The 57,671-nt window shown below is 44.2% G+C and carries 45 protein-coding genes and 1 riboswitch (1 of these 46 running past the window's edge); of the genes, 23 read left to right on the forward strand and 22 right to left on the reverse strand.

Features of this window, described 5'->3' with window-relative positions; translation table 11 throughout:
• Nucleotides 1–37 precede the first annotated feature (37 nt).
• The 4 genes from rsmS to dinG all read right to left on the reverse strand — a co-directional run bounded on the left by rsmS (nucleotide 38) and on the right by dinG (nucleotide 3,752).
• Nucleotides 38–208 (reverse strand): pleiotropic regulatory protein RsmS, encoded by a 171-nt coding sequence (gene rsmS, locus AB6E30_RS07270; RefSeq protein WP_017055021.1) that lies wholly within the window; start codon nucleotides 206–208, stop codon nucleotides 38–40.
• Nucleotides 198–746 (reverse strand): primosomal replication protein, encoded by a 549-nt coding sequence (locus AB6E30_RS07275; protein WP_372103095.1) that lies wholly within the window; start codon nucleotides 744–746, stop codon nucleotides 198–200. The genes rsmS and AB6E30_RS07275 overlap by 11 nt, the downstream gene beginning before the upstream one ends.
• A gap of 22 nt (nucleotides 747–768) precedes the next feature.
• Nucleotides 769–1,548 (reverse strand): TSUP family transporter, encoded by a 780-nt coding sequence (locus tag AB6E30_RS07280; RefSeq protein WP_017062114.1) that lies wholly within the window; start codon nucleotides 1,546–1,548, stop codon nucleotides 769–771.
• Nucleotides 1,549–1,676: 128 nt separating this feature from the next.
• Nucleotides 1,677–3,752, reverse strand: a complete 2,076-nt coding sequence (gene dinG, locus AB6E30_RS07285; protein ID WP_372103098.1) for an ATP-dependent DNA helicase DinG — start codon at nucleotides 3,750–3,752, stop codon at nucleotides 1,677–1,679.
• A gap of 513 nt (nucleotides 3,753–4,265) precedes the next feature.
• On the opposite strand from dinG, the gene AB6E30_RS07290 reads away from it, so the two are divergent.
• Nucleotides 4,266–5,258, forward strand: coding sequence for a porin (locus AB6E30_RS07290; RefSeq protein ID WP_086775531.1), 993 nt, complete (start codon nucleotides 4,266–4,268; stop codon nucleotides 5,256–5,258).
• Between the two features lie 77 nt (nucleotides 5,259–5,335).
• The gene (locus tag AB6E30_RS07295; protein WP_017062111.1) at nucleotides 5,336–6,043 is read left to right on the forward strand and encodes a DUF2057 family protein; all 708 of its coding nucleotides are present in this window, start codon (nucleotides 5,336–5,338) and stop codon (nucleotides 6,041–6,043) included.
• Between the two features lie 58 nt (nucleotides 6,044–6,101).
• Here AB6E30_RS07295 and AB6E30_RS07300 read toward each other — a convergent pair whose 3' ends face one another.
• Complete coding sequence (locus tag AB6E30_RS07300; RefSeq protein WP_372103101.1) at nucleotides 6,102–6,830, reverse strand: pseudouridine synthase; 729 nt, start codon at nucleotides 6,828–6,830, stop codon at nucleotides 6,102–6,104.
• 339 nt (nucleotides 6,831–7,169) lie between these two features.
• Here AB6E30_RS07300 and AB6E30_RS07305 point away from each other — a divergent pair, with 339 nt between their 5' ends.
• Nucleotides 7,170–9,395: an NADP-dependent isocitrate dehydrogenase gene (locus tag AB6E30_RS07305; protein ID WP_017067848.1), complete on the forward strand. Its 2,226-nt coding sequence runs from the start codon at nucleotides 7,170–7,172 to the stop codon at nucleotides 9,393–9,395.
• Between the two features lie 330 nt (nucleotides 9,396–9,725).
• Here the strand turns inward: AB6E30_RS07305 and cspD are convergent, their stop codons facing one another.
• Nucleotides 9,726–9,947: a cold shock domain-containing protein CspD gene (gene cspD / locus AB6E30_RS07310; RefSeq protein ID WP_004736548.1), complete on the reverse strand. Its 222-nt coding sequence runs from the start codon at nucleotides 9,945–9,947 to the stop codon at nucleotides 9,726–9,728.
• 585 nt (nucleotides 9,948–10,532) lie between these two features.
• On the opposite strand from cspD, the gene clpS reads away from it, so the two are divergent.
• Nucleotides 10,533–10,853 (forward strand): ATP-dependent Clp protease adapter ClpS, encoded by a 321-nt coding sequence (gene clpS, locus AB6E30_RS07315; RefSeq protein WP_004737430.1) that lies wholly within the window; start codon nucleotides 10,533–10,535, stop codon nucleotides 10,851–10,853.
• A gap of 39 nt (nucleotides 10,854–10,892) precedes the next feature.
• Nucleotides 10,893–13,166 (forward strand): ATP-dependent Clp protease ATP-binding subunit ClpA, encoded by a 2,274-nt coding sequence (clpA, locus tag AB6E30_RS07320; protein ID WP_017062108.1) that lies wholly within the window; start codon nucleotides 10,893–10,895, stop codon nucleotides 13,164–13,166.
• Between the two features lie 166 nt (nucleotides 13,167–13,332).
• On the opposite strand, the gene infA is transcribed toward clpA, so the two are convergent.
• The 3 genes from infA to aat all read right to left on the reverse strand — a co-directional run bounded on the left by infA (nucleotide 13,333) and on the right by aat (nucleotide 15,041).
• On the reverse strand, nucleotides 13,333–13,551 hold the full coding sequence (gene infA / locus AB6E30_RS07325; RefSeq protein ID WP_001040192.1) for a translation initiation factor IF-1: 219 nt from the start codon (nucleotides 13,549–13,551) through the stop codon (nucleotides 13,333–13,335).
• Between the two features lie 81 nt (nucleotides 13,552–13,632).
• Nucleotides 13,633–14,331: an arginyltransferase gene (locus tag AB6E30_RS07330; protein WP_372103104.1), complete on the reverse strand. Its 699-nt coding sequence runs from the start codon at nucleotides 14,329–14,331 to the stop codon at nucleotides 13,633–13,635.
• Nucleotides 14,328–15,041, reverse strand: a complete 714-nt coding sequence (gene aat, locus AB6E30_RS07335) for a leucyl/phenylalanyl-tRNA--protein transferase (protein ID WP_372103107.1) — start codon at nucleotides 15,039–15,041, stop codon at nucleotides 14,328–14,330. Before aat ends, AB6E30_RS07330 begins: the two co-directional genes overlap by 4 nt.
• Nucleotides 15,042–15,094: 53 nt before the next feature.
• Here aat and AB6E30_RS07340 point away from each other — a divergent pair, with 53 nt between their 5' ends.
• Both AB6E30_RS07340 and aroA read left to right on the forward strand, forming a co-directional pair.
• Nucleotides 15,095–15,550 (forward strand): glycine zipper 2TM domain-containing protein, encoded by a 456-nt coding sequence (locus tag AB6E30_RS07340; protein WP_004736438.1) that lies wholly within the window; start codon nucleotides 15,095–15,097, stop codon nucleotides 15,548–15,550.
• 162 nt (nucleotides 15,551–15,712) lie between these two features.
• Nucleotides 15,713–16,993, forward strand: coding sequence for a 3-phosphoshikimate 1-carboxyvinyltransferase (gene aroA, locus AB6E30_RS07345; RefSeq protein WP_017062105.1), 1,281 nt, complete (start codon nucleotides 15,713–15,715; stop codon nucleotides 16,991–16,993).
• Between the two features lie 61 nt (nucleotides 16,994–17,054).
• Here aroA and AB6E30_RS07350 read toward each other — a convergent pair whose 3' ends face one another.
• Nucleotides 17,055–17,300, reverse strand: a complete 246-nt coding sequence (locus AB6E30_RS07350) for a YciN family protein (RefSeq protein WP_017062104.1) — start codon at nucleotides 17,298–17,300, stop codon at nucleotides 17,055–17,057.
• Between the two features lie 438 nt (nucleotides 17,301–17,738).
• Between AB6E30_RS07350 and topA the strand changes: the two genes are divergently transcribed.
• The 4 genes from topA to AB6E30_RS07370 all read left to right on the forward strand — a co-directional run bounded on the left by topA (nucleotide 17,739) and on the right by AB6E30_RS07370 (nucleotide 24,651).
• Complete coding sequence (gene topA / locus AB6E30_RS07355; protein WP_372103110.1) at nucleotides 17,739–20,369, forward strand: type I DNA topoisomerase; 2,631 nt, start codon at nucleotides 17,739–17,741, stop codon at nucleotides 20,367–20,369.
• 525 nt (nucleotides 20,370–20,894) lie between these two features.
• Nucleotides 20,895–22,124 (forward strand): glucose-1-phosphate adenylyltransferase, encoded by a 1,230-nt coding sequence (gene glgC, locus AB6E30_RS07360; RefSeq protein WP_076648142.1) that lies wholly within the window; start codon nucleotides 20,895–20,897, stop codon nucleotides 22,122–22,124.
• Nucleotides 22,114–23,568, forward strand: coding sequence for a glycogen synthase GlgA (gene glgA, locus AB6E30_RS07365; RefSeq protein WP_017070017.1), 1,455 nt, complete (start codon nucleotides 22,114–22,116; stop codon nucleotides 23,566–23,568). Before glgC ends, glgA begins: the two co-directional genes overlap by 11 nt.
• 285 nt (nucleotides 23,569–23,853) lie before the next feature.
• Complete coding sequence (locus AB6E30_RS07370) at nucleotides 23,854–24,651, forward strand: alpha/beta fold hydrolase (protein ID WP_061021819.1); 798 nt, start codon at nucleotides 23,854–23,856, stop codon at nucleotides 24,649–24,651.
• 139 nt (nucleotides 24,652–24,790) lie between these two features.
• Here the strand turns inward: AB6E30_RS07370 and AB6E30_RS07375 are convergent, their stop codons facing one another.
• From AB6E30_RS07375 to torD, 5 genes are all read right to left on the reverse strand, one after another.
• On the reverse strand, nucleotides 24,791–25,108 hold the full coding sequence (locus AB6E30_RS07375) for a DUF2007 domain-containing protein (RefSeq protein ID WP_102512476.1): 318 nt from the start codon (nucleotides 25,106–25,108) through the stop codon (nucleotides 24,791–24,793).
• Nucleotides 25,109–25,178: 70 nt separating this feature from the next.
• Nucleotides 25,179–25,859 carry a TVP38/TMEM64 family protein gene (locus AB6E30_RS07380; RefSeq protein ID WP_004736447.1) on the reverse strand — a complete coding sequence of 227 codons (681 nt, stop codon included), beginning with the start codon at nucleotides 25,857–25,859 and terminating at the stop codon, nucleotides 25,179–25,181.
• A 134-nt stretch (nucleotides 25,860–25,993) separates the two neighbouring features.
• Nucleotides 25,994–26,584, reverse strand: a complete 591-nt coding sequence (locus AB6E30_RS07385) for a TfoX/Sxy family DNA transformation protein (RefSeq protein WP_004736448.1) — start codon at nucleotides 26,582–26,584, stop codon at nucleotides 25,994–25,996.
• A gap of 127 nt (nucleotides 26,585–26,711) precedes the next feature.
• Nucleotides 26,712–26,797, reverse strand: a riboswitch (cyclic di-GMP riboswitch).
• Nucleotides 26,798–26,967: 170 nt separating this feature from the next.
• Nucleotides 26,968–27,972 (reverse strand): HTH-type transcriptional repressor PurR, encoded by a 1,005-nt coding sequence (gene purR / locus AB6E30_RS07390; protein WP_017078168.1) that lies wholly within the window; start codon nucleotides 27,970–27,972, stop codon nucleotides 26,968–26,970.
• A 316-nt stretch (nucleotides 27,973–28,288) separates the two neighbouring features.
• A complete protein-coding gene (gene torD, locus AB6E30_RS07395; RefSeq protein ID WP_372103112.1) occupies nucleotides 28,289–28,936 on the reverse strand; it encodes a molecular chaperone TorD in 648 nt (215 codons plus the stop codon).
• Between the two features lie 285 nt (nucleotides 28,937–29,221).
• Between torD and torR the strand changes: the two genes are divergently transcribed.
• Nucleotides 29,222–29,935 (forward strand): two-component system response regulator TorR, encoded by a 714-nt coding sequence (torR, locus tag AB6E30_RS07400; RefSeq protein ID WP_017062094.1) that lies wholly within the window; start codon nucleotides 29,222–29,224, stop codon nucleotides 29,933–29,935.
• Between the two features lie 168 nt (nucleotides 29,936–30,103).
• Here the strand turns inward: torR and elyC are convergent, their stop codons facing one another.
• Nucleotides 30,104–30,955, reverse strand: coding sequence for an envelope biogenesis factor ElyC (gene elyC / locus AB6E30_RS07405; RefSeq protein WP_372103115.1), 852 nt, complete (start codon nucleotides 30,953–30,955; stop codon nucleotides 30,104–30,106).
• A gap of 115 nt (nucleotides 30,956–31,070) precedes the next feature.
• Between elyC and cmoM the strand changes: the two genes are divergently transcribed.
• From cmoM to fdhF, 5 genes are all read left to right on the forward strand, one after another.
• Nucleotides 31,071–31,856 carry a tRNA uridine 5-oxyacetic acid(34) methyltransferase CmoM gene (cmoM, locus tag AB6E30_RS07410; protein ID WP_017063509.1) on the forward strand — a complete coding sequence of 262 codons (786 nt, stop codon included), beginning with the start codon at nucleotides 31,071–31,073 and terminating at the stop codon, nucleotides 31,854–31,856.
• A gap of 125 nt (nucleotides 31,857–31,981) precedes the next feature.
• Nucleotides 31,982–33,319, forward strand: a complete 1,338-nt coding sequence (gene mukF, locus AB6E30_RS07415; protein ID WP_017055049.1) for a chromosome partition protein MukF — start codon at nucleotides 31,982–31,984, stop codon at nucleotides 33,317–33,319.
• Nucleotides 33,300–34,106: a chromosome partition protein MukE gene (gene mukE, locus AB6E30_RS07420; RefSeq protein ID WP_017067527.1), complete on the forward strand. Its 807-nt coding sequence runs from the start codon at nucleotides 33,300–33,302 to the stop codon at nucleotides 34,104–34,106. Before mukF ends, mukE begins: the two co-directional genes overlap by 20 nt.
• On the forward strand, nucleotides 34,103–38,563 hold the full coding sequence (gene mukB / locus AB6E30_RS07425) for a chromosome partition protein MukB (protein WP_372103118.1): 4,461 nt from the start codon (nucleotides 34,103–34,105) through the stop codon (nucleotides 38,561–38,563). The genes mukE and mukB overlap by 4 nt, the downstream gene beginning before the upstream one ends.
• A gap of 366 nt (nucleotides 38,564–38,929) precedes the next feature.
• Nucleotides 38,930–43,159 (forward strand): formate dehydrogenase subunit alpha, encoded by a 4,230-nt coding sequence (gene fdhF, locus AB6E30_RS07430; RefSeq protein ID WP_372103121.1) that lies wholly within the window; start codon nucleotides 38,930–38,932, stop codon nucleotides 43,157–43,159.
• Between the two features lie 124 nt (nucleotides 43,160–43,283).
• Here the strand turns inward: fdhF and AB6E30_RS07435 are convergent, their stop codons facing one another.
• From AB6E30_RS07435 to AB6E30_RS07460, 6 genes are all read right to left on the reverse strand, one after another.
• On the reverse strand, nucleotides 43,284–44,264 hold the full coding sequence (locus tag AB6E30_RS07435; RefSeq protein WP_029235672.1) for an alpha-L-glutamate ligase-like protein: 981 nt from the start codon (nucleotides 44,262–44,264) through the stop codon (nucleotides 43,284–43,286).
• 3 nt (nucleotides 44,265–44,267) lie between these two features.
• Entirely contained in the window at nucleotides 44,268–45,773 is a 1,506-nt protein-coding gene (locus tag AB6E30_RS07440; RefSeq protein WP_372103122.1) for an inactive transglutaminase family protein, read from the reverse strand.
• A gap of 17 nt (nucleotides 45,774–45,790) precedes the next feature.
• Nucleotides 45,791–46,531, reverse strand: a complete 741-nt coding sequence (locus AB6E30_RS07445) for an ATP-dependent zinc protease (RefSeq protein ID WP_065585129.1) — start codon at nucleotides 46,529–46,531, stop codon at nucleotides 45,791–45,793.
• 288 nt (nucleotides 46,532–46,819) lie between these two features.
• Entirely contained in the window at nucleotides 46,820–47,791 is a 972-nt protein-coding gene (gene cmoB / locus AB6E30_RS07450) for a tRNA 5-methoxyuridine(34)/uridine 5-oxyacetic acid(34) synthase CmoB (RefSeq protein WP_009846365.1), read from the reverse strand.
• A 238-nt stretch (nucleotides 47,792–48,029) separates the two neighbouring features.
• Nucleotides 48,030–48,758: a carboxy-S-adenosyl-L-methionine synthase CmoA gene (cmoA, locus tag AB6E30_RS07455; RefSeq protein ID WP_017062083.1), complete on the reverse strand. Its 729-nt coding sequence runs from the start codon at nucleotides 48,756–48,758 to the stop codon at nucleotides 48,030–48,032.
• Nucleotides 48,759–48,897: 139 nt separating this feature from the next.
• Entirely contained in the window at nucleotides 48,898–49,803 is a 906-nt protein-coding gene (locus AB6E30_RS07460; RefSeq protein WP_372103125.1) for a DUF72 domain-containing protein, read from the reverse strand.
• A gap of 314 nt (nucleotides 49,804–50,117) precedes the next feature.
• On the opposite strand from AB6E30_RS07460, the gene aspS reads away from it, so the two are divergent.
• The 6 genes from aspS to cydB form a co-directional block, all read left to right on the forward strand.
• Nucleotides 50,118–51,896 carry an aspartate--tRNA ligase gene (gene aspS, locus AB6E30_RS07465; protein ID WP_372103128.1) on the forward strand — a complete coding sequence of 593 codons (1,779 nt, stop codon included), beginning with the start codon at nucleotides 50,118–50,120 and terminating at the stop codon, nucleotides 51,894–51,896.
• 171 nt (nucleotides 51,897–52,067) lie between these two features.
• Nucleotides 52,068–52,589: a crossover junction endodeoxyribonuclease RuvC gene (gene ruvC / locus AB6E30_RS07470; protein WP_372103130.1), complete on the forward strand. Its 522-nt coding sequence runs from the start codon at nucleotides 52,068–52,070 to the stop codon at nucleotides 52,587–52,589.
• A gap of 153 nt (nucleotides 52,590–52,742) precedes the next feature.
• Nucleotides 52,743–53,354: a Holliday junction branch migration protein RuvA gene (ruvA, locus tag AB6E30_RS07475; protein ID WP_017062079.1), complete on the forward strand. Its 612-nt coding sequence runs from the start codon at nucleotides 52,743–52,745 to the stop codon at nucleotides 53,352–53,354.
• A 103-nt stretch (nucleotides 53,355–53,457) separates the two neighbouring features.
• Complete coding sequence (gene ruvB / locus AB6E30_RS07480; RefSeq protein WP_017062078.1) at nucleotides 53,458–54,474, forward strand: Holliday junction branch migration DNA helicase RuvB; 1,017 nt, start codon at nucleotides 53,458–53,460, stop codon at nucleotides 54,472–54,474.
• Nucleotides 54,475–55,026: 552 nt separating this feature from the next.
• Nucleotides 55,027–56,613 carry a cytochrome ubiquinol oxidase subunit I gene (cydA, locus tag AB6E30_RS07485; RefSeq protein WP_372103133.1) on the forward strand — a complete coding sequence of 529 codons (1,587 nt, stop codon included), beginning with the start codon at nucleotides 55,027–55,029 and terminating at the stop codon, nucleotides 56,611–56,613.
• Nucleotides 56,614–56,626: 13 nt separating this feature from the next.
• On the forward strand, nucleotides 56,627–57,671 hold the 5' portion of the coding sequence (gene cydB / locus AB6E30_RS07490) for a cytochrome d ubiquinol oxidase subunit II (RefSeq protein WP_372103136.1). 92 nt of this gene lie beyond the right edge of the window; the window shows 1,045 of its 1,137 coding nt (coding positions 1–1,045); the start codon lies at nucleotides 56,627–56,629; its stop codon lies beyond the right edge, outside the window.

The raw sequence follows: 57,671 nt of genomic DNA on the forward strand, positions 1-57,671 counted from the left end.
TGCTAGATGCTAGATGCTAGATGCTAGATGCTAGATGCTAGATGCTAGATGCTAGTTTGGCTTGTAAATCTTGCTGGACAATTTTGATTGCTTCTAACGCGACTTTTGGATCGATTTCGTTGCTTTCGAGCAGATAGATCAGGTCGACAGCTAACTTAACTTCTTCTGGTGCGTTATCCAGTGGTGATGGTGTGTTATCAGTGTTCATTTCGCTTAGGGTTCTCTAAGTTAATCAGTCTCTCAATATTTTTCATTGAGTCTTCACAGCGTTCTAATCGCTCTTTTGCTAACTGCCAAGCCTCTTCCGCTTTTTTCTTACTGTGGCGAGGCGCAGAATCAAACGTTAACTTTCGTACTCGTACTAAATCGACCAATCGCTTTTGCCAGTCTTGGTGCTGGGCGAGTTCGTTGTATAGGTCGTTCAGGGTTTTCCCTGACTTGCTTTTTCGGTCCAAGCGTAAATCGTGGTTGGCTAACTCTCTTTGGATTGCTGCAATCTGATTGGTCAGCTTTTCTGTCAGGTAGTTGGCTCTGGATGCGGTCAGTTGATTTGTGGTTTGTTCACGTACAATGGTGCAGTACGTTGCCTGAGTTTCAAGTGCATAGGGAAGCAAAACAGAGGCGCCACATTTAAATAAGGCTCGGTCAAACAAGGCTTGATGATAAGCCCCTCGAGATTTATCAACCTGAGAGCAATGGCCGATCAAGGTATCAATGACACTTTTTAGCTTTGAAAATTGATTCATTTCACTTCCCGTTGGCTACTGCCTATAAGTTCACAAACCAAGCTTCGTATGCCAGTTTAATTGCAAGTACGCTTACCACGGTAACAAACACAGGTCGTATAAATGTAGCGCCGAAACGAATAGCAGAGTGAGCACCAACAAACGCACCGGCCATCAAACAAAGACCCATGGTTAAACCTAGAACCCAATCAATATGACCAAGAATCGCGAAGGTCACCAAAGAGGTAAAGTTACTGGTAAAGTTCATGGCTTTGGATAGACCAGAGGCAAGTAAGATATTTAAGCGATAAAGCGCCATAGAGCTTACCGTCCAAAACGCGCCAGTTCCTGGACCAGCAACCCCATCATAAAAGCCAAGAATGAATCCTTGGTACTTTTGTTTTCTCTTAAGCACAGGGCAAGGTTTAGGAGACACATTATGGCTCACATCTGGAGTCTTATGAAAAATGGTATAGACCGCTGCGGCAAGAATGACTAACGGCAATACCTTCTCTAACCACTCGGTGCTAATGGCATCAACAGTGAGTGTGCCGATTGTCGCACCTATTAAAGTAGATATGAATGCATTGACCCAACACTCAGGCTTGAACAGCTTTTTACGGTAGTAAGTGAATGCAGCTGTAGATGAAGCGAAAGTCGCTGCAAGCTTGTTAGTACCCAATGCGATGTGTGGCGGTAAACCAAGCGATAGCAAAGCTGGAACGGTTAACATCCCTCCGCCACCTGCGACAGCATCAATAAAGCCTGCTGCAAATGCAACCAGAGCAAGTATGACCAACATGGTTGGCTCAATCATTTCCATAAATAGCTAGTGTTCTCGTTATCGGCTGATAGGGCAGCCACATGAAAAACCGATGGATTAGTCATGTTGGGTTGTGAATGCAAGGGCCTAGCGATGAAGGCCCATAACTACCTCAAGGGCAGGGGATATTAGTATTTTATTGTTCTTTTAAAAGGCGGTAGTGAATCGAGTAGGGACTTTCCGTATCGCTTCGTTACTATGCGTCTATCAAGGATCGTGACTTTACCAGAATCTCTTTCCTTACGCAGTAGTCTACCCACAGATTGAATAAGCTTTTTACTCGCATCTGGAACAGTAATCTGCATAAAAGGGTTGCCACCGCGTGATTCAATATATTCTGAATGTGCTTGCTCTACAGGAGAGGTAGGAACACCAAAAGGAATCTTGGTAATCACGAGGTTTTCAAGAAGCTCACCCGGTAGATCAAGACCTTCAGAAAAGCTGCCAGTTCCAAAAAGAACGCTGGTTTTACCTTGGTCTATTAGCTTTTTATGTTTTTTTAGGATTTCAGTTCGTGAAGTATCACCTTGAACCTGCAATGCCCACGATTTTTTAACGAAATCTGTTGCTAAAGCCTCTGCAACTTTGTTCATTTGCCAGTAAGAAGAGAATAGAACGAGATTGGCTTTTTTGTCTTCTATTACCTTAGGCAAAATTTCAATAAGATATTCGGTAAACTGAGGTGCTTGTGGTTCGTACTTCATTGCCGGAACGATCAGCTCAGCTTGATTCTGGTAATCAAACGGTGATGCCAAAGCCAAAAACTGTACGCCATCTTCTGCTTTTTGGCTGATACCTGCTTGATGACAGAAAAAGCTAAAAGAGTTGAGCGCTCTCATGGTCGCAGATACTAATACCGCACCAACACAACGGCTCCAGATTTGTTGATCCAGTTGCCAACCCACCTCGAGTGGTGAAACATTCACAACGAAATCACCTTCGCTTTCTTTATTCAGTTCGAGCCAACGAGCTAAAGGAGCGCCTTTTTCTCTCTTCGGTTCAGCCATTAAGCGCCAAACTTGAGCAAGGTTCTCTGTTCTTTGTATATAGAAGCCAATTTCTGCCAGTGCCGGCTCTGCAAGTTTTGCTGAAAGCTCGCCGTCTTTAACTCGTTCCGCAATCAGGTCTGCAATCTTCGCAACTGCTTGGCTCGCCTTTTGTGTGAGTTGCTTGAGGTCTTTTGATTCATTCTCAAGCCACTCAGGTAAGTCGCCATGTTCGAAGCGATACAAGCCGTCTTCAAAGTGGTTAGCGTCAAACTGTTTACTCATTTGAGTCAGGGTAGGGATCAGCTGTTGCACTGAGTCTTGCAGTTCATTTCGAAACCGGTGGACACGTTTCTCGTCAGCGAGGCCTGAAAGCTTAGTGATGGATTGGTTTAAACGCTCTAACCATGAAGCGGCACCCTTTAGACTTGCCGCCGCAGAAGAGTGATCTCTGGCTACATGCGGTAAATGGTGAGCTTCATCGAATATATAGATGCTATTTTCTGGCTCAGGCAGTATCACACCGCCGCCTAAGTCAGCATCTGCCATCACTAAACTGTGATTGGCGATAATCACGTCTGCTTTATCTAGCTCTGAGCGCGCTTTTTGGAAAGGGCAGTCTCTATGAGTAGGCATACTGTTATTACAGCTGTGCTTATCACTAACAATCATCTGCCAAATCATGTTGTCGATGGGTTTTGGCCACGAATCGCGGTCACCATCCCATATACCTTGGGTTAGGCTTCGATACATGGTTTGAAGTTGCTCGATATCTTTCTTCTTTGGCTTAGATTCGAACATGGCTATTTGTCCGCCATCAACCCCGCAGGCAGCGGCTAGCTTTTCGGAGCAACAATAACGCTGTCTACCCTTCGCTAATATGAAAGAAAACTCTCGATCAGTCAGTCTTCTATATAGAGGGAGATCCTTATTGACGAGCTGTTCTTGTAGCGCAACCGTCGCCGTCGATATGACTATTTTTCGATTATTGAGCACAGCGACAGGAATAGTAGCCATTAAATAAGCCAGTGATTTCCCGATCCCGGTTCCCGCTTCTGCAACAATCATGCGATTACTTTTGTGGTATTGACCACAAAGTGTCTTCGCTATTTCTGCAACAAGGTAATTTTGAGCACGTCGAGGTACAAAGTTGTCCAACTGATCTTGGAGGTTTTGATAACTGGTGCGAATAGATTTTTGAATTTTAGTAGTTAGCATACTGTGACCTACGTAACGGAGCGAGGATAGTAGCACATATCACTAGTCGGTACATTTACGGTGAAATAGCTTGCTTTTGAATCAAAGGTAGATCTTGTTCACAAAAAAAAACTGAACCATCAGGAACTTAACTATTTTATTTATGTTGCGAAATATAAATATTAAAAAAGACTGGCTTGTAGGTGTTAAGTTCTGAAAATTGACGTTTGCATGAGTTAATTGTAGTGTTAAATGCTGTTTTGTTCTTTTTTTGGGTTATTATATTTCCTGATAAAACTAAGGATAAGCTGCTCGTAAAACAATGAAAAAAAATGTAAGTGATTGATTTTGAGGGTTTTGTGTTTTTTTTAGGTTTGTTTTTAGTTTATTTGACACGCAGGATAATCTTTTGCAATCTAGACCTCGAAATTTAGTGACGGTGATTAACCAACAAAGAGTGGTAATGACCAGTCATAAAAATAAAAGGGAACCGGGCAAGGATCTCCCATTCTTAGAAAAGGCAGTGGATTTATTATGAAAAAGACTCTATTAGCACTTGCAGTTGTTGCAGCAGCAGGCTCAGTAAACGCAGCGGAAATTTATAAATCAGAAGACGGCGCAGTAGACTTTTACGGTCAACTACGTACAGAGCTTAAGTTCCTAGACGGGCAAGATGCCAAATTAGGTTCAGGTTCTTCGCGTGCTGGTGTTGACGCTCAATATAATGTATCTGATGATCTTAAAGTTCTTGGTAAAGTAGAATTTGCATTGAAAGACAGTGGCGACATGTATGTACGTAACCACATTTTTGGCTTTAGCAGCGATCAAGCGGGAACAATCAAATTTGGTAAGCAATGGACTACATCAGATGATGTATACGGCGCTGATTACTCATACTTCTTTGGTGGTTCTGCACTGCTTTACTCTACTTTGAACGGTGCTCTTCATGACTCACAAGTAAAGTACTCTTACGATTCTGACAACTTCTGGGTAAAAGCAGGATACGGATTAGCAGAAGATGATTCTAATCAAGAGCTAGCTGAACTTTACGTTGGTTTTTCTGTTGGTGACGTAAATATCCACGTTGGTGGTGGTCAAACAACTGATGATGTAGCTGGTTCTGGTTTTACAGGCCTTGAGAACACATACTACGAAGGTACTGTTGAGTACTCTAAAGATGTTCTAACAGTTGGTGCAACTGTTGCGGCATCTTCTGTTGAATCTGCTATTGATAAAGCAGACCAAACAGGTTTCTCAGTAGCTGCTACGTATGGCGTTGCTGATAAAACAACAGTATATGGTGGTTATGAGTTCGTGTCTCAAGATCACGATTTATTAGAAGATAGCAACGTTGTTTACGTTGGTGCTGAATACAAGTACGCTAGCTGGGCACGTGTCTATGCTGAGTATGGTTATGCAGACGGTAGTACTCTAGGTTTCAACGCTCAAGGTAGTGATATGGTTGTAGCGCCTCAGACTGTTGATGGCGAAAACAATTTCGGTATCGGTGCTCGTGTTTACTGGTAATTTGATATATTGTTAGAAAAAGCCCAACATAGAGTTGGGCTTTTTTTTGCCTATTTTTTATAAGGATGGATACAATAATGCAAAGTTTCAAATATTCTTTTTTGGGGCTGTTAGTTGCTTCTACAGTAGTTGATGCCGAAGTAATATTGGATGTCCCTGAAAATGTAAATTTACTTTCAGTAAACATGAGTGTTCCTGACTTTGAACAAGGGTTGTTTTCTGCAGATAAGACAGTGCTTTTACCTGACGGTGAAAACCAAATCGTTTTTCAATATGAACCAGTATTTGATGAAAGAGATAATCAAAGGAAAGTCTACAGTTCTGTTATTATCGCTAAATTTGAGGCAAAAAACGAAGAACTTACCTTATCTATGCCTGAGTTTAAAAACTTGCGTTCTGCTCAAGAAAACATTGGAAACTTGAATTGGGAAATTAAAAACAAGCAAGGACAAGCCTTAATCAAAAATGAAGACATTTTAGCTAGTGACGGAGTTCAACTAAATAGAAGTTATTCTGAAGAAGCTACAGAATATAATAAAGTTGGTGGTGCTGCTGCTGTAACCATGAGTTATTTAGTTGTAGAAAACCAAGTTCGTCCTGCAGTTAAGGTTAATGCTACAAGTTTAGAAGAAAACACGCTAGTAAACGCTGAAGGTTTAACGGCTAACACATCAGCTCAGGTTGTAGATAAATCGGAGTCTTTGAAACAACTTAAAGCTTTGTATCTGAGCACTTCAAAAGAAGACCGTAAAGTATTCCGTAAATGGATGATTGACCAAGAGTAATCAATCTTCACGTACAAAAAAGCGAGACGTAAATCTCGCTTTAATATATCGCTATGAGTTAAATCTCTTTCCACTCACCAGGCTGCAGCTGCCCCACATTCATATTACCCATTGAGTAACGGATAAGACGCAGGGTAGGGAAGCCGATATTGGCTGTCATTCGTCTTACCTGACGGTTACGTCCTTCAATGATTGTAATAGCCAACCATGTTGTCGGTATCGCGGCTCTGAAGCGTACTGGAGGGGTTCTATCCCACACAACAGGTTCAGACATCACCTCAACCTGAGCGGGCAGTGTCATGCCGTCTTTTAGTTCGACACCTTTTCTCAATTTATCTAAATCTTCCTCAGAAGGTGCGCCTTCAACCTGTACCCAGTAAGTCTTTGGGGATTTTGAGTTTGGTTGAGTTAGCTTAGCTTGAAAAATACCATCGTTGGTCAAGACCATTAACCCTTCGCTGTCGCGGTCAAGGCGACCTGCAGCATAAACGTCTTTCACTGGAATAAAGTCCGCTAGCGTTTTTCTCCCTTCGCCATCTGTAAATTGGCTTAGAGTATCGAAAGGCTTGTTGAACAGAATTACTTTGCGATCTTCGAGCGCAACCTTAGGTTTTGTGTTGGTAGGCTTGCCTTTATATCGGTGCTTGCTTGAGTGAGATTTGTTGTGCGAATTGCCAGTGGTATTCTTATCACTGCTTCGGCTTTGTCTATTACCGCTTTGTTTTAATGTTGCACCAGAACGAGCCGGTTTGTCTGAACGAGATGCGCTGCGTGAGCGAGTAGACATGTTAACTACCTTGCAAAAATGTAAACGAAGTGTGCTGAAAAGTTTTCACTGAAACGGAATTGAGCTATCATTTGCGCGCCTAAAAGACACAAAATAGAACAAGTTGATGGACTCTTAAGCCTGATTTGTTTAATTATACCTTCGTGTTTTATTATAACTGGCTCTTTTATTAAAACAATGCACTCACGGATTTGGTTCATGCTGTCATCAAGATTGCATGAAAAATAAGATAGAGTACGACTATCGAGTAAGCAGTTTTCACTCTTAGAGTGGCTTACTGGTCAATTTATAACATGCTCACTACTTTAAATGAGCTTGTAAGAACTATAGGGAAATTTCATGCCTACTGAAAAACCAACGATCATCTATACCATTACAGACGAAGCTCCGGCGCTAGCAACATACTCTCTGCTGCCTATCATTCAATCTTTTACAGCTTCTTCTGGTATTAACGTTGATACTCGCGACATTTCACTTGCAGGGCGTATTATTGCCAACTTCCCTGACTATTTGAACGAAGAGCAACGTATTGGTGATGCATTAGCAGAACTAGGTGAATTGGCTAAGACACCAGAAGCAAACATTATCAAGCTTCCAAACATCTCTGCATCTGTACCTCAGCTTCAAGCAACAATCAAAGAGCTACAGTCAAAAGGTTATGCACTTCCTAATTACCCAGAAGAAGCAAACACTGACGAAGAGAAAGCAGTAAAAGCGACTTACGACAAAATCAAAGGCAGTGCAGTAAATCCAGTATTGCGTGAAGGTAACTCGGATCGCCGCGCTCCACTTTCTGTTAAAAACTACGCGAAGAAGAACCCACACTCAATGGGTGCTTGGTCTGCAGATTCTAAGTCGCACGTTTCAAGTATGGACGACAAAGACTTCTTCGGTAGCGAAAAGTCAGTAACCATTGAAGGTGCTACAGAAGTTAGCATTGAATTCGTTGGCAAAGATGGTGCGAAGAAAACATTGAAGCCAGCTTTTGCACTGCAAGATAAAGAGATCATTGATGCGTCAGTGATGAATAAGGCCGCTTTGGTTGCATTCTTCGAAAAAGAAATCGCATCGGCTAAAGAGCAAGGTGTACTGCTTTCTCTTCACTTGAAAGCGACGATGATGAAAGTATCTGACCCAGTGATCTTTGGTCACGCGGTTAAGGTTTACTACAAAGACGTATTTGCTAAACACGGTCAGCTGTTTGAAGAGCTAGGCGTTGATGTAAATAACGGCATCGGTGATGTCTACGCGAAGATTGATGCGCTTCCTCAAGAGCAGAAAGAAGCAATCGAAGCTGACCTGCAAGCGGTATACGAGACTCAGCCACCACTAGCGATGGTTGATTCGGACCGTGGCATTACTAACCTACACGTACCAAGCGATATCATTGTGGATGCATCTATGCCTGCAATGCTGCGTTCTTCTGGTCAAATGTGGGATCCAGAAGGTAAGCAAAAAGATACCAAAGCAATGATCCCAGATCGTAGCTACGCGAGCATTTACCAAGCGGTTATTGATTTCTGTAAAGAGAACGGCGCGTTCGATCCAACAACGATGGGTAGCGTACCAAACGTTGGCTTGATGGCTCAAAAAGCGGAAGAGTACGGTTCTCATGATAAGACTTTCATCCTTGAAGCTGCTGGTCAGGTTCAAGTTGTTGACGCTTCAGGCGCTGTGCTTCTTGAGCAAGACGTAGAGGAAGGCGATATCTTCCGTATGTGTCAGGTTAAAGATGCACCAATCCAAGACTGGGTTAAGCTTGCGGTAACGCGTGCTCGTGCATCGGGTGTTCCAGCGGTATTTTGGCTAGATGCGTCACGCGCACATGATGCTCAGCTTATCAAGAAAGTTGAAGCATACCTTCCTGAATACGATACCGATGGTCTTGAAATTAAGATCCTTGCTCCACTTGAAGCGACTCAATACTCGCTGGTTCGTATCAAAGAAGGCCTAGATACTATTTCGGTTACTGGTAACGTATTACGTGATTACCTAACTGACTTGTTCCCGATCTTAGAGCTTGGTACATCAGCTAAGATGCTATCGATTGTTCCACTAATGAACGGTGGTGGTCTGTTTGAAACAGGTGCTGGCGGCTCTGCTCCTAAACATGTTCAACAAGTAGAGAAAGAAAACCACCTGCGTTGGGATTCTCTAGGTGAATTCTTGGCACTAGCGGCATCTCTAGAGCACCTGAGCGTAGTAACAGGTAACGCTAAAGCACAAGTTCTAGCTGATGCGCTTGATAAAGCGACGGGTGAGTTCCTTGATAACAACAAGTCTCCTTCACGTCGAGTAGGTGAGCTTGATAACCGTGGTAGCCACTACTATCTAGCGGCATACTGGGCTAAGGCGCTTGCTGAGCAAACGGCTGACGCTGATCTTGCTGCTGAGTTTGCAGGTGTGGCAAGTCAACTGGCTGAAAGTGAAGAAGCGATCGTTGCAGAGCTGAACAACGCTCAAGGTGTGGCTGGCGACTTAGGTGGTTACTACCTACTTGACGATGCATTGGTTTCAACACTAATGCGCCCAAGCTCAACGCTAAACGCGTTTATTGATGCATAGTGATTGGACTCATCGTTAGTCACTCATGAACGTGATTTGCTAACGAGTTGCTTAGGCTGATAGCTAAGTTATAGATAAAGTCAAAACGAAAGACGCTTTAACGATAACGTTAAAGCGTCTTTTTTTGTTCTTTTGTAATACCTCAAAGACCTAGCTTAATAAGAATACACCCGTGAACTAATGGTCTAGTGAGCAACTTTATAGCCCCTAAAACGAAAAAACCGTTCACGTAATCCTGTGTTACAGGTATTAAATGAGCGGTTTCAATATTCTGTTTACCTATCAGCCGTTAATGACGACTGCTGGAGGTTAACATGAGTTGGCAATCGCCTATTTTGCGGCGCTGCCTTCTACAGGAACAACTGAGCTAGCATGCGAGCCTTTAGGTCCACTTTCTACTTCATAGTCGACCTGCTGACCAGCCTTTAAGGTTCGATAACCTTCCATTTGTATTGTGGAGTAGTGCGCGAAAATATCGCCGTCTTCACCTTCTGGACAAATAAAGCCAAACCCTTTGGCATTGTTAAACCATTTTACTGTACCTGTAGCCATGCTATACATCCCTCATGCATTTTGTTACTAACGTTGTTATATCAATTGTTGTAAGTGCGATTGATATCATTCCTACCAGCTAAAGAATTTCAGCTAATAGCTTGAATCTCGTACATTGCTTACGGAAATTAACGCTACCCTGCGTAATTATTCCTTATTGTTAATTTTTGAAGCGTGTTACTGATTTCAATTCATGTTGCAAAAATGTATTAAAAAACCTTTTAGCTCCAATGTAGCTAATGATTGAGCACAGTCAATAGCAAATTGGTATAAAATTGATCAATTTTAATAACAAATCACATTCGAGATTAACTGCAAACTATTAACTAAATAGTAACTTAGCGGTAATCTTATCGTTAGCATCAATAGTTGTGGTGTCTTTTTAATCAATCACATATGTTAATCCTGTTAATCGAGATCTTTTATTTGCAGCGATGGAAATGGTGGATTAGGCTCAGTATAGAGGAATATTTTTTGGTACTGTTTCTCGGTGCAGTTTCTTAGTACACCGTAAAGCGTGAATGTGGTAAATTTGGGTTAGGTAAACACTCACGACTTCCGAAAAATAACCCTTAGCAAAGCGATATGAGCAGAAACTTTGAATGGGCATCTCCAGGCTCAGATTTACTGGAGAAAGAAGCAACAAAAGTAAAGCCACCGGCGATGTATAACGTTGTGTTGAATAACGATGACTACACGCCCATGGACTTTGTAATCGAGATCCTAGAGCGATTCTTCTCACTAGATATCGAAAAAGCAACGGAAGTGATGCTCAAGGTTCATTATGAAGGTAAAGCTATATGCGGCACATACAGTGCTGAAATAGCGGAAACAAAGGTAGCGCAGGTCACGATGTACTCAAAGGAAAATGAGCATCCGCTACTATGTACAATGGAGCAAGTATAAATTGCTCGAACAACACTGTTGTTCCCTTAGGAGGTACTTATGCTAAATAAAGAATTAGAGACGAGTTTAAATGGCGCATTTGCTCGTGCGCGAGACAAGCGACATGAATTCATGACTGTCGAACACCTCCTACTAGCATTATTAGAAAATGATGCGGCCAAGGAAGCGCTCCAAGCTTGTCAGGCTGATCTCGATGCTCTTCGCAATGAGCTCGATATTTTTATCGATCAAACGACCCCACTTATCCCTGAAAGCGACGAAACTCGCGAAACTCAGCCTACGTTGAGCTTCCAACGAGTACTTCAACGCGCTGTTTTTCATGTTCAATCTTCAGGTCGCAGCGAAGTAACAGGTGCTAACGTACTTGTGGCTATTTTTAGTGAGCAAGAATCTCACGCGGCATATCTTCTTAAGAAAAACGACATTAGTCGCTTAGATATTGTTAACTTCATCTCACACGGTATTACCAAAGCGAGCAACGAAGGCGACAGTCCTTCATCATCCGATTCATTTGGTGGTGCAGAAAATGCTGAAGAAGCTAACTCTGAAGACCGTTTAGAAAATTTTGCTACTAACCTTAACGAAGTCGCAAAGCAGGGCAATATTGACCCACTAATCGGTCGTGACAAAGAGCTAGAACGCACTATCCAAGTTCTGTGTCGTCGTCGTAAGAACAACCCTCTGTTAGTGGGTGAAGCGGGGGTAGGTAAAACTGCCATCGCGGAAGGTCTTGCATGGCGCATCGTTGAAGGACAAGTGCCTGAAATCATTCAGAGCAGCGTAATTTATTCTCTAGATATCGGTTCACTGTTAGCCGGAACCAAATATCGTGGTGACTTTGAGAAACGTTTTAAAGCGATTCTTAAGCAACTGGAGAAAGAAGAAGACGCGATTCTGTTCATCGATGAGATCCACACCATTATCGGTGCTGGGGCTGCATCGGGTGGTCAGGTTGATGCGGCAAACTTAATTAAACCACTACTAAGTAGTGGCAAATTACGTTGCATCGGTTCAACAACGTACCAAGAGTACAGCAGTATTTTTGAGAAGGAGCGTGCTTTAGCTCGTCGCTTCCAGAAAATAGATATTATTGAACCATCGCTAGACGATACGACCAAGATCCTGATTGGCTTGAAGCCAAAATACGAAGCTCACCACGAAGTGCGCTACACCAACAAAGCGTTGCGTGCCGCTGTGGAACTGTCAGCTAAATACATTAATGAACGCCACCTTCCTGATAAGGCCATTGACGTAATCGATGAAGCGGGCGCTCGTAGTCGTTTGGCACCTGCAAGCCGTCGTAAGAAAACGGTAAGCGTGGCTGATATTGAGTCAATGGTTGCGAAAATGGCGCGTATTCCTGAAAAGTCAGTATCGTCTTCAGACAAAGATACACTCCAGAAACTGGATGAGCGCATGAAAATGTTGGTATTCGGACAAGACCCTGCAATCGATGTATTGAGTGAAGCGATTAAGCTGACCCGTGCTGGATTGGGTGCAGACAATAAACCTGTTGGTTCATTCTTGTTTGCTGGTCCTACTGGTGTCGGTAAAACAGAGGTGACTGTTCAGCTGTCTAAGTTGATGGGTATTGAGCTTCTGCGCTTTGATATGTCTGAGTACGGTGAGCGACACTCAGTGAGCCGCTTGATTGGTGCGCCTCCTGGTTATGTTGGTTACGACCAAGGTGGTTTGTTAACGGATGCCGTAATCAAGAACCCGCACTCTGTTGTGTTACTGGATGAAATCGAGAAAGCTCACCCAGATATCTTTAACTTGCTACTGCAGGTAATGGATAACGGCACGCTAACTGACAACAATGGTCGCAAAGCGGACTTCCGCAATGTGATTCTAGTGATGACGACCAACGCAGGTGTGGCTGAAACCGAGAAGAAATCGATCGGCCTGATCCAACAAGATCATGCGCCAGATGCGATGGGCGAAATCAAGAAGGTATTTACTCCTGAGTTCCGTAACCGTCTTGATAATATCATTTGGTTCAACAGCCTTGACCCAAGTGTGATTAGCCAAGTAGTTGATAAGTTCATTGTCGAGCTTCAGGTTCAACTGGACGCTCGTGGCGTGTCTTTAGAGGTTTCTGAGGATGCTCGTCACTGGTTAGCTGATAAAGGCTATGACAAGACCATGGGTGCTCGTCCAATGGGACGTGTGATTCAAGAGAAGCTTAAGAAACCACTTGCTAACGAGTTACTGTTCGGTAGCTTGGTTGATGGCGGTACGGTTAAAGTATCCCTGAAAAAAGACGAATTGGATTTCATCTATGTTGGTGCTAAAGAAGAGGTCATGCACTAACGAAGTGATTGATAAATCAAAGGCTTAAATATAAAACGCATGACTTAGGTTGTGCGTTTTTTTATGCTTGCGAGATGCGAGATTGATGTGCTTGTGTAGTAAAAAGCTCAGGCAATAAAAAACGGAGCCTTAAGCTCCGCTTCTTATTGTATTCGCTAATTAAAAATTAACGAGCACGGAAGACGATGCGGCCTTTAGAAAGGTCGTATGGAGTCATCTCAACAGTTACTTTATCACCAGTAAGAATACGGATGTAGTTCTTACGCATTTTACCAGAGATGTGTGCTGTCACTACGTGACCGTTTTCAAGCTCAACACGGAACATTGTGTTTGGTAGAGTATCAAGGACAGTGCCTTGCATCTCGATTACGTCTTCTTTAGCCATCTAATCCTCTTTCGAAATTTGGCGGTTTTCAACGGCTTGATTGTGCCGTTAAAATCAAAATATGTAAAGTTGTCGCGTATTCTACCCTTGCCACCGCTGATTTACTAGCCTTTGATGACGTTGAAATCGTACTTTATAGTTCATCGCAGGGCATTCATCGATTTGATAACCCAAATATAACCATTGTTTTTGTTCTTTCTGGGCATGTTGGATCTGAAATAGAACGCCAAGTGTTCCCATCGAAATGTCTATATCAGGATCGAAGAAGGTATAAAACGCGCTCGTACAGTGAGCCATGATGTCGGTTACGGCGATACCAACCAACTTGTTCTCATCATAGATGTGCATGAACTTTGTGGCAAGCCATTCATTTTTAGAGAATTGTAGAAACTCTTCTTTTTTGGGGGGATACATGGTTCCGGAACGGTGACGAGCGGTTATATAGCGACTATATAAGTCAAACCAGTTGTCATCCATCTCGTCTTTCAATTCCCAACGTAGTGATTTGGCTTTGTTGAGGATTCGTCGTTGGCTTTTGGAAAACTTGACCTCGGGAATCGAGAGGCGAATAGCTTGGCACGCGGAGCAATTATCGCAATGTGGCTTATAAATGGTCGATCCACTGCGGCGAAATCCGTTGGCGAGCAGGACTTCATAATTATCTGAAGTATGCATGTGTTCATCAAGCGTGACCGCCACTCTTTCTTGAAGATGTGGCAGGTAGCTGCAAGCATGGTTATCGGTCAATCCAATTCTGATTTGTTGTAAATCTGAACTCATGAAGGCGTTCCCTCTAGCCATTGTGATTTAAAACATCCATCGCTAAGTTGATTTTCTTTAAGTATTTTCAAAGCACTAAGGAACTCATCTCTTTCTACTTCGATAGCGCCCAAGGATTCCAAGTGAGGGTTCATGACTTGGCAATCAATCAGTTGTCCGCCGAATCGGGTAAAGTGTTTACAAAAGTACCACAGCGCAATTTTAGAGGCATTGGTCTTTAGGCTGAACATCGATTCACCGCAAAAGACTTGGCCTCTTTGTAAGCCGTAAAGTCCACCGATCAGTTCATCATCTTGCCAAACCTCAACCGAGTGGCAGAAACCTAATGAAGCGAGTTTGCGGTAGGCTGACTGCATGTCGCTGTTTAGCCAGGTTTCTTCTTCGGGTCTTAGTGAAGAGCAATAACCAATTACTCTGTCCGTCGCTTGGTTGATGCTGACTCGGTAATTGTGCTTTCTTTGAAACTTTTTAAGACTTTTTGACGGTTCGAATGTCTTAGGATTAAATACCGCTCGCGGTGCAGGGCTCCACCAAAGTATAGGCTCACCTGGGCCATACCATGGAAATATACCTTGGCTATAAGCGTTTAAAATTCGCATTGGTGATAAATCACCACCGAAGGCGAGCAGACCGTTGGGGTCATCAAGCGCGTCGAAAGGCGAAGGAAACTCTATACTAGTAGTATCAAGTTCGGTTAGGTATATAGTCATAAGTACCGCATTACAGATTAATCACTGACCAAGAGGTCTTTAGGAGTTTTACCATGAAGAAGTTGCTTTGGATTTTACTTGTTTTGCCCATGTTGGCAAATGCAGCTTACAACAGAAACCAAGCTCGACCAGTAAACGAGGTGGTTTATGGTGAGATTGATACGGTCAGATACATCACTCAGCAAGAGATCGTTGAGTCGAAAGCGAATGGTTGGGAAACCTTGTTAGGTGCGGCGATTGGTGGCTTGATTGGTAACCAGTTTGGCGGCGGCACTGGTAAAGAAGTGGCGACAGCTGTAGGTGCAGTAGCAGGTGCGGGTATTGCTCGTAACCGAGGTAACACACAATATAAAGTAGAGTACAAACTGGTCGAGTTATTGGTCAAAACCAAAGACGACAAGTTGGTCAACATTATCCAAGATGTCGATAACTCGATGCTGTTCAACCGAGGCGATGATGTACGAATTCTCTATTTTTCAGATGGTGTTCGAGTTGATCTCGTGTACTAGTATATAAATACGATTGATTGGCTAATTAATCACCGGTTTGGGCCGGATTAGCTCTGGAGTTCGTTGGAAAAGTTCGTTAGTCTGCAAGTACGAAGAATTATTCATCACCCGAAAATAAATACGCACCAGTGACTTCGGGTGGTACAAGGACTATAAGATTTAATGGAAAGCCTTACGTTACAACCAATTCAAAAAGTGAACGGGGAAGTTAACCTACCTGGTTCAAAAAGCGTTTCCAACCGTGCACTTCTTTTGGCTGCACTTTCTACGGGAACCACTCGCCTAACAAACTTGCTAGACAGTGATGATATTCGTCATATGTTGAATGCATTGACTCAGTTAGGTGTTGATTATCAGTTGTCTGCAGACAAAACCGTTTGTGAAGTGACAGGTGTTGGTGGTGCATTTTCAAGTGACAAAGCCCTAGAGCTTTTCTTAGGTAATGCGGGTACGGCGATGCGTCCGTTGGCGGCTGCACTATGTTTAGGTCGCGGTGAATACGTTCTTACTGGTGAGCCTCGCATGAAAGAGCGCCCAATTGGCCACTTAGTAACAGCACTACGAGAAGCCGGTGCCGACGTTGAATATTTAGAGAACGAAAACTACCCGCCATTGAAGATCACAGGTACCGGTTTGAAGAGCGGTACGGTTTCTATCGACGGTTCGATCTCTAGTCAATTTTTGACGGCATTTTTGATGGCTGCGCCTTTAGCTGAAGGTGAAGTGACCATTAAAATTGACGGTGAATTGGTTTCTAAACCTTACATCGATATTACGCTGCACATCATGAAGCAATTTGGTGTGGACGTGATCAATAATGATTACCAAGAGTTTGTGATTCCTACCGGGCAATCTTACTCGGCACCGGGTGATTTCTTGGTTGAAGGTGATGCATCATCTGCGTCATATTTCCTTGCAGCCGCTGCTATCAAAGGTGGTGAGATTAAGGTCACTGGTATTGGTAAAAACAGTATCCAAGGTGATATCCAATTCGCTGATGCGCTTGAGAAAATGGGTGCGGAAATCGAATGGGGTGACGACTACGTTATTTCTCGTTGTGGCGAGCTGAAAGGCATTGATATGGACTATAACCATATCCCAGATGCTGCGATGACTATCGCGACAACCGCATTGTTTGCGAAAGGCACAACGGCAATCCGTAATGTCTACAACTGGCGTGTGAAAGAGACAGATCGCTTGGCTGCAATGGCAACAGAGCTACGCAAAGTCGGCGCTGAAGTGGAAGAGGGTGAAGATTACATTATTGTTAACCCTGTGGCTGAACTGACTCATGCGGCGATTGATACTTACGATGATCACCGTATGGCGATGTGTTTCTCGCTGGTTGCCTTGAGCGATACGCCTGTGACGATTAATGATCCAGGTTGTACGTCAAAGACATTCCCTGATTACTTCGACAAGCTGAAAATGCTAAGTCTATAAAAATGCTTAGTATGTAAAGGTTTAGGAACAAAAAAGCTTGCCTAAGTGGCAAGCTTTTTAATTATTGCTGAATTGTAAATTCTTTCGAAAGGTGGTGCGCTAAGTATTTAAACATGTTAAATACCGCGGTTGTATTCTCGGTCGGCATTCCATTGCTGTCTAAGAAGTATTCACCTTTGAAGACGAGTACATCGTCTTTTTCTACTACGCTGTTTGCGCGCATGCCTTCAATGTAGTCATCATGTGATTGGATAATTTGGTTTGCGATAAGCAGTAAATCAAATTCTGCTATTACTTTCTTTGTCATGAGTTTATCTCTGATAACTGAATATAACGTTGAGTTTATGGTGTCGAACTAGAAATTCAATGATTTCACAACCGATTAAGAGAGTCTTTTCAAACATCCACAATTTATTTTGTGATTTACGGCAAAAATAATTGAATGGGGCTCGCGTTAGATTCGCGGACAAGCTTAGTATGAGCCCGTTTAGACGTAATGCCTGATGAATAGGCTCTTGCAAGTATTCTTAGTGAGTACTTTATAGCTTCTTATATTGTGACCCTTTTATCTATGAGTCGTCGAATTGTCGAGCGATCAGATCCAATTTTGAAAAAAGCGGTTGATCTTCTAGTAATCTCGCACAATAGTAAAAAAAGAAGCAATGAATTTAGAATATCATGCGTAAAAGCCCACAAGCTAAATTGTTGGTGCTGAAGCATCGTGATTAAGGACGTTAGAGTCAATATGGGTAAATCGCTCGTTATAGTGGAGTCGCCAGCCAAGGCTAAAACTATCAATAAATATCTTGGCAAAGACTTTGTCGTTAAGTCGAGTGTAGGTCACGTACGTGATTTACCAACGGCAGGTCAAAGTACTGGTCAAAAGGCTGCTGCAGTTTCAACCAAGGGTATGAGCCCAGAAGACAAAGCTCGTATCAAGAAAGAAAAAGATCGCAAAGCTCTTATCAAAAAGATGGGTATCAACCCGTATAAAGAGTGGGAAGCGAACTACCAAATCCTACCTGGTAAAGAGAAAGTCGTCGCTGAATTGCAAAAACTGGCTGAGAACGCAGACCATGTTTATCTCGCAACCGATTTGGACCGCGAAGGAGAAGCTATCGCATGGCACCTTCGTGAGATCATCGGTGGTGATGAAACGCGATACAAGCGAGTGGTTTTTAACGAAATTACCAAAAATGCTATCCAACAAGCTTTTGAAACTCCAGGTGAGCTAAACATTGATGGCGTAAACGCACAACAAGCACGACGTTTTATGGACCGTGTTGTTGGCTTTATGGTGTCGCCACTGCTTTGGAAGAAAGTAGCACGAGGCCTATCCGCTGGCCGTGTTCAATCAGTCGCTGTAAAACTACTGGTTGAGCGCGAGCGCGAGATCAACGCTTTTATCCCCGAAGAGTTCTGGGATGTGCATGCTGATACCAAAACAGCAGAGAAAACAGATTTCAGACTGCAAGTCGCTCAGAAAGACGGTGTTGCGTTTAAACCCGATAATGAAGCGCAAACACAAGCTGCAGTTAGCGTTTTAGAAAAAGCTCAATACGAAGTATGTAAACGTGAAGACCGCCCAACTAAGAGTAAGCCGTCTGCACCTTACATCACGTCTACGCTGCAACAAGCGGCGAGTACGCGTCTTGGTTACGGCGTGAAGAAAACCATGATGTTGGCTCAACGTTTGTATGAAGCGGGTTACATCACTTATATGCGTACTGACTCAACCAACTTAAGTTCAGAAGCTGTAGAAGCCGCTCGTGAATACATTGGCTCTGAGTACGGCGCGCAGTATCTTCCACCTAAAGCACTTGTATACGGCAGCAAAGAGGGCGCTCAAGAGGCCCACGAAGCGATTCGTCCTTCAAGTGTGGATGTAAAGTCGGAAGACCTAAACGGCGTAGACGCAGACGCACACAAGCTATATTCACTGATTTGGAATCAATTCGTTGCTTGTCAAATGACACCTGCGCAATACGATTCAACGACAGTAAGCGTTAAAGCGGATGAGTACACGTTAAAAGCGAAAGGCCGTATTCTTAAGTTTGACGGTTGGACTCGCGTTCAACGTCCAATGGGCAAAAATGAAGATACTATTCTTCCTGCTGTACAGGTTGGTGAAAAGCTAGACTTAATCGCACTCGACCCTAAACAGCACTTCACTAAGCCACCAGCACGTTTCACTGAAGCTGCGCTAGTTAAAGAGCTTGAGAAGCGCGGTATTGGTCGTCCTTCAACTTACGCATCAATCATCTCGACGATTCAAGATCGCGGCTATGTAAAAGTTGAACAGCGCCGTTTCTATGCTGAGAAGATGGGTGAAATTGTTACTGACCGTCTAGATGGCAGTTTCAATGATCTAATGAACTATGACTTTACTGCTCGTATGGAGCAGAAGTTAGACCAAATTGCAGAAGGCGAAGCAAGCTGGAAAGGCGTGCTAGATAACTTCTTCGAAGACTTTACTGGCGATTTGGAAAAAGCGGATTTAGACGAAGACGCTGGTGGCATGAAGCCAAATCATATCGTAGAGACCGATATTGAGTGTCCAACTTGTAGCCGTAAAATGGGTATTCGTACAGCTTCGACAGGCGTATTCCTAGGTTGTTCTGGTTATGCACTTCCACCAAAAGAGCGTTGTAAGACAACAATCAACCTTGGTGATGAAGAAGGTATTATCAACGTTCTTGAAGAAGACGTTGAAACAGCAGCACTTCGAGCGAAAAAGCGTTGTCCTATTTGTGAAACGGCAATGGATGCTTATCTGATTGATGATAAGCGTAAGATGCACGTGTGTGGTAACAACCCTAACTGTGAAGGTTATGTGGTTGAACATGGCGAATTCAAAGTCAAAGGCTACGATGGTCCACTTGTTGAGTGTGACAAATGTGGTTCTGACATGGTTCTGAAGAACGGTCGTTTCGGTAAATACATGGACTGTACGAGTGAAGATTGTAAGAACACTCGTAAGATTCTGAGAAATGGCGAAGTAGCGCCACCTAAAGAAGACCCAGTGCATTTTCCTGAACTTCCATGTGAAAACTCAGATGCGTACTTCGTACTTCGTGACGGTGCTTCTGGTCTATTTATGGCAGCGAGCAACTTTCCTAAATCACGTGAAACACGTGCGCCATTAGTGGAAGAGCTGGTGCGTTTTAAAGACCGTATTTCACCTAAATTCCAATATCTGACATCAGCACCAGTTGCTGATCCTGATGGCAAGCCGACAGTCGTTCGTTTTAGTCGTAAGACAAAAGAGAACTACGTTCGTACTGAAGCGGATGGTAAACCATCTGGTTGGACTGCTTTGTACATCGATGGTAAGTGGGAAGTTACGGATAAACGTAAAAAGCCTAAAGAGAAGTAACTGAACGTTATTTGAAGAAAAAACAGCCATTAGGCTGTTTTTTTTTGACCAAAATACGACTAATTATGCAACTGGTTGATTTGGTGTGTCGATTGCGAGAATTTATTAAATTCACAGGGCGAAATAAATGGAGGTGATTAATTATATCTTCTTATGCAACTTTAACGAGAATGTAACTTAATTCAAATATTGTAACTCAAAGATCAGTGTTTAGTTGTATACCTGATGTGTGACGGGTGTTAATGTAATGTTTCGCCCGAACGGTGTAGTGTGAGCTGCTTTAAGTCTTAGGAAAGCAATCAGCTTACATAGCACAGAATGGCGTATTAAAAATTGAAATCGACCGAAAAGTCGATAACGTATATAAAACCAAGTGCAAAGAATAGTGCACGCATAACAACGTTTGGCTTAGGATATTGTCACTGTATGTGAATGAATATTCGTTAAGTACCGAAATAAGTGTTAGTGCTCATCCCCCAGAGGAAGACACCTCTACGAGTACTGACATCGACAAGCTATAGATATATGGAGAATAAAATGGCTGGTGTATTGGGAATGATTCTTGCTGGTGGTGAAGGCTCTCGCTTAAGACCTTTGACTGAATCTCGCAGCAAACCCTCGGTTCCTTTCGGTGGTAGTTACCGCTTAATTGATTTCGCTTTGAACAACTTCGTTAATGCTGATCTTATGAAGATCTACGTATTAACACAATTTAAGTCACAATCTCTGTTCCACCACATGAAAAAAGGTTGGAATATCAGTGGCATCACAGATCGTTTTATCGACCCAATTCCTGCGCAAATGCGTAAAGGAAAGCGTTGGTATGAAGGCACAGCAGATGCTATCTACCAAAATATGGGTTTTATGGAGCTGGAAGAACCTGATCAAGTCTGTATTTTTGGTTCTGACCATATCTATAAAATGGACATCAAACAAATGCTTGATTTCCATAAAGAAAAGAAAGCAGCGTTAACCGTTTCTGCACTGCGTATGCCGCTTGCTGAAGCATCAGAGTTCGGTGTTATCGAGGTGGATGCAGAAGGCCGTATGATTGGCTTTGAAGAGAAACCTGCAAACCCTAAGTCGATTCCGGGAGACCCAGAGTCAGCGCTCGTTTCAATGGGCAACTACGTATTCGAAGCGAAAGAACTTTTTGCTGAACTAACGGAAGATGCAGATAAACCTGAATCTTCACATGACTTCGGGAAAGACATTATTCCAAACATGTTCCCACGCGGTGATGTGTTTGTTTATGATTTCAGCACCAACCGTATTACTGGTGAGAAAGAAGAAGTTTACTGGCGCGATGTAGGTACGATTGATGCGTACTGGCAAGCACATATGGACCTTCTTAAGAAAGATGCACCATTCTCGCTATACAACCGTAAATGGCCTCTACACACTTATTACCCGCCACTACCACCAGCTACGTTTACTGATTCGGCAAATGGTCGAATTCAGATCATTGATAGCCTTGTGTGTAGCGGTAGTTATGTACGTGGTTCGCGTATTGAAAAGAGTGTATTGGGCTTCCGCAGCAATATCGCATCAGCGTGTGATATCAGCGAAAGTATCTTACTCGGTGATGTAAAAGTGGGTGAGGGTTGTATCTTGCGCCGCGTTATCATTGATAAAGATGCAGACATCGCACCGGGTACACAGATTGGTGTGAATCTGACAGAAGACAAAAAGCATTACCACGTATCTGACGATGGTGTTGTAGTGATTTCTAAAGGAGCACGAGTTGGTTACTAAGACTCTCTCGGTACTTTTTGTAGCGTCTGAAGTTGAAGGCTTGATTAAAAGTGGTGGCTTGGCTGATGTAGCCAAGGCACTGCCGAAAGCGTTGCAAACACTCGAACAGGACGTTCGAGTGACTATCCCCGCATATAGAAACATTCCAAACATTGATTCAGCAGAAGTTATTTTATCGACTGAACTCGATCATTGGCCTCATACGGCTTATCAAGTTAAAAAACTGAGCGTAGAAGGCGTTCCAGTTTTTGGTATTGAATGTGCCAAGTATTTCGACCGCCCGGAAATGTACGCAGAAAACAATCAAGCTTATGCTGATAACGGAGAGCGCTTCTCGTTCTTTAGTGCAGCCTGTCTTGATATGCTTCCTAAGCTTGGTTTTCAACCGGATATCATTCATGCAAATGACTGGCATACTGGTTTCGTTCCTTTCTTGCTTAAATCGCGTTATCAACAACACGATTTCTTTGAAAATACGCGCAGTGTTATCTCGATCCACAATGCGGTTTTCAAAGGTGTGTTCGCATACGATGAACTTCAATTCCTGCCAGAGATGCACAGTTACCATGCGCCTGAAGCTTCAGTGAGTGACACTCATGTCACTATGCTAAGAGCTGGAGTGATGTGTGCGGATAAAGTGAACGCAGTAAGTCCTACCTATGCAGAAGAGTTGAAAACGGAATTAGGTAGCCACGGTATGGCTGCAGAATTCCAACACAGATCTGCTGATCTGTTCGGCATTTTGAATGGGTGTGATTATGGGGCTTGGAATCCGGAAACTGATGCTTTCCTTCCTCGTAAATACAAAGCGACCAAGCACAGCATGGCTCGCGGAAAATCAGCTTGTAAGCAAAAACTGCAACAAGATGTAGGTTTACCCGTTGCCGATTGCGCGGTTTATGGCATGGTTTGTCGCTTGACGAATCAAAAAGGTGTTCATTACTTACTGCCTATCATCGAACAGTTTTTGAAAAATGATCTTCAGATCGTGATTGTCGGTACTGGCGATCCGGTTTTGGCGAGTCAATTGAAAGAGCTATCAGCGCTTCACTCAGATAAGTTCTCGTTCGTAGAAGCGTACAATAATGAACTTGCGCACTTGGTTGAAGCAGGCTCTGATTTCTTCTTGATGCCTTCGGAATTTGAACCGTGTGGCTTAAACCAAATCTACAGCATGGCTTACGGTACTTTGCCGATTGTTCGTTCTGTGGGAGGTTTAAAAGACAGCGTGAATGATTACGATGAAGATCCTGAAGTCGCGACTGGGTTTGCTTTTGAAGAGCCAACACCGCAGGCGTTATTGGCTGTGTTACATCGTTCATTACTGCTTTATGCACAAAACCCATCTGAAATTAAGCGTGCTCAGCTTTACGCGATGCAGCAAGATTTTAGTTGGGAAGATGCGGCTAAAGAATACCTAGCTATGTATCATTCAGCATTTTAACTTGTTGACTTAGCTTTAAAGTTAGCTGGCGAGCAACTGCCGCTCGAACTAAATGAAGGCGCTCTAATTGTAGAGTGCCTTTTTGTTTCCTGGTCAGAGCACATCACGTTTACGAAGACAAAGCTTGCAAACTCATTTTAGTCAGGTAGAAAAGGTGAGGTAGGTATTCACATGACTAATGATAGGTTTGACACTATTATCACTTAAAGTTCTTAATAGCGTGGTATCCTTAGTCATCGCCTCGTGATGAGGCATAGCTCCATTCCAATAATTAAAGCGATAGGTATGTCTGAGAGTTTACTATTTCATAAAACATTTACTCACCCTACGAGCGATGAGTGGGTTGTATTTGTGCATGGCGCAGGAGGCAGTTCCTCCATTTGGTTTAAGCAGATCAAAGCGTATAAACAGCACTTCAACTTGCTTCTCATTGATTTGAGAGGGCATGGTAAATCAGACAACATCCTCAAAGAGCTGATTTCGAATCGTTATACGTTCAAAGCGGTAACGCTCGATATTCTTAAGGTGTTAGACCATCTGAAAATCCGTTCTGCACATTTCGTTGGCATGTCTCTGGGCACGATTATTGTCCGTAACGTTGCAGAACTAGCGGCTGGCCGTGTACGTTCAATGGTACTGGGTGGTGCCGTGACTAAACTCAACACTCGCTCTCAAGTGTTAATCAAGTTGGGTAACCTTAGCAAGCACATCATTCCTTACATGTGGTTATACAGCCTCTTTGCTTATGTTGTGATGCCACAAAAAAGCCAAAAAGAATCACGTAACCTGTTTATACGCGAAGCCAAAAAACTGTGCCAGAAAGAATTTAAACGCTGGTTTATCCTCACGGCTGATGTGAACCCATTGATGAAGTACTTCAAAGACCGAGAGTTGCCGATTCCGACTTTGTATTTGATGGGCGAGCGCGACTACATGTTCATCAAGCCAGTAAAAGAAATGGTAGAAGCGCATAAGTCGAGTGAGTTAGTTGAAATTGCCAACTGTGGGCATGTGTGTAACGTAGAAAACCCCGAAGAATTTAATCAACGATCTATCGCTTTTATTCAAAAGCAAATTCAGTGATTCTTTAGCAGAACAGATGCTCGAATAGAATTGAAACAAAAACGGGAAGCTAATTTTAGCTTCCCGTTTTTATTTGGAGGAGGTATCTGACCGAGTTGTTATATAAGGCCGTTGGAGCCACTTTACCTTTCAAAACCTGCTATTCAGGTGAAGCAGCACCGCACTGCCAACAAGAACCGAATTGTGCTTCGTTGACTTCATGACATTCTCCGCAACGCCACTCTTCATAAATGATCGAATCTTGCTGTTTCTGGTAGTCATTAACAACTGCCCGGGCTTTGCTCGCCAATTCTGGCTCATATAACCATACGTAAGGGTCAGTTTCTTCGGTAAATGGGATTTCCCCTTTCAAACCGAATAACCCTTCACCACGAACTTCACACGCAATATTCATACTTTCTAGTAATCCACAGATGATGTGGGCTTCTGTCGGATTCGATGCACTGAAGATTTTCATTGAGATAGAACCTTATCTGGCTATATGCGTTATTTAGCTATTATAAGTATACGTTATTCAGTTATAGACGTTATTCAGCCACAGGTGCTGAGCGAAATTTATTCATCAACCATTTAGCAATGATTGGGAATACACCCAGTAAGGCAAATGACAATAGTACTGAAGGGGACACGATACCCGAAAGTGAATCAATTTCCGCGAGTTGAGTACCAGCATTCAAGAAAACAGCGGTACCCGGTAACATCCCTATTTGACTCGTAATGTAGTAACGACTCACGGACATCGGTGTTAGACCCATCAACAGATTGATAAGGAAAAATGGGAATACAGGAATCAGACGCAGAGAAAACAAGTAAAATGCTCCGTCTTTTTCAACGCCCTTGTTAATCGTTGCTAATTTGTCACCAAATTTGGTTTGGATCCAGTCACGTAAAAGGTAGCGGCTACTTAGAAATGCGAGAGTTGCACCAATGGCACTGGCGAAAGAGACCAGCAGCAAACTATTCCAGAAACCAAATAGCGCAGCTCCTAACAGGGTCACAACAGCAGCACCAGGAATTGAGAAAGCAGTAATCATTACATATGCGACAAAATATATAGCAGCGGCAGCAATGAAGTTGCTATCAATGTAGTCATTTAAAACGGCTTGTTGGGCCTTGGCATTTTCAAGCGTTAGGTATTGGCCGAAATTGACGCCTAACAAGACGATGGTTACGACCAACACAATACCCAATATCATTTTCTTACTCATTGATACTTCCTCTAAATTTTCAATGTATACCATTAGTATAGATAGACAGGCAAAGCATAGATTAACTTTCAGCAGATATAAAAAAAGCCGCAGTAAATGCGGCTTAGTTATATAGATAATTTGCACTGACAATGTTAATTGACGCGATTGATAAGCTCTTCACGACGCTGCTGCGGTATAACAGACCAATGTGTGCCATTGATCGCGCCTTCTAACGCCCAAAGTAGTTCAATACTGACAGAAGACGCATGTGATTCTTTGATGGCGTTAAATGCGTTTACAGAGCCAGATTCATATAAACGTTCTACGGAATCGATCCCTGCTTTTTTCAACATACGCTCAGTGGCGAGTCGAAGGTTGGGCAGATCTTTGAGTCGAGTAGGCTTAGCTGAAGATTGCTCAGCTTTTTCTTCTTTAGCAAAACCCAGAGATGTCGTTGCAAGCTGCAAGATTTTCTCTTGGTCTTGCCACAGGCCTTCAGGTAAAGCGAAATATTTAGTAACGACAGGGAAACCACGTTTTTTGTAGACGTACGGTTGAAACCCTTGTTGTTCGAACTGTTTCGTTGTGCATTTGTCTGCTCGTATGTGCAGCTGGTCATTTACAACCAGAGCAAACATAGTGTCATCAGCAAAAAGACCGAAGCCACCAAACATCGAGCGTGATTTTATTTTTCCTAGGGATTCAAATAATTTCATTGAATCCTTTAGTATCGGTTTATCCATGTTATTTATCTCGGTGTATTTGAACTACGCCACCAAATAAGCAGGTCCGAGAGATTAGCAAAATGTTGCAATTAAATTGTCAATTAGCCGTAAATTACTAAATTATTAGTAGTTACTGCATTTTGCCATCGGTAACCCCGCTACCATACCAACGAGTGGTTTAGGCCGGAAGCTTTGCGTCTCACTCTTTCAAGTGATTTGCCCTGTGCGTGACTGATTGAATAGAATAAAGTTTTTGTTGAATGAGGCTCACACTTGTTATTTCAAAATGTGATATTGCTTCAATTAATGATCTTTCTAGTATGATACCAGGTTCATTCATGTTGTTGATAAAAAAAGCGCACCTAAAGGTGCGCTTAATTATATTAAACTGAATTTATCAATTAATTTAACGTTTTAACTGTGCTTCGCTCAACAATTTCAGGATGCATTTCGAACACACGCTTTTCATGGTCTTTATCTTTAATGCGTTCTAACAAAATTTCGAAAGCGTTCTTACCAACACGACGTTTGGGTTGGTGAACCGTTGTTAACGGCGGAGAGAAGTATTCAGCCAACTCGATGTTGTCATAGCCGATCACTGAAATATCTTCAGGGATACGAATTCCTTTCTCTTGCAGTCTGCTCATTAGGCCGAGTGCCATCGTGTCGTTAAAACAGAATACGGCCGTTGGGCGATCTACCATCTTAATGATTTTCTCTGCCGCAAGAACCGCCGTATCACACTCGAAGTTACCTTCAATGATCATGTTATCATCGGCAGCAATCTTAGCTTCGTTGAGTGCGCGTTTGTAACCCGCGATGCGTTCAACACATGCCGCTTTGTCTAAGTGGCCACTTAAACAAGCAATCTTGGAGTGACCGTGATCAATGAGGTATTTGGTCGCTAGGTAACCACCTTCCTCAGAGTTGTCGATGATCTTATCTGCTTGAGAACTCTCAGGGCCCCAATCCATAATCACTTTAGGGATGTCAGCGTGACGGTCTAACATGCCTCTCAGTTCTTCAGTTAGGTCAGAACACATAACTAAGATGCCATCTACACGTTTCTCTGCAAGCATTCGAATGTAGTCACGTTGCTTCTCATAGATACCGCCCGTATTACACAGGATCAAAGTGTAGCCTTGACGGTAGCAGTAGCTTTCAACACCATCGATAACTTCAGAGAAGAATAGGTTAGTTGATTGAGTAACTAGCATGCCGATAGTACGGGTTGTATTGCACTTCAAACTACGAGCAACGGCACTTGGTGCATAGTTCAGTTCGTCTACGGCTTTATTTACTTTTTCTTGCGTCGCTTCTGCAACAAAGCGAGTTTTGTTGATTACGTGAGAAACGGTTGTTGTTGATACGCCTGCTAAGCGAGCGACATCTTTTATAGTGGCCATGGTTTTATCCTATTAGAAGCTACTTTCCCAAAGTACGGAATGAAGTAGCCGTTAAGCTACCTAACTAAGAGCTTAAATTTGTAGGGCTCTTTGGGTACTAAAGTGCTAAAAAACAAAAAACCGCTATTGAGCGGCTTGTCTTAACACCGAAATGCTCAAAACTATAATAAGCATAGCATTTCGTGAATGTTTCATATTTTATCGTTTGCGGTCACAATTTTAGACTGACTAGAAATTACTCGCAATAAAATTCACCCGGAAATCCGGGTGAATTGTCACATTCTTCTGAATTTATTTAACGAGTCATCCAATAAGCTTATTCACCAGCGAGGTATTGGGTGTCCAATTTGCAGAATGCAAGTAGCAGAGATGAGACTGATGCGTAGAAACCGAATTCGTCAACGTCATGACATTTAACGTTGAACTTTGGTACCCAAGTAAGAAGTTGTTGCTCGATAAATTGCTGTTGAACAATGAACGATTTTTCTAGCTCTTCTTCAAGTTCCGTTTCATTAGAACGGATGATCAAGTTGCCAAGGAAGTCGAGTTCGATAGCGATGTGGTCAGCTGGTTCTTTTAGGTCTTGGTTCACCACTAAGTTGTGCTTAGCCATGATCTCTTCCATATCTTTTGCTGGCTTATCATTCAAAAGGCCAGTTTCGCCGATATACATTGAAGCGTAAGGAAGAGCGCCGTGCTTATCTGTCTTTAAGAAAAGATCGCAAAAGTCTGCAGACAGTTCTAGCTGAGCATCTTCACGAGTTTGTAGGCGGTTCAGCGCATCCACTAACTTATCAATCGCTGGCTTTAGTGTCTCATTTTCGCCTAAACCAGTTAGGAAAGAACGAATTTCAACAGAGTGGTAGTGATCGAGTTCTTCTTGAGTGAGCTCTTTGGCAAATAAGCTTGATAGCCACCAGTATATTTCTGCTCTTTGCTCGTTGAACGCTTTCGTATCTTTCATTTGTTAGATCCTGACTTAGTCTTGTGATGTTGCTTATATGCATCTTGAAGTCACTTGGGCATAAGCACACCAAGGCTGAATAACAAGGTTATTTGCGAAACGCAAAGTTACTCGTTAGTAGTAATGCCTATATTGAATTGCGATGGACGATAAATAGCAAGGTTTAAGATTGTCTTGTATCAAAAAAAATCCATGTTTCTGGCTTTTATCTTCTGTACCACTAGAATTGTTACTAGTTATGAATAGAATAGTCACTGAAACTATTAAATAAGAAAAGTGGTGTAGATGAGCTATCACGTATTAGTCGTAGAAGATGATGTGGTAACCCGCAGTAAACTGGTTGGATACTTCCAGAACGAGGGTTACACAGTGAGCGAAGCAGAAAGCGGCGCTCAAATGAGAAACGTGTTAGAAGAAAACAACGTTGACCTCATTATGCTGGACATCAACTTACCAGGCGAAGATGGATTGATGCTAACTCGCGAATTACGCAGTCAATCAGACATTGGAATTATTTTAGTTACTGGACGCACGGATAGCATCGACAAAATCGTTGGCCTTGAAATGGGCGCTGACGATTACGTTACTAAACCCTTCGAACTTCGCGAGTTATTAGTTCGAGTTAAAAACCTACTTTGGCGTATTTCTGCTGCTCGTAAAACAGCAGCGGGCGCAGTCGAAGAAATATCAGATGAGTCTGTGGTTCGTTTTGGTGAGTGGACATTTGATATCCCTCGTCGTGCGTTAAGCAAAAACGGCGAACCGGTGAAATTGACCAAAGCAGAATACGAACTGCTAGTGGCATTGTCTTCTTACCCTAACCAAGTATTAAGCCGCGAACGTATTTTGAATATGATTAGCCACCGAGTGGACGCGCCTAATGACCGTACTATCGACGTATTGATTCGTCGTATGCGTGCAAAAATGGAGTTTGATCCTAAGAACCCACAAATTTTTGTGACGGTTCACGGTGAAGGTTACATGTTCGCTGGTGATTGATTTCCTTCGGGAGTGATTAATTAACAACGACATTTAAACGTAAAAAGCCGAGACATCATTGATGTCTCGGCTTTTTTTTATTACTCAGCTTTTACTGTTAACGACCAGAGAATCTACAAATACTTGGCGACTCTGTATGCTTAAGATGAGTTTAAAGATTCAATGGGCTTATTGAGGCTGAGCCGCAGAAACTTCACCGTCATCTTCAACTAAGCTGGAAGCTTCTGGAATCACCGGCTCTTCAACAATGTCATTGCTTGTATCAAGCCAATCACGTAAATCTTGCCAAACTAATCCCATGGTTTCGTGCCAGTAACGCTCAGTCTGCTCAAGGTAGAGAGCTTTTGGCATGTACTTATTCCAAGGCTCAACAACGCCTTCTTGTGCAAGGTAGTTGGTTGGTGCAGGCAGTGGTTTCATTCCAGCAGCATTGAATTCGTTCAGTGCGCGAGTCATATGGCTCGCTGAAGTCACCAACACCATTCTTTTATTCTTAACGAACGCAGCGGCTTGGCGGGCTTCTTCCCAAGTGTCTTTTGCGGTTTCAAGCAGAATGATGTCGGGCTTTGCTACGCCAAGTGCTAAAGCCACTTTAGCCATCATTCTTGCGTTACTTACTTCAGTGCCTGCGCCATAGCCAGACAAAATGAGTTTTGCACCAGGGTAGAGGCGTAGAATACGAATCCCTTCACTTAAACGCATCAGGCCGGTGCGGCTAAGTTCTGATGTCGGTGGAATTTGGTCGTCTACGACGTGACCACTTCCAAGAACCATCACGTAATCGACGGTTTCATCGACAGGTAAAAATGCGGTGTGTTGCCTTTCCATTGGCATTAAAAGTTGACTAGAAACTGGCTGGAAAGCGATTAGGAAAATACCACATAGGGCTGAGAGGGTGATTAGGCAACCAGTCTTCCTTTTGGTAGTAAACATCACTAGGGCTAAACCCAGAAAAGCGAGAATTAACATTGCTGGCAGTGGCATCAATAGCGAAGACACTACTTTTTTCAGCTCAAACATATCCGAATAGTCCGAAAAAACATCACTTAGTAGTAAAAAGAGACATCGCCTCTTTATTCCTGAAATTCCTGTGACAGAATAGCAGGCACGATAGGACATAATAACTCAAGTAGCCGTGACTGAAGACCGTAATTTCGACGATATTGCCCACAAATTTGCAAAAAATATTTACGGCTCTGACAAAGGAGAGATCCGTCAGATCATCGTATGGGAAGATTTAGAACAAGCTTTGAGCAAGTTTGAGCAATCAGCTTCGCCGCTGCATGTGCTTGATGCTGGAGGCGGCCTTGCGCAGATGTCGCAAAAAATTGCGTCGCTTGGGCATAACGTTTCTCTGTGTGATCTCTCTTCTGAAATGCTGAAGCTCGCCGAAGAAAGTATCAGCGAAGCGGGTTTGCTAGAGCAATATCGATTTATTCATTCACCGGTACAAAAAGTCGCAGAACATCTCGATGAGAAAGTCGATTTTGTGATGTTTCATGCCGTAATGGAATGGTTAGCCGATCCTAAAGAGGCGCTTGATTTATTGCTTGAACAAGTTAAGCCAGGTGGTGTTGCCTCGATAATGTTTTACAACCACCACGGATTAGTCCTGAAAAATGTGATTTGTGGCAACATTCCTCATGTATTGAATGGGATGCCACATCGAAAACGGTTTAAGCTGCAACCACAAAAAGGCTTGAAGCCGGAAGAGGTTTATCAATGGATAGAAGACGCTGGTCTAGAAATCTGTGGTAAATCAGGCATTCGCTCTTTCAGTGACTACATAGGTAATATGGAGTACATGGGCGATTACCAATTTGAAGATGTATTGGAACTGGAAAAACAGCTATGTCGCCAAGAGCCATATCTGTCACTAGGCCGTTATATTCACGTTTGGGCTCAAAAACCTGCGCAATAACAGCGGTGAATGTGGTAAAAGAAGCCACAACATGCGCTATGCAATCGTAAGAAGCCCGCGTCATAAAGAAATAGGCGTCATATCTAATACATTCGATATGACGAAGAACAGTAACAGGAACCACAATGAGTGAAATGACTCAAACTGCCGAAGAGCAGCCAATTGATGAGTTGGTGGGCTGGGTCAAGCAGCATGATTTTTCATTAAACTTGCCACCAGAGCGCTTAGCATTTTTGATTGCTATCGCAGTACTAAGCAATGAAAGGTTCGATGAAGAGTTGGGCGAGGGTGAACTGCACGATGCATTTACCATCGTCACTCGACTGTTTGAAGATACTGGCGAAGCGTCCGCGTTTCGTGCCAACAATGCCATCAACGAGTTAGTTAAACAGAAGTTGATTAGCCGCTTTACCAGCGAAATCACCGATGGTGCGAGTATTTATCGCTTATCACCATTGGCGATTGGTATTTCAGATTATTACTTACGCCACCGTCAGTTCTCTAAGTTAAAACTGTCTATCCAGCTTTCTATGGTTGCGGACGAGATGGCAAAAGCCATTGAAGCAGCACAAAAAGGCGGAACTCCAGGACATTGGAGAAAGAATGTTTACGGCGTGCTCAAGTATTCTGTTGGTGAAATTTTCGATCAGATTGATCTTAACCAGCGTGTTATGGATGAGCAGCAGCAAACCGTTAAACAGCAAATTGCCGACCTTTTAAACAAGGATTGGCGAGAGGCGATTAACAACTGTGAAACCTTGCTTTCAGAAACCTCGTCCACACTAAAAGAATTGCAAGACACCTTGCAAGCGGCGGGGGATGAACTGCAAACACAGATCCTCGATATTCAAGAAATTGTTTACGGTGACGATGAACTCGAGTTCGTTGGCGAAACCCTGTTCGGCTTGCAGATGAAGCTAGACCGAATCACCAGTTGGGGCCAACAAGCCATCGATTTATGGATCGGCTACGACCGCCATGTTCACAAGTTCATCCGTACCGCGATTGATATGGATAAAAACCGCGCCTTTAGCCAGCGCTTGCGTCAGTCAGTCACTGACTACTTTGATGCGCCTTGGTTATTGACCTACGCCGATGCTGAGAAGCTGACGGATCTTCGTGATGAAGCGCTCGTGCTTCGTGATGACGAAGTGATGGGACAAGCACCAATCGACGTAGAGTACGAAGAATTTGAGCAAGTAAATGACCTGCTTTCAGATCGAATTGCAGAGATGTTAAAAGCTCACAAACAGCAAGGCGCGCCAATTGATCTTGGCCTTGTGTTACGCGATTACCTCGCTGCACACCCTCGCACACACCATTTTGATTTAGCCAGAATTGTTGTCGACCAAGCCGTGCGCTTAGGTTACTCAGAGTCTGACTATCAGGCTATTCAGCCAGATTGGCAGGCAATTAACGATTTCGGTGCAAAGGTACAAGCAAATGTCATTAACAAGTACTGATGATTACATGCCAGAGAAACTGGTAAAAGCGATAGCGAACCCACTGTTCCCTGCGCTAGATAGCATGCTGCGTTCAGGTAAGCATGTTTCAACAGAAGACCTAGATAACCACGCGTTGCTGTCTGATTTTGAAGTTGAGCTTCAGCATTTCTATCAACGCTACAATACGGAATTGGTAAAAGCGCCGGAAGGTTTCTATTACCTGCGTCCGCGTTCTACGTCTCTGATTGGTCGTAGTGTGTTGTCTGAGCTCGACATGTTGGTTGGAAAGGTGTTGTGTTTCTTATACCTAAGCCCAGAACGTCTTGCTCATGAAGGTATCTTCACCAACCAAGAACTGTTTGATGAGTTGATGTCGTTAGCGGATGAGAAAAAACTCATGAAGCTAGCAACCAACCGTGCGTCTGGTTCTGACCTAGATAAAGAAAAGCTGTTCGAAAAAGTACGTACTTCTCTACGTCGCTTACGCCGTATCGGTATGTTGATTGCGATTGGTGAAACCGGCAAGTTCCGTATCAGCGAAGCGGTATTCCGTTTTGGCGCTGACGTTCGTGTTGGCGATGATATGAAAGAAGCGCAGTTACGTCTTATCCGTGATGGTGAAGCTGTGGTGCATACCCAAGAGCCTAACCAAGGTAGCTTGTTGAATGAAGAACAAGCGGAAGCCACATCAGAAGTAGATGCAGACGTAGACGAAAACGGTCAACAAGACATTTTTAACGATCAAGCTGACTTTGACCTTGAGTCAAATGCTGGCGAACAAACAAAAGTAGAAGGTGAAGCATGATTGAAAGAGGTAAGTATCAATCATTAACCATGGTCAACTGGAACGGCTTCTTTGCGCGTACTTTTGATATTGATGGATTGGTTACAACGCTTTCTGGCGGTAACGGTGCAGGTAAGTCGACCACAATGGCGGCATTCATCACAGCACTTATCCCTGATCAAAGCCTTCTGCATTTCCGTAACACAACGGAAGCGGGTAGCTCACAGTCATCTCGTGATAAAGGCCTTTACGGTAAGCTTCAGCCAGGCGCATGTTATGCAGCGCTAGATGTTGTTAACTCTCGTAATCAACGCCTGTTGTTTGCAGTTAAGCTGCAGCAAGTTGCGGGTCGTGACAAGAAAGTAGACATCAAGCCGTTCGTTATCCAAGGCCTTCCAAGCCACGTGAAACCAACGGATGTATTGATTCAGAACGTTTCAGACAGCCATGCGCGTGTATGTCAGTTGAACGATGTGAAAGCTGCGGTAGCGCAATACGAAGGCGCTCACTTTAAAGCCTTCTCTTCGATTGTTGATTACCACTCACAGATGTTTGAGTACGGTGTAGTACCGAAGAAACTACGTAACAGCAGCGACCGTTCTAAGTTCTACCGTCTGATTGAAGCATCACTTTACGGTGGTATCTCAAGTGCGATTACACGCTCTCTGCGTGACTACCTTCTGCCGCAAAATGGTGGTGTGAAGAAAGCGTTCCAAGACATGGAATCAGCACTACGCGAAAACCGTATGACGCTAGAAGCGATCAAAACGACTCAGTCGGATCGTGATTTGTTCAAGCACTTGATCACTGAATCTACGAACTACGTGGCTGCGGACTACATGCGCCATGCAAACGATCGTCGTAACAAGTTAGATCAAACCATGAAGTTCCGTGGTGAGCTGTTTGGTTCTCGTGAAACCTTGCTTGATCAAAACAACTTGTTGAACCGCGTTCAAGAAGAACTAGAGTTACTTGTCGATCAAGAATCAGCACTAGAGCAAGATTACCAAGCGGCTTCGGATCATCTGCAATTAGTTCAAACTGCACTTCGTCAGCAAGAGAAAATTGCCCGCTACAGCGAAGATCTAGAAGAGCTTAACGAGCGTCTAGAAGAGCAAATGATGGTGGTTGAAGAAGCTCAAGAGCGAGTACTTCTTGCCGAAGAGCTGGCAACCATTACTGAAGAAGAAGTGGATAGCCTGAAAACTCAGCTTGCTGACTACCAACAAGCGTTGGATGTTCAGCAGACTCGTGCGCTTCAATACCAACAAGCGGTTCAAGCATTAGAGAAAACTAAGCAGCTACTTGGTGATGAGTCTATTACTGCAGAAAGCGCATTAACTCTGGTTTCTGAGCTAAAAGCACAAGAAGAATCAAGCACTCAAACGCTACTGTCGACTAAACATAAGCTAGACATGTCTTCTGCTGCCTCTGCACAGTTCGACAAAGCGCTCGCTCTTGTTAAAAGCATCGTTGGTGACGTTGAGCGTAAAGAAGCGTCTAACAGTGCTAAGCAAGCGTTAGAAAAAGGCCGTAACGCAAAACACGTTGTTGAAAACGAACAACAGTGGCGTGCTCAGCACCGCGACATGGCTCGTGATGTGGCGCAGCAGCGTCAAGCAAAAGAGCTTGCGACTGAATACCAAAAGCAACACAACATCTCACTGACTGACGAAGCGGTTTTCGATGAAGAACGTGAACGCCATGCAATGCAGATCGAGTCTCTTGAGTACGCTCAAGAAGAGCTGCGTGAAGCGAAGAGTGAGCAACGTCGTGTGCAACAAAACCACGACCAAGAGATTCAAAAACTTGAGTCTATTGCTCCAGCGTGGATCACAGCGAACGACGCACTTGAAGCCCTAAGAGATCAAACAGATGCTGAGCTAGAAGATAGCCAAGCAGTAATGACTCAAATGCAGCAAGTGCTTGAAGACGAAAAGTCTCAAGCGGTAGCGAAAGATCAATTGGCGACGCGTCGTTCTGAACTTGAGCAAGAGATTGAACGCTTAGCTTCTCCGGGTGGCTCTAACGATCCTCGTTTGAAAGGTTTAGCGGATACGCTTGGTGGCGTTCTGCTTTCTGAAATATATGACGACATTACCATTGGTGATGCACCGTATTTCAGTGCGATGTACGGCCCAGCTCGTCACGCAATTGTGGTTTCTGATCTTGATGGTATTAAAGAGAAGCTGGTGGATCTTGATGATTGTCCAGAAGACCTTTACATCCTAGAAGGCGATGTCGACGCGTTTGATGACAGTTCATTTAATGCCGATGAGCTTGAAGGCGCAGTATGTGTTCAGCTGAACGATCGCCAAATGCGTTACTCACGTTTCCCTGAGATCCCACTGTTTGGCCGTGCGGCTCGTGAACAACGTCTAGAGAAATTGCGCGAAGAGCGTGACGTTGTTGTTGAGAACCACGCGAAAGCCGCGTTTGACTCTCAAAAGCTGAATCGCCTATATCAAGCATTCAACAGCTTTGTTGCGAAGCACCTGCACGTTGCGTTTAACGCAGACCCAGAACAAGCACTTGCTGCGATTCGTGATAAGCGTAATCAAATTGTTCGTTCTCTGGCTGAGCTTAACTCTAAAGAGCAGCAGCAACGCAGTCAGCTTCTACAAAGCAAGCAGGCACTTGGTGCGCTAGATAAATTAGCACCAATGGTTCGTATTTTAGAAGACGAAACATTGGCTGAGCGTTTAGCAGAATTAGAAGCGCAACTAGAGCGTTTAAGTGAAGCGAAATCTTACTTGAATACGCACGGCAAGGCGCTTACTTCTCTAGAACAGTTCGTATCTGCACTAGACGCTGACCCAGAGCAATTCGAAGCTTTGGAAGCAGAGTACCGTCAAGCAGACAACGCGCTACAAACGCTAAAAGGCAAAGTGTTCGCACTGTCTGATCTGATTGAGCGTCGTCATTACTTTGCTTACGCGGATTCTGTTGATTTGCTTAATAAGAGCAGTGAACTGAGCGAGCAACTGAAAGCGAAGTTGGTTCAAGCTGAACAAGCAAGAACCAAAGGCCGCGATGGCTTGAAGCAAGCTCGCGAACAGATGAACCAATACAACCAAGTATTGGCGGCACTGAAGAGCTCACATCAAGCGAAGCAAGAAACGGTTCAAGAGTTCAAACAAGAGCTACAAGAGTTCGGCGTAAACGCTGACGAAGGCGCTGAAGAGCGTGCTGTACGTCGTCGTGACGAGCTTCAAGAGCGTCTGCACACATCTCGCAGCCGTAAGAGTGAATACGAGCGTACGATTACGTCAACTGAACTTGAGATGAAAGCACTGGCTAAGCGTCTTAAGAAAGTTCAAAAAGAGTACACCGAGCTTCGTACTTTCGTTGTTGCAGCGAAAGCGGGTTGGTGTTCAGTACTTCGTTTAGCGCGTGAGAATGATGTTGAACGTCGTCTGCATAAACGTGAACTGGCTTATCTAACGGCAGGCGAGCTTCGCTCTATGTCGGATAAATCACTGGGTGCGCTACGTCTGGCGGTAGCCGACAATGACGACCTGCGTGATTCGCTGCGTTTATCTGAAGACAACGCGCATCCAGAGCGTAAAGTTCTGTTCTACATTGCGGTTTACCAACACCTTCGTGAGCGTATTCGCCAAGATATTATTCACACGGATGATCCGGTTGAAGCAATCGAAGAGATGGAAGTGGAGCTAGCTCGACTAACAGAAGAGTTGACGCAGCGTGAAAATCGCCTGGCAATCAGCTCTGAGTCCGTAGCAAGCATCATCAAGAAAACGATTCAGCGCGAGCAGAACCGTATTCGAATGCTGAACCAAGGTTTGTCTAACATTTACTTTGGTCAGGTTAAAGGCGTACGTCTGAACGTTAAGATTCGTGAAAGCCACGAGATCTTGCTATCAGGGCTAGCAACTCAACAAGAGCAACACAAAGACTTGTTTGAATCAACGCGCTTTACCTTCTCAGAAGCGATGGCGAAGTTGTTCCAACGAGTGAACCCGCATATCGATATGGGTCAACGTTCTCCACAGGTTCTTGGTGAAGAGCTACTGGATTACCGTAACTACCTAGAGCTGAGTGTTGAAGTTAACCGTGGTTCAGATGGTTGGTTACAAGCTGAATCGGGCGCATTGTCTACGGGTGAGGCGATCGGTACGGGTCAGTCAATCCTATTGATGGTTATTCAGAGCTGGGAAGAGGAATCTCGTCGACTTCGCAGTAAAGACATCGTTCCATGTCGTTTGTTGTTCCTTGATGAAGCAGCACGTTTGGATTCTAAGTCGATCTCTACGCTGTTTGAACTGTGTGACCGTTTGGGTATGCAACTTCTGATTGCAGCACCTGAAAACATTAGCCCAGAGAAAGGTACAACCTACAAACTGGTTCGTAAGGTCTTTAAAGATCACGAGCACGTACATGTTGTTGGCCTGCGCGGTTTTGCTCAAAACAAACCGGCATCCCCAGTTCAAGAGCTTATTGAAGAAGCTGAGCAATAACCTTGATAGCCGAGTCATAGCCTTGATAGCCGAGCAATAAGCTTGATAACTGAGTTATAAGCTCGAAAGCGACTCAATGATATTTGTACAAAGCCCCTAATCATTAGGGGCTTTTTTGTACCTTGAATCTAATTTCTTATTCCTTATTTCTACAGCAGAACACCTTCCGCCTAATTCTCTCGTCGATACTGATAGGCCACTCATGCCTTATGGTTATTATCAATGGAACTTGTTTGAGGTCACACGCACAAAACCACAAATAATGTATGGTAATGACATAGATTTAATAATATTAATAATATTGTATTACTTAAATTTTAATTATTGATAACTCGCGTGTGCGAAAGGTAAAGGTAGGACTTAGGTATGATTCAAATCGTGATTGATGGGAAATATCGAATCGTCGAGCAAGGACAAACCGTTCTTGAAGCGGCAAAAACATGTGGTTTGGAAATCCCATCTTTATGTGGTTTGAACAAAACAGCGGATAAAGTGCCGTGTGATTTGTGTGTCGTTGAAGTTGATGGCGTTGGTGTTACTCGCTCTTGTGAGCTTGAAGTGTCTAATGGGTTGAATATTACCACTCAGTCAAAACAGTTAACGAATCATCGACAAGAAGCGTTGAATCGCATTATGACCGATCACTACGCTGACTGTGAGGCGCCATGCCAAACAGCCTGTCCTGCTGGGGTCGACATCCAATCTTACCTGCACCATATTGCTCAAAATGATCACATCAAAGCGATTGAGGTGATCAAAAAGACATTACCAATGCCGCTTTCAATTGGTCGTGTGTGTCCTGCTTTCTGTGAAACCGAATGTCGTCGTAACTTGGTTGATGAATCCATCGCGATTCGCCAACTCAAACGACACGCTGCCGACGCGGATTTAGCGGCTCAAGAGAGCTACATGCCAGCTAAGAAACCGAATAAAGGCAAGAGTATTGCAATTGTCGGTAGTGGCCCCGGTGGGCTTACGGCGGGTTATTACCTATCTAACGAAGGCTATGATGTCAGTGTCTATGAGTCGATGCCGCAAGCGGGTGGTTGGCTGCGTTACGGTATCCCTGAATATCGCTTACCTAAGTCGATTCTAGATAAAGAAATCGAGTTGATGTGTCGCAACGGAATGGTGGTTGAGTGCGGTAAAAAACTCGGTGTTGATTTTACACTGTCTGATTTAAGTAACGATTTTGATGCGGTTTGTTTAGCCGTTGGTGCATCGCAAGCGGTCGAGATGAATTACCCGGGTAGCGAACTCGGAGGTTGTTATTTGGGTGTCGATTATCTGAAAGATTACGTGACCGACCAGCATTACGTCACTGGTAAAAAGGTTGCCGTGATCGGTGGCGGTAATACAGCGATTGACTGTGCTCGAACCGCAGTTCGTGATGGCGCGGATACTACGCTGATTTATCGTCGTACTCGAGATGAGATGCCAGCAGAAGATTACGAAATCGAAGAAGCTGAACATGAGGGTGTGAAGTTCCACTTCTTAACCAACCCTGCAGAAAACATAGCCGATGAAAATGGTCATGTATCAGAAATACGATTAGAACGAATGGCTTTGGGTCCTGCTGATGCTTCAGGCCGCCGCAGCCCTAAACCAACTGGCGAGTTCTTTGTTGAAGCGTTTGATACGGTTATTGCTGCCGTGTCGCAAAAGCCTGATCTGAGCTTTATGGACAATGAAGCGATTGATATTCCTCTTACTCGTTGGAATACCGCAGATGCTGATCCACAAACCATGCATACCGGAACCGGAAATATTTTCAGTATTGGTGATTTCCGACGCGGCCCTGCAACCGCAGTCGAAGCGGTGGGGGATGGGCGTATTGCTGCACAAGCGATCGATCGCTTCTTCCATGGTGATATGGAAAATATTCCGGCTAAACCGTTTAACTCAAGAAAGCACAAACAGCTCAAAGCGGTGGATCCTGAGCAATACAAATCTATACAACGCATGGCGCGAAAGATCATGCCTGAGCTAACGCCCGAACAGCGTGAACAAAGCTTCGATGAAGTAGAAACAGGGTTTGATAATGCCGATGCAATCGCTGAAGCTGCAAGATGTTTAGAGTGTGGCTGCCAAGCTAATACAGATTGCGACCTACGAGACTACTCGACTGAATACAAAGCAACGCAAACCCATCCTGAATACAAAATCGATGTGGCTTCGAATGAGAGTTGGCAGGCGATTCGTGCTGAAGAAGCGAAGGTCGGGTTAACAAGGCAAAAATTTTCGGTCGATGACAGTTCTGAGTTCATTATCTTTGACGCCAACCGCTGTATTAGTTGTGGCCAGTGTATTCAAGCATGTCGAGAACAGAATGTTCATGGCGTTCTAAGCTTCATGAATCAATCGGATGGCAAGCCTGCATCAAGACCTGAATGTCGCCCTAACTTTGGGGCAGATAAGACCTTAATGGGCGACTCAAACTGCGTTCAATGTGGATCGTGTATTCAGGTGTGTCCAACCGGTGCAATGGTGGATGCTCGCGACAGAAAGCAGGGAGACACAGACGTACTCAAGAAAGTCGATACCATCTGCACCTATTGCGGTGTCGGCTGCAAGCTAACCATGCATATCGATGAGCAGAAAAACAAAATCCGCTATATCGAGGGCGGTGATTCTCCGGTCAACGAGGGCATGCTGTGTGTTAAGGGACGTTTCGGTTTCGACTTCGTCGGCAGTGATGCCCGCCTTACAACACCGTTAATTCGTAAAGATGGCTGGTTACAACCAGCGAGTTGGGAAGAAGCCATTACGCTTATTGCCGAGAAGTTTACTGCGATTAAGCAAGGCTTTGGCAGTAACGCTTTAGCGGGGTTCTCGTCGGCGAAAACCACCAATGAAGACAACTATGCCTTCCAAAAATTCATACGTCGTGAACTCGGTACCAATAACGTCGATCACTGTGCGCGCCTTTGTCACGCATCTACTGTTACTGGTTTAGAGGCTTCGCTAGGTAGCGGGGCGATGACCAATGATATTCCAAGCATCAAGCACTCAGATGTGATCTTTATTATTGGCTCCGACACCACGTCAGCACACCCAATTATTGGCTCACATATCAAGCAAGCTGTGAGACATGGTGGAGCGAGATTGATCGTTGCCGATCCAAAACGAATCGATATTGCTGACCATGCTGAACTTTATTTAGCGCACCGACCGGGTACTGATGTAATGTTGATCAATGGTGTGATGCAGCAAATCATCAAACACGGTTGGTACGACCAAGAGTATATCGAAGACCGTGTGGATGGCTTTGATACCTTGCTTCAAGAGGTAATGTCACCAAGTTATTCACTAGACAAAGTGGAGCTGGTAACTGGCGTTAAAGCGGAAGACATCTTCGCAATGGCGCGATTGATTGGTACTGCAGAGCGTACAGCGGTGTACTACTCGATGGGCATTACGCAACATACCACTGGTCACGATAACGTTCGATCAATCGCTAACCTACAGCTCTTGTGTGGCAATATCGGAATTGAAGGCGGCGGTATCAACCCATTACGTGGTCAATCCAATGTTCAGGGTGCGTGTGACATGGGCGCATTGCCAAATAACCTTCCGGGTTATCAGAAAGTGTACAACCCAATGGTTCGTCAAAAATTCGCGATGGAGTGGGGTGTTTCTGACCTACCGGCTGAAACAGGCTTAACGTTGACCGAAATTATTGATGGAGCGTGTCATCGAGATGTTCGTGGTCTGTACGTAATGGGCGAGAACCCAGTGCTGAGTGACCCGAACCAAGCGCATGTGATTGAAGGTCTTGAAGCGTTAGATTTCCTCGTGGTTCAAGATATTTTCTTAACCGAAACCGCTCAATATGCCGATGTGGTGCTACCGTCTTGCTCGTTTGCTGAGAAGTCTGGTCATTTTACTAATACCGAGCGTCGTGTTCAGCGTATTAACCCGGCGGTATTGCCTCCAGGTGAAGCGAAAGAAGATTGGGTGATTATCCAAATGTTGGCTAATGCGATGGGCGGCAATTGGGAATATGACTCGGTTGCTGATATCACCAATGAGATAGCGCGTGTCACGCCACAGTATGGTGGTTTACGTTGGGAGAACATTACGGTGAACGGCGTGCAATGGCCAAGTAATAAGAACAACCCTGATGGCACACGTATCATGCACCAGACCCAATTTACGCGTGGGCGTGGTCAAATGGAGGCGATTCCGTTTAGATACGCTGCTGAGCTACCGGATGCGGAATACCCGTTAGTATTAACGACAGGCCGTATTCTAGAACAGTTCCACACCGGAACCATGACACGTAAAACAAAAGGGTTGGATAACTTAGCAGGGCCGCGTGCCATGGTGAGTGTTCATGATGCTGAAGCGCTAGGTATCTCGAATGGTCAGATGCTTAAGGTCTCAACACGTCGTGGTGAAATCGAAATCGCGGCCTTTGTGACTAAACGAATGCAAAAGGGTGTGGTATTTATTCCATTCCATTTTGTTGAATCACCAGTTAACCGTTTGACTACCACAGCGACTGATCCACACGCGAAGATCCCTGAATTTAAGGTGGCGGCTGTGCGTATTGATCCTATTCGTGAGCCTGAGTGTGAAGTAACAGAGGCTTAATCATATTAGCTCGGTGAAGACGGCTGGCATTAAAAAGCCGCGTAACTCTCAGAGTTATGCGGCCTTTTTATCGAGCTAGATTCAGTATCAATAACTGAGTCGTTTCGCTTTAATTTAGATGAGCTTAGTTTTGAACAATTTCGCTACCGTGAACACCAAATTGCTTAGCAGCGTAGGCAACGCGCTCTGCTGGTTTTGGGTATTCAGCCGGTGTGCCCAGGTTTTCAATATGATGCAAGCGAGGTAATAAACCTGCGCCGTTTGCAATCTGTATTGCTAATCCAGGGCGAGCGTTTAGCTCCAGTACCATCGGGCCTTCTTCTTGGTCTAAAACCATGTCCGTACCCATGTAACCAAGGCCTGTCATTTCCCAAGCACTTGATGCAAGTGTCAGCAGCTTTTCCCAATGGGGTACTTGTAGTAGCGCCAACTCTTTACCCGTATCTGGGTGGTGAGTCACTGGGTGGTCAAATTGAACCGCACGAACGGCTTTACCCGTAGCGATACAAATACCTACGCCCACAGCACCTTGGTGCAAGTTAGCTTTACCATCAGAAGCCGAAGTCGATAGACGCATCATCGCCATTACAGGGTAGCCCTTGAATACAATGATTCGTACATCTGGTACACCCTCGTAACTGAAGCCGTCAAAACACTCGTCAAACTTGATGAGGTTTTCAACTACAGCAACATCGTTCTTACCACCGAGTGAGAAAAGACCCGCGAGAGCGTTACTGATGTGGCGCTCTACGTCTTCTTCATTGATAGTCGAACCCGATGGCTTGGTGTAAACGCCGTCCTTGTGAGAAGTCACAACAAGGATACCTTTACCACCACTGCCTTGAGCTGGCTTGATTACGAAACCCGGCCACTCTTTTACCATCTTGTGGATTGTTTTTACTTCAGCTTGATGACCAATCACGCCAATCAGTTTTGGTACAGTAGCACCAGCCTGTTCAGCAATGATCTTCGTCTTAAGCTTGTCATCAACGAGTGGATACTTGGAACGATCATTGTAGCGACCAATATAACTATGGTTACGCTTGTTCATTCCCATTATGCCTTTGTCTTTCAACCTAAACGGTGAAGTAAACTGATCAAACATAACTTAGTCCTCCGCTAGCGGTTTAAAGCGACGAAGCTCGGTTAGACGGTATCCTGTGTAGTTACCTAGTAGCAAGATGGTCGCTAGAATAACAAGTTGTAAACCAATAAAGTTAAACGTTAAGTGCTGAATGAACGGGTTAGTCATGCCTAAGTAAACAAGAACCGCAGTGAATAGAGAACCACCACCTTGCAGCATTACTTCTTTCGCGCCTTCTTCTTCCCATAGGATAGACATACGTTCGATAGTCCAAGATAGGATAATCATTGGGAAGAACGTAATGGATAGACCTTCAGTCAGACCCACTTTAAACGCGACCACAGTGAATACAGAAATAATCATGATTACCGTGATGATTACGGCGGATATCCTGGCGACCAGCAGTAAGTTGAGCTTGGATAAGTAACTTCGAATAATAAGACCTGTACCTACGATAAGTAGGAAGCCGACAATACCCGTTACCAATTGTGTTTGTACAAAGGCTACCGCAATCAGTACAGGCATGAACGTACCAGACGTTTTCAGACCGATGATGACACGTAGGAACACAACAATCAGAGCACCGATAGGAATCAGCATGATGGTTTTAAACATCGCTTGCTCTTCTAGCGGCAGACTATGAATGGAAAGGTTTAACAGTTGATCCGCAGAGACTTTACTGTTGGTTGCTTCAGTGGGAGTCACCTCCTGAGCAATCATCGAGAAGTGAACTTTACTGTTCTGACCGCCAACCACGTCTAATAGAGATACATTTGATTCATCCCAAATTAGCAGGTTTGGCTGAACTTGCTGTTCGCTTGATTCAGGAGAGAATAAAACCCATTGGTCGTTATCCCAGATCTGGTTCATTTGCTGGATAGATTGACGACGACGTCCATCTTCTAGCTCGATAACACCAACCACTTTATTGTGAATGTTTGCTGATGAAAGTAGCTTGTGTGTCGCTTCCACTTTAGTCATGTTATTCAGAATAAGCGCTGAGTTTTGGCTGTCTGGATCGTTAAGTGTTTTGATGAGCTCACGGGTAAAAGTGAGGTTGTCTGCAGAACGCTTTGTCGCTCTATCAATCAATGCAAAAGAAGCGGCTTCTTCAGGGCCGTCGAAGCTTGGCTGTGCGACTTCACCTTCTGGCGGTATAGCATCAACTTTTGCTTGGTTGTCGACTAGGAATTGTGTTTTGTAGTAGATAGTTTGAGGGCCATCTGCGTATCGAATAGACCACTCTGCGCGGCGACCTGATTCGGTATTCAAGTAAGAGATACCATAACCTGGCGATGAAGCCGATTCGCCGATAAGTGTGTAGTTAGACTGAGTATGAGGAGCCGCTAAGGAAACTTTTGCTTCTTTGCCTACTGCGTTGAACTCGATGCGAGCTTCAACGTCCCAAACCTGTCTGGTTTCCCCTGGAGTCCAAGGTACACCGTAGGTCGTATGTCTGAACATACTCAGTGTTATACCTGCCACAATAAGCAGGAATATAGAGATATAAAATGGAATTCTTGACGTCATAGCTTACCCTACTATTGTTATTTAACTTCCGTTTGTACGTACTTTTTACTTACATCTACTAGCGCTATGTCTTTGATAAATTCGCGCCCTAGTAATACAGGGTGACTCATTTGAGAGCGATCCGCCAATGTAAATTGCGCTTTTTCATGGATTTTTCCAACTTTAACCCATAATTCAATCACAGCTCGACGTTCTGTCTGATCATTCGTTGATTGGCGGATTTTCACATAACGTACAACAGGCGCTTCAATCCATTTTTGGTCTTCTGCCGCTTGTCCTTGGTCTTCTAGGTGGAACTTAACCCAGTTCTTACCATTTCGTTCGAATTCTTTAATATCGACGGCATTCAAAGAAGAGGTTGTTGCGCCGGTATCCACTCGCGCATCAAAGCTTTGTTTGATTGAGTCGATAGACACTTTTTCGATTCCGCCAAGGATAGTCGGTTGTGAGGTAGGAGCGATAGGAGCCGCTGCAACTGCCACGGGTTCTTCTTCCTCTAGCTCTTCAATGACTTTGTGTTCCATGCTTGTTAGATGAACATCTAACTGATTTGAAAGGGTGATGATTTCGTCTTCTAAGCTTTCAATGTAATCACTTTGATTACTGACTTGCAGTTCAAGATTTTGAACCTTATTTGCGATGTTTGTCTCTGAGCGGGCAATAGCATCGAGAGTTTCTTGGTGGTAGGCAGCACCGTTAGTAAGGGTACAACCAGAGAGCAAACCAACCGCCACAATAGGCGATAATCGCTTAAACATAAAAAAACCTTTGGAAATTAGAGAATAGTTCAGACTATTTAGAAGTTTAGCCCACAAAAAAGGATGCGTGAAGCATCCTATTGTAAGAGTCTGGTCATATTGAATCGCAATGTGAGCGCTACGCCAATTATTGTAATTTTAAATAGCTCACTTATTAAGCATAAGTCAATTTTTGTTCAATTTGCGCGCATTTTTGTGAAAGCTCACAGCGAAGCAAAAGGTGGCGCTGTAGCCACCAAAAAGCCATTACTCTGTTATCGGCTAAATAATGGCTTTCGGGCATCACATTTATGGCTTGGTCGCCACAAGAATGGCACGTCTTGGTGCTGGGTGACCTTCAACCGTTTTACTTGGATCATTCGGGTCTAAGTAATCTGGTAGAGAGTTGTGTGTCATCCATTCTGTCGTGCGTTGCTCGCCGATTGTCGTGACATTCTCATCCACGATGCGCACGTCTTCAAAGCCGACCTGTTCAAGCCAGCGTTTCAGAGCTCGAGCAGAGGGGAAGAAGTACACGTTTCTCATCTGCGCGTAACGGTCAACAGGAACCAGAACTGCATTTTCATCGCCTTCAATCACTAAGGTTTCAAGCACTAATTCACCGCCAGACACCAATTGGTCTTTCAGTTGAATCAAGTGATCAAGCGGAGAGCGACGGTGGTATAGCACGCCCATGCTGAATACAGTGTCGTACGCTTCCAGTTTTGGTAGTTGTTCAATACCTAGAGGTAAAAGGTGCGCACGTTGGTCATCGCCCATCAACTTACGGATCGCTTCAAACTGAACCAAGAAAAGGTGAGAAGGGTCGATACCTACTGTAAGACGAGCGCCTTCGCCAAGCATGCGCCACATGTGGTAACCATTGCCACAACCTACATCGAGCACAGAACGGTTTTTAAGTGGTGAGATATGTGGAAGCACACGATCCCATTTCCAGTCACTGCGCCATTCTGTATCGATATGAATGTCGTGAACCGTGTAAGGACCTTTTCTCCAAGGGTGGAAAGTCTTTAGCAAGCTTTCTAACTTTTTAAGTTCACCCGTGTGGAACGGTGTAGAGCTGCCAATGGTCACTGAGTTTTTCAGATCAACTTGGTCAGGCACACCTTGTGGAATCTTGTTCAATGCACGTAACCAGCGGTCGAAGTCACCGTGCTCTGCATTTTGCCAATCCGTCAGCTGTTGAGGAAGAACATTTAGCCACGGCTGAAGGCGAGTATCTTGGGCAATAAGTTGATAAAAATTGGCAAAATTAAACATTAGAACAAGTTCCTAAATTTTATTACTCGATACTATCGTCATCCTCGAACGCGAGTCGACGAGTGCATCGGGGATCTATAAATAGATGCTAGAGTGTTTTGTTAAGGGGCGCTTTCTGAGTCGCTCGACACTCATAAAAATACTAGTGATTAAGGTAAAGCTAAAAAGAGAGATTCCCTATCACGTTTATCCCTCACAGTAGGGAATGACGGGTATCATTCAGTATCACTTAGCTAGACTATTTAATAGCAAACATTGAACCAAAGTTGAAACATTGGAACCAGACTTCGCTGCTTGAGAAGCCAATCTTATCAAATCGCTCTCTGTGAACAGGGATCGAATCCGGGCGCATCACGTTTTCAATTGCGCTACGTTTCTGACTTACTTCTAGCTCGCTGTACCCGTTAGCACGTTTGAAATCATGGTGCAGGTCGATAAGCAGTTCATTTGAGCTTTCATCTTCGAATACGTATTTTTCTGACAGGATTAAGATCCCGCCTGGGCGCAGGCCAGCATGAATTTTCTCAAGCAGAGCGTATCGATCGTCTGGAGAAAGAAATTGCAGCGTAAAGTTAAGCACCACAACAGAAGCGTCTTTGATTTCCACTTCACGGATGTCGGCTTCAATCACTTCTACCGGTGTGTCACTGCGGTAAGCATTAACGTGCAATTTGCAGCGCTCAACCATGGCTTCTGAATTATCGATCGCGAAAATCGTGCAGCCTTCTTGCTGAATGTGACGACGCATAGAAAGTGTCGCAGCACCAAGCGAGCAGCCAAGGTCGTAAATATTTGAGTGTGGCTTTACAAAGCGCTCAGCCAGCATGCCGATTGCAGAGATGATATTGCTATAGCCAGGCACCGAACGTTGAATCATATCCGGAAATACTTCAGCAACCCTTGCATCAAAGGTGAAGTCTCCAATTTTATCAATAGGAGCGGAAAAGATATTGTCTGTGTTGCTCATAGCATTTTCTCTCGACAGTCAGCGTAATTGGCACAAAATTCGTACCAAATAAAAGGGGGCGTATTTTACGTAAAAAAAACGCCACTGTCACGAAAACTGAGATTTAGCTCAAGGTTCGAAGCTACTTACAAGTGAGAGGTTAAAACATCGAGATTTGGTGATTGCCTTTTTGAGCTGGAAACTGAGCCAGTTCGGGCAGTAATAATGATGTATTTTCAGAGACTTGCTTTTGTAGCCTCTTATAAATAGCAATCGCAAGTTCAGGTGCGTGGTTATTGTCTGGGGTGTGGATCATTAAATAGGGCTGCTTGCCTTCATTAAGCCAGTTTGGGATTTTGGCAAACCAAGGCTTAAAAAACTCAATATTAGGTTCTTGGTCTGGGTGACCAATAAATCGAATCATCGGGTTATTGGCGGTAGCAATTGCATGAACAGGAACACGCGGTTTTTTCTGATGCGCATCGATCACCGCTTCTGTGGTGGGTGGCGCAGAGAAAACGGGGCGGCTGTCCATAATGATGCGATTGATGCCTTCCTCAACCAGCCATTGGTTGAAGCGTTTTTCCGCATCGCCCTTATCAAAGAAACCTAAGTGTCGAACTTCGACGCCAAGCTGCATATCTTTTGGGAATAAGGTGCAAAACTTTTGTAGGGCAGGCAGCATGCTGGGCTCAAAACTGTGCGGCAGCTGAATCGTCCATTGACCAATACGGTCATGCAGTGGCGACATCGTCATCAAGAACTCTTTGAGTTCGGCTTGGCAGTGTCTCAGTTGTTGCAGGTGGGTGATGAATTTGGGCAATTTGAAGGTGAACTTGAAATCATCGTGACTGGCCGCTTTCCAATTGTGAACGGTAGACATACTTGGCGTAGCGTAAAAGGTGGTGTTGCCCTCAACGGTATGGAAAACTTGGGTGTATTTTTCCAAGCGTTCGGCAGGCTTGGTGCCTTTACCGTAGAACTGACTTTGCCACTCAGAATGAGACCACATAGTTAATCCAAGTCTTAGAGGTAAAGTTTCTGTTGTTATTACACGATTATCCATCTATTACACCGTTATCCATCACGCCATCAGTCATTACAAAAAGTTTTTGGGTTGAAACGAAAATCTACTTTACGAGAGTTTTGCTGATTAAGGTACTTTCGAGATATAATTATCGCAATTTTTTCGGTTTTGATGAATCTTTGCGCACTTGATGGGCTAAAAAGCAGCAAAGCCAGATAAAACACAATAAATTCGAATGTGGAAGGTCGATTTTAAGCGAGTTTCCGCGTATAAATGTTCCTTTGCTCTGTTGTGTGGAATGACCACTGACAGCTTGGAAATTAGTAAATAATTAAGAGATTGGGAAATTCATTATGCGTACCCATTACTGTGGTAACCTGAACAAGTCCCTGGCGGGACAAACTGTAGAATTGTGCGGCTGGGTAAACCGTCGCCGTGATTTAGGCGGTCTTATCTTTATTGATATGCGTGATCGTGAAGGCATCGTTCAGGTTGTTGTCGATCCAGATATGAAAGATATCTTCCCGATCGCTAACCAACTGCGTAATGAATTCTGTATCAAGTTTACTGGTGAAGTACGAGTTCGTCCGGACAGCCAAGTAAATAAAGACATGACTACTGGTGAAGTAGAACTTTACGCGACGGGTCTAGAGATCATTAACCGTTCAGAAGCGCTTCCACTAGACTTCAACCAAACGAACTCTGAAGAGCAGCGTCTTAAGTACCGTTACATCGATCTTCGTCGTCCAGAAATGAGCGACCGTATTAAGCTTCGTGCACGTGCTTCTAGCTTCGTTCGTCGTTTCCTAGATGAGAACTTATTCCTAGACATCGAAACGCCAGTACTAACGAAAGCGACACCAGAAGGTGCTCGTGACTACCTAGTACCAAGCCGTGTTCACAAAGGTAGCTTCTACGCACTTCCTCAATCTCCTCAGCTTTTCAAGCAACTGCTGATGATGTCTGGTTTTGACCGTTACTACCAAATCGTTAAATGTTTCCGTGATGAAGATTTACGTGCTGACCGTCAGCCTGAATTTACTCAAATCGATATCGAAACATCTTTCATGACTTCTCAAGAAGTACGTAACGTGACTGAGAAGCTTGTTCACGATATGTGGAAAGAACTTCTAGATGTTGAACTAGGTCAATTCCCAGTAATGCCTTTCTCTGAAGCGATTCGTCGTTTCGGTTCTGATAAGCCAGATCTACGTAACCCACTAGAGCTAGTGGACATTGCTGACTTGGTTAAAGATGTTGAATTCAAGGTATTCTCTGGCCCAGCTAACGACGAAAAAGGTCGCGTAGCAGTTATCCGTGTTCCAGGTGGTGCTAAGCTAACTCGTAAGCAAATCGACGGCTACGCTGAACACGTAAACATCTACGGCGCGAAAGGCCTAGCTTGGATGAAGGTTAACGACCGTGCTGCAGGCATGGAAGGTATTCAATCTCCAGTTGCTAAATTCCTAAGCGAAGACGTAATCAACGGTATTCTAGATCGTACTCAAGCTGAATCTGGCGATATCATTCTGTTCGGCGCAGACAAAGCGGGCATCGTTGCTGAAGCAATGGGCGCACTTCGTCTTAAACTAGGTACGGATCTAGAGCTAACAGACACATCTGCATGGGCTCCACTGTGGGTTGTTGACTTCCCAATGTTCGAAGAAGACGGCGAAGGTAACCTACACGCAATGCACCACCCATTCACATCACCACTAGGTGTGAACGCGGAAGAGCTAAAAGCGAACCCAGCAGCAGCAAATTCTGATGCATACGACATGGTAATCAACGGCTACGAAGTAGGCGGCGGTTCTGTACGTATCCACAACGCAGAAATGCAAACAGCGGTATTTGGTATCCTAGGTATCGAAGCACAAGAGCAACAAGAGAAGTTCGGCTTCCTACTTGAAGCGCTTAAGTACGGCACGCCACCGCACGCTGGTCTAGCATTCGGTCTTGACCGTCTAGCAATGCTGCTTTGTGGTACTGAGAACATCCGTGACGTTATCGCATTTCCGAAAACAACAGCTGCAGCATGTCTACTGACAGACGCGCCAAGCCTAGCGAACCCAGCATCACTGGAAGAGCTAGCAATCGCAGTTAAATTGGCAGAGAAAAAAGAGCAAGCGTAAGCCTGTTATCTTTTCTTGTTGATGAAGAGATCCTAGTTGATAGAGAGCTCTCAATTAATTAGCCAAGACTTGCCAGTAAATTAGAGAATGCCCGTTAATTTGACGGGCATTTTTTTTTGCGTTCGATATACTAAGCTCATAAAGCATGTATAAATAATCAGTATTGAAGTTATGTCTATTATCTTAGGAATTGACCCTGGCTCGCGTATTACCGGCTATGGCGTGATTCGTCAAAATGGTCGCCATCTATATTACTTAGGTAGCGGTTGTATTCGCACCTCTGAAAAAGACCTGCCGGGCCGACTCAAACAAATCTACGCCGGTGTGAGCGAAATTATTACTCAGTTCCAACCGGATGTGTTTGCGATAGAGCAGGTCTTCATGGCTAAGAATGCAGACTCAGCGCTTAAGCTTGGGCAAGCTAGGGGCAGCGCGATCGTAGCGGCTGTAAATGCGGATTTGCCTGTTCATGAATACGCGGCTCGTTTAATTAAGCAAGCGGTGACGGGTAATGGTGGTGCGGACAAGTCTATGGTTCAGAACATGGTGATGAGCATGCTTAAGTTACCCGCTAAACCACAGGCCGATGCTGCCGATGCTCTAGGCGTAGCGATCACTCACGCCAACACCAATAAAACTTTGATAGCGCTTGCGGGTAAAGCAACAGGAGCAAGAAAAGGGCGTTACCGATAACCATAGGCTATGGCGTTTCTGAAGACAGAATCATTCGGTTTCTTAAGCTAAGCAAGCTTAAATAAATCATCTTAATAAACACAAAGAACTGGATAAGCATCCAGTTCTTTTATATTCTGTCCCTCAAATTATATTCCATCAAGAGAGTGAATTGTGATCGGACGTCTACGCGGTACATTAATAGAAAAACAGCCACCAGAATTACTAATCGAAGTGAGTGGCGTTGGCTATGAAGTTCAAATGCCAATGAGCTGTTTTTACGAATTACCAAACGTGGGCGAAGAGGCAATCATCTACACGCACTTTGTTGTACGTGAAGATGCGCAGCTACTTTATGGTTTTAACACGGTTAAAGAGCGTGCGCTGTTCCGTGAAGTGATCAAAGCGAACGGTGTGGGCCCTAAGCTAGGCCTTGGCATTCTTTCAGGCATGACGGCTAGCCAGTTTGTTCAAAGTGTTGAACGTGAAGACATCTCGACGCTGGTTAAACTTCCGGGTGTGGGTAAGAAAACCGCTGAACGTCTGGTTGTTGAAATGAAAGACCGCCTGAAAGGGTGGGGCGCGGGTGACTTGTTTACTCCAGCGACAGATGCAGCTCCGATTGATTCTATGCCAACCGTTCACGACGCGGAAGAAGAAGCGGTAAGTGCGCTACTTGCATTAGGCTACAAGCCGACTCAAGCTTCCAAGGTGGTTTCTCAAGTGGCTAAAGATGGCATGACCAGCGAACAGTTGATTCGCGAAGCTCTGAAATCGATGGTTTAATACCCAATATACTTGTTCGACAAAATAGACTCATTCACTTTGCCTTTACACAGAGTCAAGAAGCGCAGAGTCAACAAGAGCATAGTTAGGAATAGCAGAATTTATGATTGAAGCCGATCGCCTTATTGCACCGGATAACCCAGTATTCAAAGATGAAGATGTCATTGATCGTGCAATACGCCCTAAAGCACTGGCTGACTATCAAGGTCAGGATCACGTTCGTGGCCAGATGGAGATTTTCATCAAAGCGGCACAACTGCGTAACGAGGCGCTCGACCATCTGTTGATATTTGGCCCTCCAGGCTTGGGTAAAACCACGTTGGCGAACATTGTTGCCAATGAGATGGATGTCAACATTCGTACGACTTCAGGCCCTGTTCTAGAAAAAGCAGGCGACCTAGCGGCGTTACTGACCAATCTCGAAGAAAATGATGTCCTGTTCATTGATGAGATTCACCGTTTAAGCCCTGTGGTTGAAGAGGTGTTGTACCCTGCAATGGAAGACTACCAATTAGATATCATGATTGGTGAAGGCCCAGCGGCACGCTCTATCAAGATTGACCTTCCTCCTTTTACTTTGATTGGCGCAACCACTCGTGCTGGCTCACTGACATCGCCGTTACGTGACCGTTTTGGTATTACTCAGCGTCTTGAGTACTACAAGGTTGAAGATCTACAAAACATCGTTCAGCGCAGTGCAGATTGCCTTGGTCTTTCTATGGAGTCCGAAGGGGCGCTAGAAGTTGCTCGCCGAGCTCGTGGTACGCCACGTATTGCTAACCGTCTACTGCGCCGTGTTCGTGATTATGCGGAAGTAAAAGGCGACGGGCATATTTGTCCGGAGGTTGCTGACAAAGCGCTAAACATGTTGGATGTCGATGCTAAAGGTTTCGACTACATGGATAGAAAGCTTCTGCTGGCGATTATGGAGAAGTTTGGTGGTGGTCCGGTAGGTATCGACAACATGGCTGCCGCGATTGGTGAAGAGAGAGACACTATTGAAGATGTGTTAGAACCTTACTTGATTCAACAAGGTTACCTACAAAGGACGCCAAGAGGTCGAATCGCGACCGACAGAGCGTATTTACACTTTGGAATAGATAAACCCTCCAATCGTTAAATTATTCATTTTTAAAGATCCCAGTTGCATAAGCGCTGGTTTTTTTTGCTTTTTACTGAATAACAACTCTTTGAGCGAGTCGATAAAAAGATCGAAAAGGGAGCTTCAAAAATGGAAACTTTGATTTCAGGTTTGATTTAGATAACAGGAAATGAAATAAGTTGTCATATTTTTTGTTAATACTTTATAGGTAGTTGTAATTCGGATGTTGAGGCGGTGCTGAGCATTTGTCACAAATATCATGCGCTGTTATTAAGACAAGCATAATTGGTGTGATTTTAATCATAATTGTACAAAAATAACTCTAATTTGCTCGAATAAATTTGATACAAATCAACGCAGGGTTCTCCCATAAACCTTTTGAAACATACTGATTTTACCAGTAATATTAGCGCCAGCTATATTAGCTCATGCTTAACAATAATCTAACTATAACGGTACGTTTTTGCTACAAATTTCAATTTGTAATAACAATTACATAAATTGTTTTAACATGGATTTTTGCGGTGAATAATCACACAAGTGTCATTCAGCCGACACAAAGGAGTTACCATGATTGATGTTGTTGATCTGTCGCGATTGCAGTTTGCATTTACAGCGATGTATCACTTCCTATTTGTTCCACTGACTTTAGGTATGGCATTTCTACTTGCCATTATGGAGTCAGTTTATGTAATGACTGGCAAGCAAATTTACAAGGACATGACCAAGTTCTGGGGTAAATTGTTTGGTATTAACTTTGCTCTTGGTGTAGCGACAGGCTTAACCATGGAGTTCCAGTTTGGTACTAACTGGTCTTACTATTCTCACTATGTTGGCGACATTTTTGGTGCTCCGCTAGCTATCGAAGCGCTTGTTGCATTCTTCCTAGAGTCTACTTTTGTTGGCCTATTCTTCTTCGGTTGGGACAGACTGTCAAAGCGTCAGCACTTAGCGGTAACTTGGTTAGTAGCACTTGGCTCTAACTTCTCTGCGCTTTGGATCTTGGTAGCAAACGGCTGGATGCAAAACCCAGTGGGTGCGGAATTTAACTTTGAAACTATGCGTATGGAAATGGTGAGCTTCGCTGAAGTTGTACTAAACCCAGTAGCACAAGTTAAATTCGTACACACAGTAGCTTCTGGTTACACAACGGGTGCAATGTTCATCCTTGGTATCAGCTCATACTACATTCTTAAAGGTCGTGACCTTGCCTTTGCTCGTCGCTCTTTCGCGATTGCAGCGTCTTTCGGTATGGCGGCGATCTTGTCAGTAATCGTACTAGGTGATGAATCTGGTTACGAGCTTGGTGAAGTTCAAAAAGTGAAGCTCGCTGCTGTAGAAGCGGAATGGCACACTGAAGAAGCACCAGCAGCATTTACTGTTTTTGGTATTCCGAACCAAGAGACAATGAATACTGACTACGCAATTAAAATTCCTTACGTAATGGGTATCATCGCAACGCGTTCGCTTGATACTGAAGTAACGGGCCTACGTGACCTACGTGATGACCACGTTGATCGTATCCGTACTGGTATGTACGCGTACGAGCTGCTTGAAAAGCTACGTGCAGGCGATAAGTCTGAAGAAAACATGGCTGCGTTCGACGAAGTGAAAGGTGACCTAGGTTACGGCTTGCTTCTTAAGCGCTACACAGACGACGTTGTTGATGCAACTGAAGACCAAATCCAAATGGCTGCGGATGATTCTATCCCAACAGTTTGGCCTCTATTCTGGTCATTCCGTCTGATGGTTGCTTGTGGCTTCATCATGCTGTTTGTATTCGGTGCTGCGTTTGTTCAAACGTGTCGTCAGAAAATCGAACAGAAACCATGGGTACTTAAAGCTGCGCTATTCTCAATCCCACTTCCTTGGATTGCGATTGAAGCAGGTTGGTTCGTTGCTGAGTTTGGTCGTCAACCATGGGCGGTTGGTGAAATCCTACCGGTTAACGTTGCTGCATCAGCACTGACTATTGAACAGCTTTGGACTTCTCTATTCGCTATCCTGGCACTTTACACAGTGTTCTTGATTGCTGAAGTTTACCTAATGCTGAAATTCGCACGTAAAGGTCCAAGTAGCTTGAAGACAGGCCGTTACCACTTCGAACAAAGCGATAACTCTGTTGAAGACAAAGTTAGCCGTTCAGTTGAAGTATAAGTGAGGGAATATTATGTTTGATTACGAAAGCTTACGACTTATTTGGTGGGTATTGATCGGTGTTCTACTGGTTGGTTTCGCCGTAACTGATGGCTTTGATATGGGTGTTGCCGCTCTGTCACCTGTTATCGGTAAGAGCGACACTGAACGTCGTATTATGCTAAACACGATTGCCCCTCACTGGGATGGTAACCAAGTTTGGCTTATCACTGCGGGTGGTGCATTGTTTGCTGCATGGCCACTGGTTTACGCGACGTCTTTCTCTGGTTTTTACTTCGCAATGTACGTAACGCTAGCTGCACTTTGGTTACGTCCACTTGCTCTTGACTACCGTTCAAAGATCGAAGATCCAAAATGGCGTAAAACTTGGGACTACGCACTTTGCTTTAGTGGCGCAGTACCACCAATCATTTTCGGTGTGGCATTTGGTAACCTACTACAAGGTGTTCCATTTGAACTGAACGAATTTATGATGTCTAAGTACCATGGTACGTTCTTCGCTCTGCTTAACCCATTTGCATTGCTTTGTGGTGTGTTGGCTCTGATGTTGTTCGTGATGCAAGGTGCAACATGGCTTCAAATGAAGACAACAGAAGCGCTGCACGCTCGTGCTCGTAACGTTGCTCAGATCACTGGCCTAATTGCTATTGCTCTATTCGTTATTGGTGGTTTCTGGGTTCAATCTATCGAAGGCTATGTAATTACGAGCACTATCGATACGTTTGCTGACTCAAACCCACTAAACAAAGAAGTATCACTTCAAGTGGGTGCTTGGATGACAAACTTCGAAACTTATCCAGCAATGTGGGCTGCGCCGATCCTTGGTGTAGCAATGCCACTGCTTGCTGTGATTGCATCTCGCTTTGAGCGTGGTGGTTTCGCATTCTTGTTCTCAAGTCTATCTAACGCTGGTGTTATTTTAACGGCTGGTTTTGCAATGTTCCCATTTGTAATGCCATCTAGCCTGAACCCTAGCCATAGTTTGACTATGTGGGATTCAACAGCTAGTGAGCTAACGCTTGGTCTTATGACCGCAGTTGCGGCGGTAATGGTTCCTG

This window comes from Vibrio sp. 10N.247.311.12, from assembly GCF_041467515.1.
Classification (GTDB): domain Bacteria; phylum Pseudomonadota; class Gammaproteobacteria; order Enterobacterales; family Vibrionaceae; genus Vibrio; species Vibrio crassostreae_C.

Bases quoted from the DNA above. Each gene is read 5' to 3' on its own strand.
- rsmS (WP_017055021.1), bottom strand. From the start codon at position 208: ATGAACACTGATAACACACCATCACCACTGGATAACGCACCAGAAGAA.
- AB6E30_RS07275 (WP_372103095.1), bottom strand. From the start codon at position 746: ATGAATCAATTTTCAAAGCTAAAAAGTGTCATTGATACCTTGATCGGC.
- AB6E30_RS07280 (WP_017062114.1), bottom strand. From the start codon at position 1,548: ATGGAAATGATTGAGCCAACCATGTTGGTCATACTTGCTCTGGTTGCA.
- dinG (WP_372103098.1), bottom strand. From the start codon at position 3,752: ATGCTAACTACTAAAATTCAAAAATCTATTCGCACCAGTTATCAAAAC.
- AB6E30_RS07290 (WP_086775531.1), top strand. From the start codon at position 4,266: ATGAAAAAGACTCTATTAGCACTTGCAGTTGTTGCAGCAGCAGGCTCA.
- AB6E30_RS07295 (WP_017062111.1), top strand. From the start codon at position 5,336: ATGCAAAGTTTCAAATATTCTTTTTTGGGGCTGTTAGTTGCTTCTACA.
- AB6E30_RS07300 (WP_372103101.1), bottom strand. From the start codon at position 6,830: ATGTCTACTCGCTCACGCAGCGCATCTCGTTCAGACAAACCGGCTCGT.
- AB6E30_RS07305 (WP_017067848.1), top strand. From the start codon at position 7,170: ATGCCTACTGAAAAACCAACGATCATCTATACCATTACAGACGAAGCT.
- cspD (WP_004736548.1), bottom strand. From the start codon at position 9,947: ATGGCTACAGGTACAGTAAAATGGTTTAACAATGCCAAAGGGTTTGGC.
- clpS (WP_004737430.1), top strand. From the start codon at position 10,533: ATGAGCAGAAACTTTGAATGGGCATCTCCAGGCTCAGATTTACTGGAG.
- clpA (WP_017062108.1), top strand. From the start codon at position 10,893: ATGCTAAATAAAGAATTAGAGACGAGTTTAAATGGCGCATTTGCTCGT.
- infA (WP_001040192.1), bottom strand. From the start codon at position 13,551: ATGGCTAAAGAAGACGTAATCGAGATGCAAGGCACTGTCCTTGATACT.
- AB6E30_RS07330 (WP_372103104.1), bottom strand. From the start codon at position 14,331: ATGAGTTCAGATTTACAACAAATCAGAATTGGATTGACCGATAACCAT.
- aat (WP_372103107.1), bottom strand. From the start codon at position 15,041: ATGACTATATACCTAACCGAACTTGATACTACTAGTATAGAGTTTCCT.
- AB6E30_RS07340 (WP_004736438.1), top strand. From the start codon at position 15,095: ATGAAGAAGTTGCTTTGGATTTTACTTGTTTTGCCCATGTTGGCAAAT.
- aroA (WP_017062105.1), top strand. From the start codon at position 15,713: ATGGAAAGCCTTACGTTACAACCAATTCAAAAAGTGAACGGGGAAGTT.
- AB6E30_RS07350 (WP_017062104.1), bottom strand. From the start codon at position 17,300: ATGACAAAGAAAGTAATAGCAGAATTTGATTTACTGCTTATCGCAAAC.
- topA (WP_372103110.1), top strand. From the start codon at position 17,739: ATGGGTAAATCGCTCGTTATAGTGGAGTCGCCAGCCAAGGCTAAAACT.
- glgC (WP_076648142.1), top strand. From the start codon at position 20,895: ATGGAGAATAAAATGGCTGGTGTATTGGGAATGATTCTTGCTGGTGGT.
- AB6E30_RS07370 (WP_061021819.1), top strand. From the start codon at position 23,854: ATGTCTGAGAGTTTACTATTTCATAAAACATTTACTCACCCTACGAGC.
- AB6E30_RS07375 (WP_102512476.1), bottom strand. From the start codon at position 25,108: ATGAAAATCTTCAGTGCATCGAATCCGACAGAAGCCCACATCATCTGT.
- AB6E30_RS07380 (WP_004736447.1), bottom strand. From the start codon at position 25,859: ATGAGTAAGAAAATGATATTGGGTATTGTGTTGGTCGTAACCATCGTC.
- AB6E30_RS07385 (WP_004736448.1), bottom strand. From the start codon at position 26,584: ATGGATAAACCGATACTAAAGGATTCAATGAAATTATTTGAATCCCTA.
- purR (WP_017078168.1), bottom strand. From the start codon at position 27,972: ATGGCCACTATAAAAGATGTCGCTCGCTTAGCAGGCGTATCAACAACA.
- torD (WP_372103112.1), bottom strand. From the start codon at position 28,936: ATGAAAGATACGAAAGCGTTCAACGAGCAAAGAGCAGAAATATACTGG.
- torR (WP_017062094.1), top strand. From the start codon at position 29,222: ATGAGCTATCACGTATTAGTCGTAGAAGATGATGTGGTAACCCGCAGT.
- elyC (WP_372103115.1), bottom strand. From the start codon at position 30,955: ATGTTTGAGCTGAAAAAAGTAGTGTCTTCGCTATTGATGCCACTGCCA.
- mukF (WP_017055049.1), top strand. From the start codon at position 31,982: ATGAGTGAAATGACTCAAACTGCCGAAGAGCAGCCAATTGATGAGTTG.
- mukE (WP_017067527.1), top strand. From the start codon at position 33,300: ATGTCATTAACAAGTACTGATGATTACATGCCAGAGAAACTGGTAAAA.
- mukB (WP_372103118.1), top strand. From the start codon at position 34,103: ATGATTGAAAGAGGTAAGTATCAATCATTAACCATGGTCAACTGGAAC.
- fdhF (WP_372103121.1), top strand. From the start codon at position 38,930: ATGATTCAAATCGTGATTGATGGGAAATATCGAATCGTCGAGCAAGGA.
- AB6E30_RS07435 (WP_029235672.1), bottom strand. From the start codon at position 44,264: ATGTTTGATCAGTTTACTTCACCGTTTAGGTTGAAAGACAAAGGCATA.
- AB6E30_RS07440 (WP_372103122.1), bottom strand. From the start codon at position 45,773: ATGACGTCAAGAATTCCATTTTATATCTCTATATTCCTGCTTATTGTG.
- AB6E30_RS07445 (WP_065585129.1), bottom strand. From the start codon at position 46,531: ATGTTTAAGCGATTATCGCCTATTGTGGCGGTTGGTTTGCTCTCTGGT.
- cmoB (WP_009846365.1), bottom strand. From the start codon at position 47,791: ATGTTTAATTTTGCCAATTTTTATCAACTTATTGCCCAAGATACTCGC.
- cmoA (WP_017062083.1), bottom strand. From the start codon at position 48,758: ATGAGCAACACAGACAATATCTTTTCCGCTCCTATTGATAAAATTGGA.
- AB6E30_RS07460 (WP_372103125.1), bottom strand. From the start codon at position 49,803: ATGGATAATCGTGTAATAACAACAGAAACTTTACCTCTAAGACTTGGA.
- aspS (WP_372103128.1), top strand. From the start codon at position 50,118: ATGCGTACCCATTACTGTGGTAACCTGAACAAGTCCCTGGCGGGACAA.
- ruvC (WP_372103130.1), top strand. From the start codon at position 52,068: ATGTCTATTATCTTAGGAATTGACCCTGGCTCGCGTATTACCGGCTAT.
- ruvB (WP_017062078.1), top strand. From the start codon at position 53,458: ATGATTGAAGCCGATCGCCTTATTGCACCGGATAACCCAGTATTCAAA.
- cydA (WP_372103133.1), top strand. From the start codon at position 55,027: ATGATTGATGTTGTTGATCTGTCGCGATTGCAGTTTGCATTTACAGCG.